Raw genomic sequence first — 57671 nt, forward strand, 5'->3', positions numbered from 1 at the left:
ACCTACCCGAGTTTCTCACGTAGCTGGTTTAGCTCCCTATTTTAGAGAGGTTCTTAGAAATGAGTTGAAGGATATTTTATACGCCAAGGATGAAAATACAGGGCAGTATAAAATTGCCAATTCTGAGGGAGAGCCCTACAACATTTACCGCGATGGATTAAAGGTTTATACCACTATCGACTCCAGGCTGCAGGAGTATGCAGAATTTGCGGTTCACGAACATTTAAGTAAAGATCTGCAACCTCAATTTTTTAAAGATCTGGAAAAAAGATCGAGGTGGAATAAAAACCGAATTGCCTACGATTGGCGTGTAGACGATAGAGAGATTGAAAGGATGTTGTACAACAGTATCCGTAGATCTGATCGATTTAGAAATGAGTTAAATCGCTACATCCATTGCGATGGTTGTAACCGAACCGACGAAGAAATTGAAACCTTTAAAAAAGACAGTATCCCGGTAATTTTTGATAAGCCAGTAACCATGAGGATATTCTCTTATAAGGGAGAAATAGATACGGTAATGAGCCCCATGGACTCCATTAAGTACTACAAGGCTTACTTAAGAGCTGGATTGGTTTCCATAGACCCAAGTACAGGATTTGTTAAGGCATGGGTTGGAGGTATAGATTACAAACACTTTAAGTTCGACCATGTTAAACAGGGAAAAAACCAGGTTGGATCTACCTTTAAGCCCTTTGTTTATGCAACCGGTATTCGCGAGGGATTAGATCCTTGCTTAAAAGTTCCCAATACCCTAACATGTTTCGATATGCCGGCTGGACAACCTAGGTATTGTCCTAAGAATTCCGACGGAAAGTATGGCGGAATGGTTACCCTTAAAGAAGCCCTAGCAAAGTCTATGAACAATATTACGGCTTGGGTAATGAAAAAGTATGGCCCCGAGGCGGTAGCCCAGTTGGCCCAAGACCTTGGAATAACAACCTTTTTAGACCCGGTTCCATCATTGTGTTTAGGGGTTGCCGATGTTAATTTAATGGAGATTACAGCTGCTAATGCCAGTTTTGTAAATAAAGGGGTACACCTTAAACCCATTTTTATTTCTAGGATAGAGGATAAAAACGGTAACCCGCTGTACGACGCAATCCCAAAAGCTACTGAAGCTTTGGATGAGCGGACATCCTATATTATGCTAGATATGCTTAAAGGGGTAATAGATTTCGGTACCGGCTCAAGGTTAAGAAGAGACCTTCCCTACGGGAATATTCAATACCCCTTGGCAGGAAAAACGGGTACTACCCAAAGCAATTCCGATGGTTGGTTTATTGGCTTAACACCTGATTTGGTAACAGGTGTTTGGGTTGGGGGAGAAGAGCGTAGTATACGCTTTGCATCTACCTATTATGGTCAGGGAGCCAATATGGCCCTTCCAATATTTGGTTATTATATGAACCGGGTATATCGCGATTCTGAAATAAATATTTCTAAAGACGATTTCGATCCACCCACAATGGATTTAGGTATTTCTCTAGATTGTGGTGAGATGAATTCTGAGCTAAACTTTGATGAGTAATGGCAATTAAAAAAACAGTTTCTGGTGCTGCTGAGGCACTAAAAGGAGTTAAAGATGGTATGACCCTTATGGTTGGTGGATTCGGCCTTTGTGGAATACCTGAAAACGCTATAGCAGAATTGGTTAGACTTGGCGTGTCGGGCCTAACCTGTATTTCTAACAATGCTGGAGTAGATGATTTTGGATTGGGCTTGTTGCTTAAAAAGAAACAGATCAAAAAAATGATCTCCTCATACGTAGGTGAAAATGCCGAATTCGAGCGTCAAATGCTTTCAGGAGAGTTAGATGTGGAGCTCATTCCTCAAGGAACACTTGCAGAACGTTGTAGAGCAACTGGTGCTGGTATACCGGCATTTTTTACTCCAGCCGGATATGGTACCGAAGTATCAGAAGGTAAAGAGGTAAGAGAATTCGATGGTAAAATGTACGTAATGGAACGAGCATTTAAACCAGATTTTGCTCTTGTTAAGGCCTGGAAAGGCGATGAAGCTGGAAACTTGATTTTTAAAGCTACGGCAAGAAACTTTAACGAGGCCATGGCAATGGCAGGGAAAATAACTGTAGCCGAAGTGGAGGAGTTGGTTCCCATTGGAGCATTAGATCCCAACGAAATTCATACCCCTGGCATTTTTGTTCAAAGAATCTTCCAAGGAAAAGATTACGAGAAAAGAATTGAGAAAAGAACGGTAGCCAATTAGCTAATTAGCTAATTCGCCAATAAGCTTAGAAACATGGCATTAGATAAAAACGGAATAGCGAAAAGAATCGCGCAGGAACTAAAAGACGGTTATTACGTAAATCTCGGAATTGGTATACCCACTTTGGTAGCAAATTTTGTTGCCGATGATATTAATGTAGAGTTCCAAAGCGAGAATGGAATCTTGGGCATGGGACCCTATCCTACAGAGGATAAAGTTGATGCCGATCTTATAAACGCAGGAAAAGAAACCATAACGGCTCGTCCTGGAGCGGTTTATTTCGATAGTGCAACTTCCTTTGCGATGATTCGAGGACAACATGTGCAACTAACCGTGTTAGGAGCCATGGAGGTAAGCGAAAAGGGAGACATCGCCAACTGGAAAATTCCGGGGAAAATGGTAAAGGGAATGGGAGGAGCTATGGACTTGGTGGCTTCTGCAGAAAATATTGTGGTAGCCATGATGCATACCAACAAGGCAGGCGAATCTAAACTGCTACCCGAATGTTCTTTGCCGCTAACTGGAGTGGGTTGTGTAAAGCGAGTGGTAACCAATTTGGCCGTATTGGATATAGATCCAAAACAGGGGTTCATTTTAAGAGAAACAGCACCTGGAGTAAGCATAGAGGACGTTAAAAATGCCACTGCAGGGAAATTGGTTATTCATTCTGATGTAAAGGAAATGCAGATATAACACAACATGACATTTAACAAGCTCTCCATTGTAATTCCGGCTTATAACGAAGCCAAAACCATTCACCTAATACTAGATAGAATAAAGGCTGTAGAGCTTTTGAATGGAATTAAGAAGGAATTGGTAATAGTTAATGATGCCTCTAAAGACAATACGGTTGAGGCGGTTGAAAATTATATTAAAGCCAATTCCGATATGGATATCCAATTTTATTCTCAACCTAAAAACATGGGTAAAGGTGCTGCTTTGCACCGTGGAATTAAGGAGGCAACCGGAGAGTTTCTAATTATTCAGGATGCAGATTTGGAGTATGACCCTAGAGAATACAATCATCTTCTGAAGCCAGTGGTGGAGGGAAATGCTGATGTGGTTTATGGATCTCGGTTTATGGGTGGGAATCCGCACCGAATTTTGTTCTTCTGGCACTCTATTGGCAATAAGTTCCTCACCTTCTTAAGCAACATGTTTACCAATCTCAATTTAACGGATATGGAAACGTGTTATAAGCTGTTTAAGTCGGATATCATTAAAGGATTAGATCTTAAGGAAAACAGGTTTGGATTTGAACCTGAAGTAACCGCAAAAATTTCGCGCATCCCCAAACTGAGGATATACGAAGTGGGAATTTCTTACTACGGAAGAACCTACGAGGAGGGGAAGAAAATTGGAGCTAAAGATGGCTTCAGAGCAATATTTTGCATTCTGAAATACGGTTTGTTTAAGTTATGAGGCTTCTTAATTATTTACCTATTGTTGGTTTAATATTCTTATGGAGTTGTAACGGTGATCAAGTTCAAACGGTAAATAAGAAAGAGAGTTATATATCATTAAAAGAAGGGGAATTCGTCGATGACGGTCAGGGTTTTTTCCCCTTGATCCTCAATTATCAAGTAACGATTCAAGCTAATGATACCAGCATTTGGGGTGCTCCAAGTATGGATTATTATGAATCAAATTATCCGCACAATAACAAGGATAAAAGCTTAGAGTTATTCCGTGAAGACATGCGGGTAATTAAATCCATGGGATTCAATACTGTGAGGTTGGTAAAAATTACCGAAGAGCACTGGAATAAGTTGGCCCAAGCACCGGCTGTTACTACTTGGTATAAAGGTAAATATTGGAGAGCACACAACTTTATAGAGGCTGCTGATTACCCCGATTACATTAAATCGGTGGAGGAACTATTAACCATTGCGGCAGAGGAAGGCTTAAAGGTTATTCTTCTATTCAGAATGGATGGAGAAAATGAACAGCTTAATAATCATGTAGCTCGCAGCGTAGAATATTTAAAAGAGGATACCAATATTCTCGCCCTTGACTTATTTAACGAACCCCTTTATTTTGACTCACTTGACAGGGCAAAAGAGGATGTTTATAAAATTTCCAAGGGTTGGTATGAATTGGTGAAATCGAAATCGCCTAACCATCTAATTACAATCGGTTTGGCTGGAATTAGAGAGGCTTTTGAGTGGGATCCCAATTTAGTTTCTGCGGACTTTATCTCCTTTCATCCTTACCAAAAGTTCCAAAAAGGAAGGGTAGAAAATGAAATTTATTGGTACGGAAAAACGCTAAATAAACCATGGATTATTGGTGAGACGTCAACTGCTTCAGATGGGAAACTGGTTCCCTATTCAGAGCAAATTGCTTTTGCCAATAAGGTATTGAGGCAAACCGTTGGATGCGGTGGGGCTGGTTTTTCATGGTGGCAATACAAAGACGTAAGTTGGAATGAATACCATTCCGATTTTATGGGATTGGTTTCAAGGACGGACTCCAATGGAAATGGGGTTGTAAAACCAACTGCAGATGTTTTTCGGACCTTTGATCCCAACATCTACAAGGACAGCTGCATCCTCTACCCTAATTATTACAACTTAACTTACGAAAGTGCTTGTACGCTAACCGGTAAGTTAATAGATCAAAACGGAAAGCCGATCGAACATGGTGTAGTTATGGCTTGGAGTGAATGGTGGGATAAATTAAGGCACAGCCAAACAAAAAGCGATGGGTCTTTTGCCATAAGCGCAGATTTTAATTTGCACCATTGGATCATTACTGCACCAGGATTCGAATACAAACGGGGAGGAGTTGATTATTCTAAAATAGACACCATAAACAATAATCTAACCTATGATTTGGGTGAAATTGCCATTGAACACCTAGGCTTATCAGAGAATTAAATGGATTGGCATTTTTATTTATACGGTGGAGCAACTTCCATAGTACTAGCGGTTTTAAGCTTTTTTTTTCTGAAAAGAACTGGGCTAGCAATTTTCTTGCTCTTGGCAGGCTCCTTACTCATTAGATTATTTGCTATTTCCCTCGATTTCCACTTGCACTTATGGGATGAGCAGTTTCATGCTATGGTGGCAAAGAATTTATTAGATAACCCTCTAAAACCATTCCTTTACAAGCATAATTTTGTGCCAAGAGAACTTGCTTTCTGGGACTTAGGACATATTTGGTTGCATAAGCAACCACTTTTTATGTGGCAAATGGCGGTCAGCATGAAATATTTTGGGGTGAATGCTTTTGCAATTAGACTCCCAAGTGCAATTCTTGGAACTATTGGCGTGTTTTTTATTTATCGTACAGGTCGCTTATGGCTTGGAAAAAACATAGGCTTTTTAAGCGGTCTTTTGCTTGCTACCAGCTTCTTTACAGTGGAAATGATGACGGGTATAATCCATACTGATCACAACGATTCCATTTTTCAATTTTACATTTTAGCGAGTATTTGGGCGTGGAGTGAATTAGAACATAGTCAAAATAAAAAGCGTGGATTTTGGATTGTTCTGGTGGGGATTTTAGCTGGGTGTGCAGTTTTAAATAAGTGGCTAACAGGGCTCTTGGTATACTTGGGATGGGGGCTAACCATCCTTTTCAATCGGGAAAAAAGGGTTCAACCGAAATATTATCTAGAGCTTGCTATCTCCGTAGTTATTTGTCTAATTACATTTCTTCCCTGGCAGCTTTATATATGGAGTGAATTCCCAAAGGTTGCAAGGTTTGAATTTGAATACAATTCGCGTCACTTATTTGAAAATATTGAGGGCCATGGCGGAGATGTTTGGTACCATTTTAATGCAGCCAAAAAAATCTATGGCATTCACCCTTTGATCCTTTTTCCACTAATTATGGGGTTCTGGTTTTTTAAGGAAGTGCCGCGAACGTTTAAAATTGCCACCATTTCTTATTTCGTTTCCATTTATCTCTTGTTTACGGTGGCCAAAACAAAGATGATAGCCTTTACTTTTTCCATTAGTACTATAACCTATATATTCCTTGCATTCTGGATATTTCACCTCTTCCGACGTTTAAAATCGAGGTTAAAATTATTTGACTCAGGAAAATATTTGCTTGCTGGAAAGTGGCTTTTCGTTATGCTTATATTGTCTTTGGCACATTTCAACCTAAAAGCTCCCCAGATCATTGAAAACCATACTTCTGAAAAAGCAGAAGGGGGAACGTTCCAAAATTTAAGAGAATATAATGCCAGGTATTTTCAAAGGATTTCTGAAATAAATAAAAAGGAGACCTACGTTTTATTTAACACAAGTAAATACGACGAAATCCCAGCAATGTTTTTTGGGAATTTTGCCTCTGCATATAATTTCAAACCAAGCAAAGAACTGGTTCAGAAAGTTAAAAGTGCAGGGTTTAATGTGGCCATTTTAGATAGTGGAGACCTTCCATTTTGGATCCAATCGGACTCCGAGATTCTTAAAATTTCTGGTTATCGCTGGATTCCGTAACGGTGTATAACCTTTAAATGTGAGCCAATACATCTATAGGCGAATCACCCGATCACAAAAATATTCTACAACTTCCGTATCGTGGCTTATAAATATTATGGATAGATTTCTAGATACCTGTATGCGTTTAAGTAGGTTTAAAATCTTTGCTTGCACAGATAGGTCCAAAGCCGATACGGATTCATCGCAAATGAGAATTTTTGGATCCACCATTAATGCTCTTGCAATAACAATTCGCTGCCTTTGCCCCCCACTAAATTGATGTGGATATTTATCCAAAGCCGCTTCATCTAATCCAACTTGAGTTATTAGCTCCTTTGCTTTTTCCTTCCCGCTCTTTCCATCCGAGGCATTAATTAGCTGAGCCCCAATTTTCTTGCTGGGGTTTAATGCGCTGTAGGGATCCTGAAATACGTATTGAATCTCTTCCCTTAGCGGTTTCCAATTTTTAATGGGTAGCTGATGAGGCGTGTTGTTAAAAACAATTTCTCCTTCTGCATTAACCCAACCCACCAACGATTTTGCAATGGAACTCTTACCAGAACCCGATGATCCACTCAACCCTAAAACTTCACCTTCATTTAATTTAAAACTAATAGGTTGCTTAAGAGGAAATGCTTTTTTCGCACCGTAAAAAGGGGCCATTTCTTTTAGTTCTAAAACAGGTAATTCGCCTCTAGTAATTGGGATCTTTTCTTCTGCCGCCTTTCCGTAATCGTCAATTTCAATAAGGTAGTAGCCCTTTTTATCCGGCTCGGGTTTACATGCTAAAAGGGCTTGGGTATAATGGTGTTCGGGGTTGTCTAACACTTTTTCTTTAGGCCCCACCTCAACAATTTCTCCCTTCTGCATCACCATAATGGTATCAGCCAGGTCCGCAACCAGTTTAATATCGTGACTGATAAAAATTAGAGCGGCATTTATTTCCTTTTGCACCGTCTGTATCAAGGTGCATATTTGTCGGCTGCTCTCGCTGTCCAATGCAGTATTTGGTTCGTCGGCAATAATGAGTTGAGGTTTGTTTATTACCGCCATGGCTATCATTACCCTTTGCTGTTGCCCACCCGATAACTGAAAGGGGTACTTGTAGGCCAACGCACTATCCAATCCAACTTGATCTAGAGTTTCGGAAATTTTAGTAAGCTTAGATTGCTTATCTAATGGTTGGTGTATAGCCTCAAGCAGTTGGTTGATACAGCGCTTTCCAGGATGTAACGACGACATAGGGTCTTGAAATATCACTCCTATATCTCTACCTAAAAATCGGCGAAGCTCATTTTGCCATTTTGGCCTAGTAAAGGAAACCTTATGGCCATAAAAATTTAAAGCTCCTTCAAATCTTAAATCTGGATTATAAATCAATCCAAAGGAGCCTAAAATACTCAGGCTTTTTCCGCTTCCAGATTCACCCACTATACCAATGGCTTCGCCCGGTTTAATCGTTAGGTTAAATTTAGAAACCAAAGAGTTTTTATCTCCCTTAAATACTGAATAATTTGTTATTGAAATCAATCTTAGAATTCACTTTGAATTTCATTAATCTCCAAACCATTGTTACCAAACTTCAAATAGATTTTGGCCAATGTGGTAACATCCTTTTCGCAGTATCTGACAATTCGCTCTAAGTTTTTTTCCTCGTAGTACACTTTCTTTACATCGGCACCACTGATATCATCTTTTGGTGAGGGGATGTTAAAGACATAGGAAAGGAGGTTAAGTGAGGTGTAGGCCTTTCTATCGCCGAATTTCCATAATTCCATGGTGTCAATATGGGGAACCTCCCAAGGTTTTTTTCCCGCTAAATCCAAGCACTCTGGTAGTGCCAGTTGATGTATAGTAATGCGACGAGCTAGAAAAGGAAAATCAAACTCTATTCCATTGTGCGCACAAAGTAATTTTAATTCCGTTCTCCCTACCGAATTTAAAACGGGTATTAGTTCCTGGAGTACGGTCTTTTCATCGTCTCCGTAGAAACTTTTTAATTTAAGCGCTAATCCATTCCCATTGCTTGATAAATAAGCAACGGTAGCGCAAATAACTTTTGAAAACTCTGCCATCACACCAGCTCGCTCTGCATAAACCGCCGAGGGATCTTGATCGTCTTGCAACCAATATCTATTTTTTAGTTGCCATAATTCCTGTCCACGAGGATCTAGATCCTCAAATTTTTCATGTAACGGAACAGTTTCTAAATCAATAAATAAAAGGCTTGTGGCAGATGGAATTCGCATGATTTACAAGATTAAAACTCCTTTTTGTTCAATAATAGGTAGTTTCACCAAGTTATCCTCCGATATACTCTCGGCGACAAAGACAAATTTCTTATCGTACAATTTTCCTTTTCGATAATAGCTAACCCAAAACTCATTGGTTAAAGAGGTTAACTCCATAATCAAACCTTCAAAAGGCTGCGCACTGTACGGTGGCATAGCAGGGAAATGGTGACGCATGGTTGCAGTTTCTTTTTCCTTGCCATCGATAGAGCCAAATCCTTTGCTACTTATTAAAATGGTTTCAATAAGGTCATCGCTATTATTTATCAAAAAGGCCTGCCAGAACTTGGTGCCCTCCTTTTCCTCCAAACTAATTCCAATTCCAACTTCCTTAACCTTAGGAAACTCGATGTCCTTTTTCATACAGTGTTTTCATTCTTAGACCCTGCTCTACGTATTCGTATAAGTCGGCAGGATGATATCTTTCGTTTTTATCTAAACGGGTGTGGCCCGTGCGCACAATAATAAGTTGCTCCTCTGGAATTACAATAACGTACTGACCTAAAATTCCACGGGCATAGTAGAATTTCTTCCCGTTGTAGTTTTCCAGCCAAAATGCAACCCCGTAGCATACGTCTGGGCAAACATTGTAATCCACTTCCTGGGCTCCGATTAAGAAGTCCATTTGCTCTGCATTAAATACGGTTGTGGTACTGTCCCATTGTCCCTTATTCATCCAAAGACGACCGAGTTTCGCGAAATCTCTACTAACTGCGTAAAAGCAACAAAAAGCTTTCTCTAGGTTATTGTCTTCGTCGGTACTCCAGTAAGCTGGGAAATTGGTGCCAATTTTAGACCATAGATTTTGCTCTGCGTATTCCGAAATGCTAATTCCTACCGCGTTACTCAAAGCCCAACCAGCAAGCGCAGTGTTTCCACTTTGATAATTGAATTTGGAACCGGGTTTACCCTTCATTTCCAAAGTCAACAAGAGCTCTTTCAGATCGGTATCATAATAGGCTTCCGCATTGTTTGAAAATGGGTTTCCGCCACTCTCCGACCAAGAAGTGTTGGCACTCATGTTCAACAATTGATGAAAATTCAGTTTGCCTATATCCAAACCTCTAGTTTCTTCAATGTACAGGGAAATAGGATCCTCCCATTTAATCTCTCTTTTATCAACGGCTATAGCACAAAGCGTAGCAGTAATACTTTTAGCCATAGAAAAGGAGTTGGAGTAACTAATTAGCGTGTGCTCTCCCCAATAACTTTCGCTTAAGAGGGTATCGGCATAGCTCACTAAAAAGCTAGTACTTCTTACCTGCTTATGAAATTCATTCTCCTCCGAAGTTAAGGGGATGAACTTGTCTTTTTCCTTCCATTCAAACCTCTTTTCTGCAGGTTTAATTTCATTTTTTGGAAACTTATCTAAATCGTAAATACCGGGTCCAAAATGTCCATCTAGTATCGATTTATTTACCGCCGTTAGTACATATCCATAGCCCGAAATTTTAAGTAAGGCAACAACAGCAATAAGTATGATCAGGGTCCTTAAAAGAACCTTTTTCATGGAAGAGAGCGCGTTTTTCATGGATTACTGGATTTGGAAGTCGTTAAATAATTTAAAAGAATTCACGGAAAGGTAACAAATCGAGGCGTTAATTGGTTATGCATAATAAATACAAAAACCACCACCATGTTTAAGTCTATAGAAATATGGTTCAACCAAAAATTTGGTTGGTTCTTCAAAAACGGCAATAAATAGCCAAAAAGGGCTGCTAGGCAGCCTTTTTTTTGTGGTTAAGTTTTGTTAAGCATTTCCCAACTATTATTTGACTGCTCTACTTTAGAAGCGTGAAAGGAAAACACCTTAATTTCTCGGTAGCAGGGATGATTTTAGCCCTAATTGGGTTAATTGCCATCCAGTTTTTTTGGATAGACCGAGCCGTTACCCTTAAAGAGGCTCAATTCGAGCAAAGCATCGGAAACTTGCTCTATTCGGTTATTCAAAAGCTAGAACAACAAGAGGCGCTTAAAGAGGTACAAAATCACCCCCTTGGTTCTTCTATGTTTTACAAGAGCGGGTCCAATCGCTTAAAAATCGATTTAAAAAACAATCCTGACTCCAGTAAATTGGAGTATAGAATTAAGCAGGAGCAAATTAAAGACACTCTTGGCAGCTTTATAAGAAATAGAAAAACAACACGGCACCTTATTTCGGATAAGGACGGAATTAAAATTGAGTCCAGTCCAGAGCAGTTAGATACCCTCCTATCACTTTTGTCTGAGGAGAGGTTAAACAGTATGCAGTTTCGCACCAATTTGGTCGATGAGGTGGTAAACAAATGGTTCTCTTATGCCTTTTACCAAAACATCAATCAAAGGGTATCAGCTACGGAGCTCGATTCCATGTTGTACACTGAGTTAAGAAACCGAGGATTAAAGGCAACCTATAAGTTTGGAATATTTAATGAAAAAGGGGAAAGCGCATTTGATGTAATATGCCCGGTTCATGGGTTAGCCCAACCCGTGCAAAATGCATATCAGGCGCGTTTATTTCCCAACGACGTATTTAAAAACCCCTATTTCCTTTACTTGTACTTTCCCAATCAAAAAACCTACCTACTGAGAACCATGTGGGTTTTGCTTGCGGCGAGTGGGGTTTTCATCCTGGTTATTATTCTCGTTTTCTCTAGAACCGTGCTAACCGTAATAAGGCAAAAGCATTTAAGTGAGGTAAAGAATGACTTCATCAATAACATGACGCATGAGTTGAAAACCCCTATTTCAACTATTTCATTGGCTTGTGAAGCACTGACTGATGGATCCGTTAAAAAATCAGAGCAAATGAAATCATCTTTTGTCGAGATGATTCAGGCAGAGAATAAACGCCTTGGGGTATTGGTAGAAAATGCACTGCGAACAGCAGTTTTAGACCGTGGACAGCTCATCCTGAAAAAAGATGTGGTTGATTTAAATCAAATTGTAAGTGAAGCGGTTTCCAATATTCAAATTCAAGCAAAACAAAATCAAAGTAAAATTGAATTACAGCTGTTCAAGGGTGCGCTTAAATCAAGTGTAGACAAGGTTCATGTTACCAATGTGGTATACAACCTGCTTGATAATGCTATTAAGTATTCCGGTGCTAATGCTTTAATTAAGGTTAAAACAGATTTAAAATCCGAGAAAGTGTTAATTTACGTGTCGGATAACGGTCCAGGTATTACTAAAGAAAACCAAAAAAAGATATTTGATAAATTGTACCGTATTCCCACAGGTAATATTCATAATGTAAAGGGATATGGTTTAGGTTTGAGTTACGTTAAAGCTATTGTCGAGAAACACGATGGTACAATAACAGTTAAGAGTCAGTTAAATAAAGGAACAACATTTATAATTAAACTCCCCGCCACATGAGCGAAAAGAAAATAAACATTTTAGTATGCGAAGACGACCCAAACTTGGGTATGTTGTTAACTCAGTATCTAGAGGCTAAGGATTTTACAGTGACCCTTTGTAAAGATGGTCAGCAGGGATTCGAGGCTTTTAAGCAAGATCAATTTGATATTTTGATTTTGGATGTAATGATGCCCATCATGGATGGGTTTACGTTAGCATCAGAAATTAGATCTACGGATAAGGATGTTCCAATTATATTTTTAACTGCTAAAACCTTAAAAGACGATGTTCTTAAAGGGTTTGAGGTAGGAGCAGATGATTATCTAACCAAACCTTTTACCATGGAGGTATTGGTGGCGAGAATTAATGCCATTTTAAGAAGATCCGGGGTGGCGGAAGAGAATTTCCCAAAGGAATTTCCAATAGGCTCTTATGTTTTCGATTACGAACATCAGCGTTTGGCTCTAAACGGAGAGGAGAGAAAGTTGACAACTAAAGAAAATGAACTTCTAATGTTGTTATGTAAAAATAAAAACTCTGTTCTTGAGAGAAATGCGGCACTAAATTTTGTGTGGGGAGACGATAATTATTTCAATGGACGAAGCATGGATGTATACATAGCCAAGCTTAGAAAGTATTTAAAGTCAGATGAAAAAGTGGAGATCGTTAATGTTCATGGAAAAGGATTCAAACTCTTAGTGGATCAATAATTAGACTTAATTTTTTACAATAATTATAAAGGGTGCTGTTACAGCACCCTTTTTTTTGCCCTGTAGTTTCATTACTGATTTTCATTAGGATAGGTCTAAGATTATTGTTAACATCTTAAAATTGAGCTAATAATTTATACATTTAATAGCGATATTTTTCAAATATCATTTGAACAAACCCAAATCCATTTAGTTATGAAAAAACTCAAACTGTTTCTAGTAGGGGTGTTTTCGATCTTACTTGGCGGTGTAATGATGGGGCAGCAGTGCTCCACCAGAACATCTTTAGGTACATTTTTCGATGGCACTACTTATCAATCTGGCGTCATTAATCTAGACCCCAGAACAACCGGAGACGATTCAATCTGGTTCGTATTTTCTGTCGCCGAGGCAGGATATTTAACGGTAAGCTCCTGCGATGAGCAAGCTGCACCTAATGACACCAGATTGTTCTTGTTCGATGGAAATACCTGTACCAATCTAAATTTAGTTTCCACTAGCGATAATGCTTGCGGATTGGCAGCCCTGGTTAACGATAAAAGGGTATTGCCAACAAAAGATTATTACTTGCTCTGGGATAACAAATCATCAGCATCGGGACTAAGTTTTCAGTTTAACATTGAGTTTGCTTCGGAAACCACATTTAATTCTGGTATTCCGGTAAATGACAATATCTGCGATGCCAGTGATATTGATGTGAATGATACCCTTACCGGTCAATCGAACGAGTTTGCATCGGTTCAAGGAGCAACAGAATATGCTCTTGGAAATCTACTTTCTTCTAAATTCGAGGTGGATTTTAATTTGCTTAATACAGTATGGTATAGCTTTCAGGCGCCCCCTTCGGGTGTAGTGGGAATTGAGATTCTAAATAGTGATTTCAATACGCAAATGGCATTATTCGAAGGGACCTGTACCAATATTCCGGGGCTTCAATTGGTTGAAGCAGCAGAAAGTGGCCTGTCGAATGATTTTACAAAGAATATTTTTTGTTTAAACCCTGGTGCTACTTATTATATAATGGTTGATGGTTTCGGAACTGAAGATGGTGATTTTGATATTGCCGTTCGCTCTGCAGATCTTAAAATGCCATACGTTGTCCTTATTGAACCAGATACCAATGGTTTTTATGTATGTCCCAATAGCGATGACTTAGGACTTGGCTTCGATTTACTTGTAGCGGCCGATTCATCGGATATTGCTCCCGGATCGGGAGGTTCACCCTACGACCTTTGGTTGGATGAAGTTCTTGCAGAATATGTAGATGAGTTGAGCTGGGAACTTGGAACTGAGTCAGGAACTGGAGTGGATGGATATGTTTCAGGCCTTATGCCGGGAACGCATACCGTTACTTTTACAGACATATGTGGTGATGAGTTTAGTGGTGAATTTACATTTACTCCTCAGCAAGCCGATCCAGTTGATATAGAACTAACCAGCTTAACGAACCCAGAGTGTATTGGTGGGTCTGGGGAAATTGAATTTGAAATATCAGGTGGTTATCTTTTCCATATGGGAGGAATTACCTGGGAGGACGATTCTGTTTTACTTTTCATTAAGAAGGTTCCTTTGAGCTCCAATCAGAGTGATTTAGACGGAGAAACAGCTCAACCTGTAACGGGTCCTGCTAATTATTTTTCTACTCAACTTACCGAGGGTAGATACCGTCTTTTTGCTTCGGATGCATGTGAAATGATGGACTCTGTGGATTTTGTAATCGAGGATCCAGAACAATCGCCTTTCTCCGTATCGCTGGTTTCATCAACAGATCCTTACTGCCCTGGAAGTGGTACGGGTGTAATTACTGTGAGTTCAGAAGGAGGAGAAATGGCTGCTCATAGCTTTCAATATTATATTGCAGATACAGTTACTACTGATGAGCCAGACACCTTGGTGTATAGCCTAGTGGCGGGACCAGATGAGTCGGAATACGAAATGGCTACTCAAGGTTGGTATCAAGTGATTGGGTTTGATGGTTGTACTCAAAAAGACACAATATATATTCAGTTGCGCGATCCTCATCTCGACCCGCTTTCAGTTGCGGCTGTTGGAGTTAATCCAACTTCTTTTACCGCGCAAGATGGATCTGTTACTATAACAGCTTCAGGTGGACAAGAAGACTTTAAAGTTACTTGGTTTGTAGATGGGTCTTATGTGGAAGAGCTCGATAATATGCTTTCTATTCCACAAGCCCCACAAGGGGTTTATGAAGTTTTTGTCAGCGATAGCTGTTTGGGCTTCGGATCTTTCGATACTACTATTATTTTGTTGGCTCCATTAGCTAACGACAATCCTTGTGATGCAATCGTAGTTTCAGAAGGCGATGTATTAACCACCTTTCACAACAACGGCGCAACTACCGATACCGATGAGGATAATTTATCGATTCCCGTAGATCAGGACGAAGGATTTAATGGTTGGGAAGAAACGGGTATCCAATCTTCAGTTTGGTTCCGATTTACCGCCCCTCAAAGTGGAGCTGCAGAAATTATCGTGGAAGGATTACCCTACATCGGAAATTTATCTTTCGATGCGCAGGTTGCAGTATTCCAAGTTGATGATTGTTCTGATTTCAATACATACAGCTATTTGGCTGCTAACGACGATAACGACAACTCATTTAATAATATAAACGATTCTCGTCTCGAGGTTTATTGTTTAACTCCTGGAAGTACATATTACATTTTAGTAGATGGGTTTGCCGGTATAGGTGAGCAGGGTGCCTTTAGCCTATTCATCGAAGAGATAGAACTGGATGAGTTGGAAGCAGATATCTCTTCTAGCGATCAAACCTGCAACGACGGTGGTATGATAGAAATTTCCGATATCGATGGTGGGGTTTTCATGTCAATTCCCGAAAACTACACATACTCGGTAAACTTCAATAATGGTGATTCAATCATATCTGATTTAAAACCTTGGAGCCCAAGTATAATTTTCGATGATTTAGCACCAGGTGTATACAATGTGAAAATTATGGATACCTGTGGAGTAGGAATTGATACTAACATCACCATCAATCCATATAATCCAAATGCATTAATGGTTTCGGTATCGTCCGAAAGTCCTACTTGTGTTGGAGATGTAGACGGAGCAATTACCATCGAGTATAGCGACGGTGCCGGTGGATATCAAACCACTTTTAACCAAATATCAGGAGGGGTTGAAACCGGTGGTCCTTTTGCAGGAGACTCTATAGTGGTGTCTCCGTCATCCTCAGGAAATAATATAAATGCTGGTGTATACTTATTTACGGTAACAGATGCTTGCTTAAATTCTAAGCAGTTCCAGGTAACCGTAAGCGATCCAGTATTCGATCCTATCGTTGCGCAAATTCACTCTATAGAGGGGCCTGAGTGTCCTGGAAGTGATGATGCATCCTTTGCAACCAATTTGGCTGGAGGAAATGGCCAGTATTATGTAACCCTGAGAGAAACTGGTGGATTAGAGCCCGTTATTAATGGTATACAAGATAGTCTTGTTGATGCGGGCAACTTCGTTGTAGAAGATCTTGAAGCGGGTGAGTACTTTATAGTGGTACAAGGCTTTTGTCTTGCTCCGGATACCGCTTTCATTGATACGATTGAGATCCTTGATCCAGTATTCGATCCAATAGAGCTTTCAGTGGAATTTGAAAACCCAAGTAGCGCTGGAGTAAACGACGGTAGTTTAACTGCAATGGTAGCCGACGGTGCTGCTCCGTACGAAATTTGGTTTGGCGAAGTAGCCGCCGATTCTGTTACGTTAATTGGATCTCCAATAGTAACCGTGGGAAGTCAGTTTACCATGAACTCTCTTTTTGCAGGTTTGTTTAAAATAGGTGTAAATGACAATTGTGGAGGCTCCGTAGGAGATTTCTTAGATTCTGCTTTTGTTCAATTAATATATCCACCTACTAACGATGATGTTTGCGATGCTATAAACGTTGCTGTTGGTTCTTTCTATAATGGAGACAATACCGCTGCTACCGTTGAGGTAGGCGAGTTATCCAGTTTGGTAATTCCAACTAACGAAGACTGTGAAAGCACGGAAGGCTGGTGCCTGTCTGATGGTATTAATGCTTCGGTATGGCACAAGTTTACGGTACCAAGCTCAGGAGCCGTATTCATAAATCTTTATTCAGATGATTTTGATGCACAGCTTGCCGTTTTCGAGGCGGTGGATTGTGGAGATTTTGACAGCTTCACCTTAGTAGCCGCTAATGACGATATCTCTGTTTCTGGAGGTAATACCGACTCTGAACTTCGTTTAGGTTGTTTAACTCCTGGTGAAGTTCTGTATGTTCTGGTGGACGCAAACCATATGGCAGGTGGAACGGAATTAGAAGGGTTATATAGCTTAACTATCGCCCCTGAAACAGGCGGAGCAATGGTAGTGTCCGGATTGGAGACCAATCCAAATACGGAAATCTCCAACGATGGTTCAATCGATGTGTCTGTTTCTGGAGGATTTGCCCCATATAGCTACAGTTGGGTAGACAACGGAATGGCAAGTACCGTAACAAGTCAGGATAGATTTAATTTAGATGAAGGAGAGTATAACGTTACGGTTACCGATGATTGTGGATTAACCGCATCTAAAACATTTACTCTGGTAAGAAATAGAATTTCTTACGATGATGCTTGTTCTGCTTTCCTATTACCAGTTGACAATACCAATAGGGTGTTCTCTAACGAAGGTGCTACGCTTCAAGTAGGTGAGTTAGCAATTCAGCCGCAAACAAATGGTGGGTGTTATTCTGACACCGCTTGGTGTTCGGGTGATGGATTGGATGCAAGTATTTGGTTTAAATTCTATGCTCCAGCCTCTGGTAAAGCTATAATTGACCTATGTAACAATGGTAACAATGGATTTGATTCTCAATTGGCAGTATACAAGGCTACATCGTGCTCAAATTTTGCAACCTATCAATTAATAGCTGCAAATGACGATGCAGATGGTTGTGCGCTTGGTTCTAAATTATCACTTAAAGACCTAGACCCATGTGCTGTATACATGATTCTTATCGATCCAGATGATAATGGAAGAGGTGATGTTGGAATTAAAATTTCAGATCCTGACAGAAGTATATATGCTGGTAAAGACGTAGTAAGAACCGCTTGTTTAGAAGAAAAACAAATCAATCTTACCTCTTTGCTTGCTGGCAATGTTACACCAGGTGGAAGTTTTGCTGAAATAACCAGCAGCGGTCACTTATCTGGAAGCATCTTTGACATAACTGCTGCAGGAGTGGGTACTTATAAGTTTGAGTATACTGTTAGCTCCGATTGTTTTGGAGAATTTGCAGCAAAGGATAAGGCAGTAATCACTGTGAATGTGGTTAAGTGTACCGGCATCCAAGATCAAAATGCTGAGTTAGGCTTTACCCTTGCACCAAACCCTGCAGAGGAATTGGTTGAGGTAAGCATTGCCAATTCTGCTGGAATTAAGGCTATAGAGATTACAGACTATACAGGTAAGAAATTAATGTGGTTGGATAAAGTTTTTCAAAATGGAACAACCCAGCATATAGATATTTCTGAGTTGCCTTCTGGAGTTTATCTGATTAAACTTCACGGCAACCTGTCTGGAGTGCAGAAGCTTATTAAGAAGTAATAGCTAACTAAATAAATGCAAAATAAAAGCGGGGTTTTCCCCGCTTTTTTATTTTAGGCAAATGAATAAGGTCCTATTAAAACAGTGGATACAAGATCACCAATTAGATTTGAAGCCTCCAGTAGGTAATAAGGTGATTGTGGATAACGAGGATATGCTGGTTATGGCCGTAGGTGGCCCGAATGCAAGACTTGATTATCACTACAACGAGACCCCAGAGTTTTTCTATCAAATTAAAGGCGACCTGCATCTTCATTTGCAGGTGAATGGAGTGCATAAAGAGGTAATTCTCGGAGATGAAGAATTATTTCTCCTGGATGCAAGAGTTCCTCACTTACCTCAAAGATCTGCCGGCTCTATTGGATTGGTAATAGAGTTAAAAAGAAATGAAAATCAAAAGGATGGCCTTTTATGGTTCTGTCCGAAATGCAATTCCAAGGTTTACGAAGAATATTTTGGTTTAAAGGATATAGAAAAGGACTTTCATGCCGTTTTTAACAAGTTCTATAATAGCGAAGCGTTAAGAACTTGTAAGAATTGTGGTGCAGTTCATCCAAAGCCTTAAGTAGTTATTTTGGAATAGCTATTTTTGCAGCAAATTTCCATTATGTCCGACGCGTTAAAGCACGAATGTGGTATCGCTCTTTTAAAGCTTAAAAAGCCACTCCAATTTTATTACGAAAAGTATGGTACCTCTTTCTATGGTCTCAATAAAATGTACCTGCTTATGGAGAAGCAGCACAACCGCGGACAAGATGGAGCTGGATTGGCGAACATCAAGTTTGATATTAAACCAGGACACCGATACATCAGTAGAAAGCGATCTAATCTTGCTCAGCCCATCAAGGATATATTCTCTTCTATTCAAGAGGAGTTTGCAGAGTTAGAGCGCACCGATCCAGATAAATTAAAGAATCCAAATTGGTTAAAGGAACACTTACCCTTTACTGGTGAGCTTTTCCTAGGTCACCTTCGCTATGGAACTTTCGGAAGAAATTCCATAGAATCTTGTCACCCCTTTTTAAGACAGAACAATTGGATGACTCGCAATTTGGTCTTGGCAGGAAACTTCAACCTAACCAACGTAGACGAGTTATTCGGAAAGTTATTGGAACTAGGTCAGCATCCAAAGGAGTATGCCGATACGGTAACAGTACTTGAGAAAATTGGGCACTTCCTAGACACCGAGAACGATAAACTTTTCGCTCAGTTTAAGGAAAAAGGACACTCTAATCAGGAAATTAGCCGTCTAATCGCCAACGAATTGGATGTAAAACGTATTCTTCACAAAGCTTCCGAGGATTTTGATGGTGGTTATGTAATGGCGGGATTATTAGGGCATGGAGATGCTTTTGTATTAAGAGACCCAAACGGAATTAGACCTTGCCATTATTACGAGGACGATGAAATCGCTGTGGTTACTTCGGAGAGACCCGTTATCCAAACTGCCTTTAACGTTAAGTACGAAGACATCAAGGAGCTGGAGCCAGGATGTGCCATTATCCTCAAAAAGAAAGGTGACCTACAAGTTGAGCGAATCAATCCAGCTGGGGAAAAGAAATCCTGCTCATTCGAAAGAATTTATTTTTCAAGAGGTTCTGATAAAGAGATTTATGGCGAAAGAAAAAAGTTAGGAGAACTTCTAGCCGACCGTATTTTAAAAAGTGTAGATTTTGATGTAGACCACTCTGTATTTTCCTTTATTCCAAACACAGCGGAGATCGCCTTTTATGGAATGATAAAAGGTTTGGAAAACAAGGTTGTGGCAAATAATATCGAAAGATTATTAAAAAGTGGTTCGGATTTAAACAAAGATTTACTATTGAAGGAGCTTGCTCCCAAGGTAAGAATCGAAAAGGTAGCCATCAAAGACGCTAAGCTTAGAACCTTTATTTCATCGGACGAAGGAAGAAAAGACCTAGTATCTCACGTATACGATATTACCTACAATTCCATACAGCCAGGTAAGGATAATTTGGTGGTAATAGATGACTCTATTGTAAGAGGTACCACTTTAAAGGAATCCATTCTTAGAATACTCGATCGACTTGAACCAAAGAAGATCGTAGTGGTTTCTAGCGCGCCAATGATCTGTTACCCAGATTGTTACGGGATTGACATGGCGCGATTAGGTGATTTTGTTGCCTTCCAGGCAGCCGTAGAACTTCTAAAGGATAAGGGTCAGCATCACATTTTAGAGGAGACCTATAAACAGTGTTTAGAGGAGGTTCAATTACCGAAAGAGAAAGTTGTAAACCGCGTAAAACAAATTTATGCGCCTCATACTCAGGCTGAAATGGAAGCCAAGATCTCTGAAATATTAAAACCTATTGGACAAAAATCGGAGGTAGAAATTATCTTCCAAAGTGTCGAAAAACTACACGAGGCTTGTCCAAATAGTAAAGGAGACTGGTATTTTACTGGAGATTATCCAACTCCTGGAGGTAATAAAGTGGTAAACAGAGCCTTTATAAATTATTTTGAAGGAAATAACCAAAGAGCATACTAAGTATCAGCTTTTCGATATATACCCAATATTTTTTGTGGAAAACTTTATCCCCGTAGATTATGGGGAGAAATTTTAGTATTATTGTCACCGTTTCAAAGTGGGCAAAAGGCTAGCTATGAGTAAAATATTCAACCTTATCACGGTCTGCGTGGCGTTTTTGGCATGGCAGATACAATCTTATGGACAAGCTCAACCAACAGGGGTTGGAGTGGGTACAGTGTTTCCAGTAGACTACGAGAATGTTCCAAACATCTATACAGATGCGGAAGGACCCAGTAATAACTACATCGACGGTGGAGATGAGAGTTTTGCTGAGTTCCAGCCTGTTGGTGTTGGTACTTTTGTTAGAGTTTCATTTACGGCTACTGATATAGAGCCAAATGATACCCTTTTCGTATATGAGGACAACACTAGAGCTCCAGGGAATCAAACAGACACTCTTAACAACAACTTAAGAGGAGCTCCAATAACCTTTACCGGTTCTGCAGCTTCAAACGGAAGAATTTCTTTTGTTTGGTTTGAAAGTGGTGGTGTTGCTGCCGCTGGGTGGGAAGCCAATGTAGATCTAGTAAATAGTGCTGGGACGCTTATCCCAAGTAACTACAACTGGATTGGTTTTGCAGAAGGTAACGATGAGGATTTCGTGTTCTCTCCAGGTATGTCAAACCAAGCTTACGTTTTCTGTGGATTCGACGCGTCGGTAAGATGGGTGATGGATGACGACTTCTCTGCTAACGGGCAGACTTTTGAGTTTAAAGACCTTGGATCCTACAAGCAACGCCTCGATTCTGTGGTGGTTGACTGGGGTGATGGTTCTCCGCTTGATACATTTAATGTTGATGAAGTGGCTAACCGTTTACAGTACGATAATACTGGACAGTCTGAATTCAATACGCCTACTCATACTTATGCTGCCGTTGGAAGATATACTGTTAGATTAACGGGTATTGATGAGATAGGTGTTGCATCTCAAACGCAAACCATTGATATCATCGTTGAAGGAGATGAGCCTACCAATAAAGATGTAACTGAAGCGGATGTTTGTATAGGTGATCCAGCTACTCTTGTTTCTGATGTAGAGTGGATCGTATCCGATTACAACGCTAGAATTCTTACTCAGAGATGGGAAGGACCAAGTCCTAGCAACCCAACCGGGCCAGACGTGGTACTTAAAAATGGTTCACCTGGAGATAATTTCCTTAACATAAATCCGAGCGCATATCCGGCGCCAGCGGATGGTGGTCCAGCTTTCTTCGATTATACGTTCACACACTACGTTACTTTTGATAACGGATGTGGTGAAGTTGCTACGCCTGTGAGATATAGAGTGTATAAATTGCCTAACGCGGGTGATGCTAATCCTAACGCAGATAATGAAGTTTGTGAGGATTTAGCTGATTTCGATTTAAATACTTTATTAGATCCAGCTTCTAATCCAGATCCAGATGGGGTTTGGACGGATAACGGTGGAAATGTAGTTCCTAATGGAATTGTTTCTCCAATGCCAGCTCCTGGTTCTTATACTTATAAATACACGGTTTCTAATCCTGAGTGTCCTTCAGATCAAGATCAAGTTACACTTACCGTATTAAGAAAGCCTTATGCTGGTAAAAATGATGGTACAAGTATTTCCAATCCATTAAAACTTTGTGTTGATCAGCAAAACGTAGACTTATTTGCTTTATTAGATGGTGATCCATCTAGACCAACTCCAGATATTAATGGACAATGGCTTCTAGTTGAGTCTGGAACGGAAACAGCACTTAATAGCCCTCAAATCAATAGCTCTAGATTTTTAGATGCCTCTCAATTTAATGTTAACCCACCTCAAGCTTCTAAGCTTTTCCAACTTTGTTACGAAGTAAAGGATGAAACAGGAGAGTGTTCTCCAACTAGAGAGTGCGTTTACGTTAGAATTTACCCAGAGCCATACGTAGTTCCAACTACTGTTGATACTCAGGTTTGTGAGAACGATCCAATTATCGCAATGGATAACTTGGTAGATGATGCATTCCGTACTTCTGGAAACTGGGAGAATTACCAGTGGCCAGCAGGAGCTTCTAGAGTACAAAACCAAGCATTCTTCGAGCCTAACAAAGAAACGGTTGCGGGAACATACAAATTCCGTAAGTACTACAGAAACCCAGATAACCAAGGGAACGATATCTGTAGAATTGATTCTATTATCGTTACCGTTGAGTTTTTCTTAAAGCCTGAGGCAGGTCCAGATGCGAACTATAGTATTTGTCCTTCTGCACCAATTAATCTATACGATACTTTATTATCTGCTGCGGATACAGATGGAGATTTCTTCGGTCCACTAGAGACTGTGGGAGATGTCCCGACTGCTAATCCAACTGCTTTCCAGTTTGATACTGATGGTGGAACGTTTACTTTCAACTATAGAGTAGAAGGTGACGGGCCTTGCCCTGATGATGCGGCGGTATTGACATTTAACGTTAGTCCGTTCAAGGACCCAGGAATGTCTAACAGCATTTTGGCTTGTACAGCTGATGGACCAAGAACATTGATTAACGAATTAAACGGAACTCCAGACAATGGAGGAACATGGTCACCAACCGTATTCCTTTCTGGAACTTCTGAAAATGCTAAGTTCAACGCTTCAGCAGCAGGTGCGGGTACATTTACTTATACCTATACTTTCCCTAAAGATGGAGAGTGTCCAGCAGTTTCTTCACAATTACAAATTGAGGTTTACAACGAACCTAAGTCGGGTGCAGATTTTGCCGAGACTATTTGTAACGTAGACATGAACAAAAAGCAGTACTTCTACAGCCTTTCTGATCAAATTTCAGGAAATGCGAATGGTGCTGTTCATGGTGTAGCTCCAGCTACAGATGTAATGGAGGAATTCGGAGCACTAGAGTCGGTAGCTAACGCAGTTACAAACTCTAACACTGGATTGGTTAACGTTAAAAATCTTGGTGGAGGAACATATAACTTCTTCTACAGAACTTTCAATGCAGGTTGTGAGGCAGATACAGCGTTCTTTAAAATAACTGTAAACCAAGTTGGTTTCGCAGGTAAGGATAGCCTATTTGTAAGATGTTCAACTGAGCCTGTTGTTAACATGAAAGATTACCTAGGGCCAGGAGCAAACACTACTGGAATCTGGGAAGATACTGATGGTGCAGGTGGTTTAGTTGGTGCAACTTATAACGCTACTTTCGATCCTGCTAATGTTGAATTACAATCACCAGATACTGGATTCAGACATATTTATATTGTTGAGGTTCCAGAATGTCCAGATGATTCTGCAAACGTTGTTGCCTATGTTTCTAAGAAGTTAGAATCTGGGACACCAAAAGGTGGTGATGATTCATTACTATATGCTTGTGAGGATGAAAATGCAGTAAACCTATTAAATGGTTTTGTGCCTAACTCTTTCGATGAGCCTCTAGGAAATCCAGGTCGTCCTCTATATGGAAGATGGAAATTGGTTAAGCCTAATGCAGGTTACCTAGTTCCTCAACAAGTTTTAGATGAAGTAAATAAAAGAGACAGATCTCGTTTCTTTACCGGTGCGGATTCTTCAGAGTTTGATGTAGAAGAGTTTGTAAAATACTGGGAAGGAACGGAAACTATTAACGGAAGCCGTCAGTATTCTGGTGGTGTTAACAACTTGTCTTTCTGGCAATGGTTGAAAACAGACCGTTTACTATACTTCGAATATACTGTAAGAGATACTTCTGCAGGAAAACTAACTATCCCAACATATTATGAAGGAACTTCTACTGCTGTTCCTCGTGAAATTGGTTGTGGCAAGAGTTCGTCTGTTGTAATCGCTGCAGTGATGCCAGATTATGATAAGCGATTTACTTTAGAGGTAGATCCAGCAGGTCCTGGTGATATCACTGTATGTAACTCTATTACGGACTTAGATCTTAAGCAGTACTTCTCTGAATTGAGAAGAGATCCTGCTAAACTGGATATCAGAGATATATTCAACCCTAAGTTCGATACTATTGCTTTCGACGGAATCCCTGGTACTCCAGACCCAGTTACAGATGGTACTATCTATAACCAGAGTCCATCTCAGCCATACTTCTTGGATATTTCGAGATTGGCTCCAACTATGCCAAAACCTCCAGTTCCTAACAATAAAAACCCATACAACGTAAGATTAAAACTTACGAGCGGTAAAGATAAGAACAACAAGTGTGGTGAGGCTAGAACTCAAGTTGGATTGAGAATTAACGTAGAGAAGATTCCTCAACCAGGTGGAGGTCCTGGACCAGGTCAAGATCCATTAACTGAGTACAGTATTTGTGAAGGTTCACCAACCTTTAACATGCACACTCAAATTAGTGGAACTAAAGATCCATTCGATCCAAACCGTCACTTCTTTACTGCGGTAACATCTAATGCAAATGGTAGAATATTAGGTCAGAACTTCAGAATGACTGGAGCGAACCCTAACCTATACATAGTTCGCTATAACATACCTACAGTAGCTTGTGTTAACCCAGTGGTAAGTAGTGTAAATGATCCAGGAAATAACAATAATCCGAAGAACTTCTCTTCACTATTAGAGATTACTGTTACTTCTGGTCCAGATTTAGACGGATTTGATCAGCAGGTAAATGAGTTTGACGTTTGTTCCGATCCTGTAACTAACCTAGGAGATTTATTCCCACTAGGAAATAACATCGATCAAAGTGGAACCTTCACTATCCTAACAAATGGTTGTGGAGCTATCGATAACGCAAACAACTGGAACAACGCAGTTTATAACAGAGGTACTACTAATTGTTCTTCAGTACTTATAGAGTATGAGGTAAACAAAGGAGACTGTCCTCCTGCTACCCTTCAGATTCGTCTGAACATTACTCCAAAACCTTATCCTGGAGCTAATGCCAAAGACACTATCTGTTTAAATAACGGATTATACGATCTATACGGATTATTAGCTAAGAATCAGATTCCTGGAAAAACCATTGATAGAAATGGAGTATTCAAAGGAAGAAAGGCTTCTACTAATGCTGGATTAAATTTCGGAGGATTCTTCGATCCTAATACTGCAGGTGTAGGACTACACACAATAGTTTACACCGTAGGTGATGGACAAATTTGTGAACTAGATTCTGCTGTACTTAATATTAAGGTGAACAAGATAGAAAGAGCAGGTACCGATGGAAGCATTAACGCTTGTGCTGGTGCGCCAAAGCTTGATCTGTTTGACGGAATTAAAGGAAACTACAGCCCAATTGGTTATTTCATTCCATGTAATCCAGACTTGGAGCAGTACATGGAAGGAAATAAAGATCAGATATTTAACCACGAGCGCTATAGAACGCTTGAGCCAGACCCACAATCACAAGTTTGTTTCAAGTATGTAATTGATGCACGTTGTTATAACGACACCGCTACGGTAACAGTTAACCTGTCTCCTGGTCCAATTTCAGGTGGAGATACTACAGTATTCATTTGTGAGAAGTTATTCGAGTACAACTTATTCGATGCACTTGGAAATGAAAATGTAGATTGGCTTCCAGAAGGAACTTGGAGAGGTGTATCTGGAACTCCAGCACCGTCTTATGATGGGAACAATAGCGCTTTAATTTCACCTAAGGACTTGAACAGAGGTACTTACAAGTATGACTATACTGTAGAGGCTGAATGTGCTGATACCGTGTTAACTAGTACTTCTAGAGTTACTGTGAAAATCGGTGACAACACTGCGGCTGGTAGAGATACTACTATAGCAGTATGTTACAATGGAATTATCAACCTAGATGTGTTCTTCGGAACTAACGGCGCAGGAGTTTGGATTGATACCAATGGTATTGGAGGTCTTGTAGACGGAAACATGTTCGACCTTGGTCAAACTAACGATGGTGGAATTGGATCTACTTATGAGTATGCATATAGAGTTCCAGCTCTTTACGAGAACTGTGGACCAACTGTAGCCTTCTTCACTGTAGATGTAAGAAGACAACCAAATGCAGGTAGAGATACCACGGTATTCTACTGTAACGTTGCTGGTCAAGAATTCCCAGCATTGGATTTATTCCCTCAGCGTAGTGCTAACCAAAAGCTTTTCCCAAGCCCAGGAATTAGTGCAGCTGGAGCCTTAAGTGGAGGAGTATTCTTCCCAGATCGTTTATCTGCAGGTAATTACAGCATCAGATTAATCATTACCGATTCTGAGTGTGGAAAGGATACAGCGATAGCTAACATTTACATTCAAGATAAAGATGATGCCAACTCTATTCTATGTGGAGACTTAGATGGAGATGGTGTTAGAAACAATCAGGATCTTGATGTGGATGGCGATGGTATTAGCAACCTAGTTGAATCAAGAATAGCTGGTGGAAATAGAAATCCATTCGGAAACCATGATAACGATGCCTTGTTGAACTTCCAGGATGCTGATTATGCTGCACTAGTTGGATCTACAATTAAAAATGGTGTTGTTGCAGCCTTCGATTTCGATGGAGATGGATTGATCAACGCATTGGATTTAGATTCTGATAACGACTTAATTCCAGATATCGTTGAAGCATTTGGAGCAGACAACTATGCTGCTTTCGATGGTAACTCCGATGGTAAAACGGATGCTGTTAATGCTGCTGGTATTAACAATACAACCAAAGGATTAACCGATAACGGTTCAGCACCATTATCATTCCAAGGTCCTGGTATTGCACCATTCGATTACCTGAACAAAGATTCTGACGGTGATGGTATTGGAGATCAAATTGAAGCTAGACCAAACAATGACTTAGCTGGAACTACTTTTGTATTCGCAGTTGTGGATACCGATGTAGATGATACTCCAGACTATCTTGATACAGATTCTGATAACGACGGAATTTCTGACTCAAGAGAAAACCAAGGTGGAAGCTTATTGGTAGTAATTAATACCAATGCTAACCCAGGTCCTGGAATTGTAGTAACTGACAATGTTCCAAACTTTAGAGATACAGACTCTGACGGTGATGGAATAGAGGATAGAAGAGAGGCGTATAAGAACCAATTCGGAGTGCCTAACGATTTCGATGGAGACGGTATTCCTAACTTCCTTGACGTTGACTCTGATAATGATGGTATAGCCGACTTTATCGAAAAAGGACCGATTGAAATTCCAAGAAATACAGATAAAGATCAAAGATCTTCGTTCTCTGTATCTGATACACTTCCTGACTTCATCGATTTTGATGCGGATGGAGATGGAATTGCAGATGCAATTGAAAGAGGAAACATTACTCTTGGACAACAGCCGGTTAATACCGATGGTGATACGAGAGCGGATTATAGAGATCTAGATGCTGATGGAGATAAAATTCCAGATGCACTTGAATTAGCTGCTAATGGTGATCTTCTAGATACAGATATGGATGGAATTTTCAACTTCCAGGATGTCGATTCAGATAATGATAGATACCTTGATATCTTCGAGGCAGTTGGTTCTGTAACAAGTCCAGATACCATTACAACTAACTTATTTGTTGACTTCGATCTTGATGGTATTCCAGACTTCCTAGATTTCGATTCAGATGATGACGGAATTGAAGATAAGTATGAGGTATTAGATAACCTTCAGTCTATCGTAAATAGGCCTTTCGATGCAGACGGAGATGGTACACCTGACTTCCATGATGCAGACTCAGATGATGATGGATTATTGGATGAGCAAGAAAGAGGTGAAGGAGATGAAGGTACTGATTCTGCACCTAGAGATTCAGACGGAAATGGAATTTATGACTTCAGATCTATAGATGCTGATGGAGATGGAATTCTAGATCGTCTTGAAGGAGATGGTGACTGCGATGGTGACGGAATTCCTAACTACAGAGATGCGGGTGACAATTGTAAGATTGAAACTTATATCCCTGAAGGATTCTCGCCAAACGGAGATAGAATTAACGACTTCTTTGTAATTCCAGATAGTGAATTCTTCCCAGGAAATACTTTAAGAGTGTACAACAGATGGGGTGCTCTAGTATTCGAAATGGAGAATTACGATAATACTTGGGATGGTACTAAAGATGGAGATGTATTGCCTGATGGAACTTACTTCTATACCTTCGATTTAGGAATAGGTCAGGAAGCATTAACAGGATACGTATTCATCAGCAGAAATTAAGAATTAAGAAACTGAGGACTCATGAAAAAGTCATTTAATAAAATAGCACTTGGATTGGTAATTTTGTTGGGAGGAGCATTTAATGCTTCTGCCCAGCAGGATCCATTAAGTACGCTTTATATTCAAAATCCAGCTTCAGTTAACCCAGGTTATTCTGGTTCTAAAGAGGCCCTTAACGCTACTTTATCTCATAGAGAGCAGTGGGTTGGATTCGATGGCGCTCCTTCTACCACCAATTTCAATATTCACTCACCAATTCAGGACAAAAGTCTAGCACTTGGTCTTGGAGTGTACAACGACGAAATTGGACCTGTAACAAATACAGGATTCTACGTAGATGTAGTGTATCGTTTTCAAGTGACTAGAGATGGTTTTCTACGTGTAGGTTTACGTGGAGGAGGTTCTTTATTCAACGCAGATTTTGCCAATGTAAATACTAGCCAAGAGCAGGGTAATGGATCTTCAACGGATCCAGCATTTGCACAGTCAATCAGCGGGGAGTTTTTACCAACCATAGGTTTTGGTGCTTATTTCTCTAATCAGAAATTTTTTGGAGGTATTAGCGTACCAAGTTTCTTGCCTAACGAAGTTGTTCCAGAAGGTTCTCAATTTGCTTCCTATCGCCAGAATATGCACGTACATGCAATGGCGGGAGCCCTAGTAGAGTTAAATCCACAAATTTTCTTGAAGCCTTCCTTTGCTGTGAGATATACCAGTGGTGCACCCGTAGCATTGGATGTTACTGCAAATGCAATTTTCTTTGAGAAGTTTGGAGTTGGAGTAATGCACAGATTAGGAGACTCTTTTGGAGGTATCTTACAATTCTTCCTAACCGAACAATTTACTCTAGGTTACTCTTATGATTATACTACCAGCGACCTTGGAATGTATAATAATGGAACACATGAAGTGATGTTGTCGTATGACTTCATCTACAGAAGTAGCCGTATTAGATCACCAAGATATTTCTAACCATAGCAACATGAATCTTACCAAACGACTAGCCGTTGTTTTAGCCATTTTAATTAGTTCAGCTGCGTTCGGTCAGTTTAAGTTATTAGACCGTGCAAACCAGCTGTTTGAAGATGAAGCCTATTTCAAAGCGGCTCAACTGTATTTAGATATTGCCTATACCAAGGATAGGGTTCCAGATGAGGCGATTCACAATTTGGCATATTGTTTTAACCAAATGAGAGATTTTGAGCAGGCTGAGGTTTGGTATGCTCAGGCAGTGCAATTAAGATCTCGTACACCTATGGAGGTTTACTATTACGCTCAAATGCTTAAAGCGAATGGTAAATATGCCGAGGCTAACAATTGGATGCGTTTATTCCAAGAGTTAAAGCCAGAAGATACCCGAGGTGTAATGCATAATTCCGCTGGAGATTATGTTAGAAAACTAAGTCCAATTGTACATCCATACAAGATTTCTAATGCAGAAGTAAACACAGAAGGTCCAGATTTTGGGGCAGCTTTCTTTGGTGAAAATTCTGTCGTATTCTCTTCTAGTGGGTATGAAAACCCCGCTATTTTAAGGACTTGGGCCTATAATGGAGGAGAATTTTTGGATTTATATGTATCGGATCGTGTTGCAGGTGGTGCTCTTACAACTCCCGAGTTATTAAGTAAATCACTAAATACTAAGTTTCACGAAGGTTCGGCCTCTTTTTCAGCTGATGGATTACAAATTTATTTTACTAGAGGTGGTGAGTATACTCGCTCTAGAAGTGGTAAGCCAAAATTGAAAATATACAGAGCAACTCTTGCGGGTAACGACTTTGTAAATATTGAGCCACTTCCATTTAATAGTGATGAGTTTAACGTTGCACACCCGAGCTTAACAAAGGATGGTAACAAATTGTACTTCGCTTCTGACATGCCAGGTGGTTATGGTGGGTATGATATCTACGAAGTTGAGTACGATAGAGGTTTTTGGGGAAGACCTAAAAATTTGGGTCCAACTGTAAACACCGAAGGAAATGAGACCTTCCCTTTCATTCATGAATCAAATGAACTTTACTTTGCTTCCGATGGACATGTAGGTCTTGGAGGTCTTGATATTTTTAAAGTGAAATACTCAAGAGGGGTATGGCGTGGTGTTGAAAACATGAAGAAGCCTATTAACTCTTCAAGAGATGATTTCGCTTTTGTAACAGATTCTGCTAAGACATTCGGCTATTTCTCATCTAATAGGAAAGGTGGAGTTGGTGGAGATGATATCTATGCTTTCATCTTTGACGAGCAAAGCGAAGTCTACGTGTTAAACGGTCAGGTAATAGATCAGAATGATTTTACCGTTCCTAATGTAACTGTATACGTAAAGAATGCTGATGGTGCCGTGTTAGGTAGATCGGTGGCTGATGAAGACGGTTACTTTACTTTTACTCTTAACAGACAAGAGCAATACACTTTAATGACAGAAGGTGGAAATTACACTCAGACTGAGGTTAATGTTCCTGTTTTTCCTGCTGGAGAAGTTAAGAATATGACTGTTAGAGTTGAGAAGAACAACCTAATGGCTAAGGGGATTATCCGTGAGGTTGGATCTTCTATCAAACTAGCTGGTGTAGAAATGACTTTAATTAAGTCCTCTTCTCAACAAATCCAAAAAACATTAACGGGTCCTGATGGTAAGTTCTCTTTCATACTAGACCCTAATAGTACTTATACGCTTAAGGCTGCCAAGCCAGGATTTATGGCTAAGAGCAAAATTTTCTCAACTGCTGGTCAGGATGTGAATAGACCAATTCAGGTTGATGATATTTTCCTTGAGCGCATTAGAGTTAATCAAGTAATTGAAATTCCAAACGTGTACTACGAACTAGGTAAATGGAATATTACTGCTGATGCTGGAAAACAATTAGATAAAGTTGTAGAATTTATGCAGGATAATCCTTCAGTATCTATTGAGCTAAGCTCACATACAGATTCTAGAGGGGATGCTAATTACAACATGGAATTAAGCCAAAAACGTGCTCAAAGTGCGGTAGATTACATTGTGAGTAGAGGAATTTCTGTTGAGCGTATCCTAGCTAAAGGATATGGTGAGGAGAAATTGAAGAATAATTGTTCTGATGGTGTTGCGTGTACAGAAGCGGAGCACAAACAAAACAGAAGAACTGAGATTAGGGTAATTGCGATTAATGAGTAAACCCAGATATACCTAATTAAAAAAGCCCCACCTTCTACGGTGGGGCTTTTTTTATGCTTTGTAAATGGGCACTGTAGAACAAGGTTCCCCAAACATGAGGCTTTTGCATTTAGGCCTCAGCAGTTTTGCTAGTTCCCCGTAAAATTCTCCTGATAGATCTAGTTTACCACATCCTTTAATAATAACCATTGATCGCTCCGCAAGAGAACTTGCAAACTGGCTATTAACTTTATCTAATATTAGCCTTTCTAAAGCCTTTTCTTTATCTGAGAAGTATATTGTGTTCCCTTTTGAGGAAAGTGCTGTAGAAAGCAGTAAATAAGCCCATTTTGGAACAATAGCGTCCTTCGTATCGATAATGGTAAGGACTTGGTCTTGATATTTACTAACTAATTGATTTACCCAATTCCTAAAATCCTTCTCCTTTAGGATTAATCCTTCATACAAACCCTCTGCTATTGGAATTGCAGTTATGGATTCGCTGGGAATAAACTCATCTAGGTCTAGTGTAATTAATTTTGAATTTGCTACTCGATTAATAATGGGTTCCATAATCATTTATAAAAATCCCAATTCCAGTTTGGCTTCTTCGGTCATCATCTCCTTGTCCCATGGTGGGTCAAATACCAACTTAACTTTGGCATCGTTCACGCCTTCCGTGTCTTTAACTTTCTGCTCTACTTCTGCAGGCATAGATTCGGCAACGGGGCAATTGGGAGTGGTTAGAGTCATTACTATTTCAACATCCGCATTATCGTCGATGTTAATTTCGTAAATGAGTCCAAGTTGGTAGATATCAACGGGTATTTCCGGGTCGAAAATACTTTTTAGGGTATCTATGATGTTATTTTCAATAGACTTTTTGTCCATTACTGTGCTTTTTGGGTAAGTGAATATGCTAGTGCATAATTTTTAATCTGTTTGATCATACTAACCAAACCGTTACTGCGGGTAGGTGACAAATGTTCTTTCAACCCTATTTCATCAATTATTTCCAGCTTGGCATCAACAATGTCTTTAGGCTTTTGGTTGTTCAGTACTTTAATAAGGATGGAAATAATTCCTTTGGTAATAATAGCATCACTATCTGCTTTAAAGGTTACAACTTCTCCGTTGTAGTTCGGTTTAAGCCATACGCGACTTTGGCAACCTTTAATTAGCAATTCGTCTGCTTTTTCTTCTTCAGCAAGAAGTGGTAATTCCTTACCTAATTGGATAATATGTTCATACTTATCCATCCAATCATCAAAAAAACCAAAGGTTTCTCTCAATTCATTTTCCCGCTGTTCTATGGTCATGGTAAAGCTATTTAAGCATGTTAATGGCTCTTTCTAGGCCTTTAACCAATGCATCAATTTCTTCGGTAGTGTTATAGATGGCAAAAGAGGCTCTTATGGTTCCAGGTATCTTAAACTGGTCCATAATTGGTTGGGCACAATGGTGTCCAGTCCTAACAGCAATCCCCATTTTATCCAAAATGGTTCCAATGTCATATGGATGAACTCCATCCACAATAAAGGAAACCAACGAAGCTTTATTTTCTGCTGTTCCTATTATTCGAACATCGGGTAAAGCACTTAATTTTTCGGTAGCGTAATCGAGTAATTGCTGTTCGATTGCATGGATTTCATCGAAACCAACTTTTTCAATAAATTCTATCGCTGGTTTAAGGGCTATCACCCCTGCAATGTTGGGAGTACCTGCCTCGAATTTATGGGGAAGCTCTGCATAGGTGGTTTTGTCGAAACTAACTGTAGCAATCATTTCGCCTCCGCCCACAACTGGTTCCATTTTATTCAGCCAATCTCTTTTGCCGTACAATACTCCAACCCCAGTGGGACCGTACATTTTATGTGCTGAAAAGGTGTAAAAATCTGCATCCAATTCTTGCATGTCTAATTTGCAGTGAGGTGCAGCTTGTGCCCCATCAATCAGCACTGGAATTCCCAAAGCATGAGACCAATCGATGAATTTCTTAATTGGGTTTATACTTCCAAGGGCATTAGAAATATGCGAAATGGCTACGATTTTGGTTCGCTGATTAATTAGGCTTCTGAAAGCTTCTGTATCAAGCTCACCTTTTTCGTTAAAAGGAACCACTTTCACAGTAGCCTCAACCTCTTCGGCGAGCATCTGCCAGGGCACTATGTTACTGTGGTGTTCTAGGGCCGAAATCAAAATTTCATCTCCCTTACCTACAAATCCACTCTTACGGAACGATTGAGCAACAATATTTATCCCTTCAGTTGTTCCGTTTGTAAATATTATTTCTTCGCTGTGTTTAGCATTAATAAAGGATTGTACAGCTTTTCTAGAGGCTTCAAAAGCATCGGTGGAGATTTGACTTAAGTGATGCACCCCACGATGGATATTGGCGTTTAATTTTTCGTAATAATGGCGCTCGCAATCAATTACCGATTTCGGTTTCTGAGTAGTTGCACCGTTATCGAAATACACCAATGGTTTTCCGTTTACCTCCGTATTTAAAATAGGGAAGAGCTTTCTTATCTCCGCTGTATTTACCAATTCTTTAATCAAGCTTAAGCTAGTTTTTTGTCTATTGCTGTTTCAGCTAATTCTTTAACCGCATCAACTGATATAGATTCCAATACCTCAGCCGCAAACGCCTTTAAAAGCAATTTTTTGGCCTCTCTTGCAGGAACTCCTCTCGATTGCAGATAAAACAATGCCTCACTGTTCAATTTACCCGTAGTGGATCCATGTGAACACTTAACGTCATCAGCATAAATTTCAAGTTCTGGCTTAGCATTAACCGTTGCGTTATCACTAAGTAGAATATTAGAACTCGACTGGAAAGCATTTGTTTTCTGCGCATCTTGATGCACCATTATTTTACCATTGAAAATGGCCGTTCCTTTTCCATCCACTACATTTTTATAGTTTTCGGAAGAGGTGCAATTAGGCACGCAATGGCTAACCATGGTGTGGTTATCGAAATGCTGTGCTCCGTTGGGCATTACAATACCGTTAAGTTCGGCATGTGCAAATTCTCCAATCAGATTGATGTCTAGGTTGTTTCTTTGCCAGTTTCCGTCGAAACACAAGGTGTTTATGTGGAAAACCGCACCGCTCTCAACATTAGCTGCTGTATCGGTGATAAGAAAGTCTGAATTAGCACTGTTGTTTAGTTCGAGATGAAGTTTTGCATTCGCCTCAACGTGAATTTCACTCTGTACGTACAACAATTGGTTATCCCCTTCAGACTCTGTGTTGATGATGAACTTAGACTTTGAAAGTTCTTCTGCACAGATAAAAATTCTTGGGAAAGAAACGCTATTGTTACCCGTAGACGCAATGTTGATTTGTACAGCCTCCTCTATTACAGTAGATTCTGGTACTGTAATTACCAACACATCTTGAAAAAATGCCTGGTGCATAAGGCTAAACACATCGCGGTGGAAATTGGCAATGGTTCCAATTTTCGACAACTCTTCGCTAGAGCAATCCTCAAGCTTCTTAACGATTATTCCCTGGGTGTTATTCCCTTGAATCTTACCATTTACAATGTCAATGGTATTGTTGGAGAATGCGTTGTTGAAATTGAAATTGTTATTTTCTTGAAATGAGAAATTCCCATTCTGAATTTTTGCTGTTCTCGAGTATTTCCAGAACTCGCTTTTTCTCGTAGGAAAATCAGCAGTATGCAAAAGCTCTACTGCTTCCTTCGAAAGCGGATTGGCAAGAACCGAATTGTTCGGTTCTAGGTTACTCAAAAAGCTATTTTTCACTTTAGATTCTGCTGTAAGCATATTAAACCGCTTCTACCCCTTCTTTAATCCAATCGTACCCTTTTTCTTCTAATTCTAGCGCAAGAGATTTGTCGCCAGACTTCACAATTCTTCCTTTGTATAAAACGTGTACAAAATCTGGAACAATGTAGTCTAACAACCTTTGGTAATGCGTTACTACGATGGTTGCATTTTCAGGGCTTTTTAATTTGTTTACCCCATTAGCTACAACTCTTAGCGCATCGATATCTAAACCAGAATCGGTTTCATCTAAGATGGCTAATTTGGGCTCTAACATGGCCATTTGAAAAATCTCGTTTCTTTTCTTCTCTCCTCCAGAAAAACCTTCGTTTACCGAACGTTTTGCTAGGTTATCAGGAAGATCCACCAAGGCAGATTTTTCTTTTACCATTTTCAGAAAATCTCCAGCAGAAATTTCTTCTTCTCCTCTGGCTTTTCTGATTTCGTTAATACTTGTTTTTAGGAAGTTGATGTTAGAAACACCCGGGATTTCTACAGGGTATTGAAAAGCAAGGAATAATCCTTTGTGTGCTCTTTCCTCTGGATCTAGATCCAACAGATCTTCACCATTAAAAGTTGCCTCTCCACCTGTAACCTCGTATTCTTCTCTTCCAGCTAATACAGATGCTAGGGTAGATTTTCCCGAACCATTTGGTCCCATAATAGCGTGTACTTCACCTGGTTTAATTTCAAGGTTGATTCCCTTTAAAATTTCCTTCCCCTCTATTGAGGCTTGTAGATTCTTTATTGATAACATTTTAATCTTCTTCTCTTTTATTAACCTACGCTTCCTTCTAAGCTTACTTCTAATAATTTTCTTGCTTCTACAGCAAATTCCATAGGTAACTTATTAAGTACCTCTTTACAATATCCGTTAACGATTAGGGCAACAGCCTTTTCCGTTTCTATACCTCTTTGATTGCAGTAGAAAATTTGATCTTCTCCAATTTTACTTGTGGTTGCCTCGTGCTCAATTTGTGCATCGGCATTGTCGCATTCTATATAAGGGAAAGTGTGCGCTCCACAACGATCCGACATAAGTAGCGAGTCGCATTGTGAGAAGTTACGGGCGTTTTTAGCATTCTTGGCCACTTTAACCAAACCTCTGTATGAGTTATTAGACTGCCCTGCTGAAATACCCTTACTAATAATGATACTTCTGGTATTATTACCCAGGTGTAGCATTTTGGTACCGGTATCTGCCTGCTGGTGATTGTTGGTAACCGCTACAGAGTAAAATTCACCCTCGGAATTATCTCCTTTTAAGATACATGAAGGATATTTCCAGGTGATTGATGACCCAGTTTCTACTTGTGTCCAAGAAATTTTCGAGTTTTTACCCTCGCAAAGTCCTCTCTTAGTAACGAAGTTGTATACCCCACCTTTACCGTTTTTATCTCCAGGATACCAGTTTTGAACGGTAGAGTATTTTATCTCAGCATCGTCTAAAGCAACCAATTCAACCACTGCTGCATGCAATTGGTTTTCGTCGCGCTGCGGTGCCGTACAACCTTCTAGATATGAACAGTAACTTCCCTTGTCGGCTACCACTAAAGTCCTTTCGAATTGTCCCGTTCCTGCTTCGTTAATACGGAAGTAGGTACTTAATTCCATTGGGCATCTTACCCCTTTTGGAATGTAGCAGAAGCTACCATCGGTAAAAACAGCTGCGTTTAGCGCTGCGAAGAAATTATCGGTTACGGGAACTACAGACCCAAGATATTTTTTAACCAGCTCTGGGTGCTCTTGTACTGCTTCTGAAAAGGAGCAGAAAATAATACCTAACTCCGCAAGCTTGTCCTTAAAGGTGGTTTTAACAGAAACCGAATCCATTACCACGTCTACCGCAACTCCAACTAGGCGTTTTTGCTCATCGAGGCTTATTCCCAGTTTACTAAAGGTTTCCAGCAATTCTGGATCCACCTCGTCTAAACTTTCGTATTCCTTCTTCTTTTTTGGAGCTGCGTAATAGTGGATATCCTGGTAATCTACCGGGGTATACTTTACGTGTGCCCAATTTGGCTCTTTCATGGTTTTCCAAACCTCAAAAGCCTTAAGTCTATATTCCAGCAGCCATTCTGGCTCGTTCTTTTTGGCTGAAATAAGTTTGATGATATCCTCGTTTAGGCCCTTAGGAGCTTTGTCGGATTCTATATTGGTATAAAATCCATACTTATACTCCTGTTGGGTTACCTCTTCGAGTATTTTGTCTTTCCCCTCCATCTACTTTGTGTCCTACAATTTTATAATGAGAAACTTTCTCCGCAACCGCAGGTACGGTTAGCGTTTGGATTAACAAACACGAATCCCTTTCCGTTTAATCCACCGGAATAATCCAATTCGGTTCCTACCAAATACAAAAAGCTCTTTTTGTCTACTACTACTTTTACGCCGTTGTCTTCGAAAACTTTATCCTGTTCAGAAAGCTGGTTGTCGAACTCCAAATTGTACATTAATCCAGAGCATCCACCACCTTTAACTCCAACTCGGACAAAGGCGTCTTTTCCTTTGTGATCCTCTGCCAACAATTTGGCTACTTGTTCACGTGCGTTGTCCGAAACTTTTATCATGTTTATTTAGATTTAATCTAAATTTCTGCAAAAATACCTAAAACAGGGTATTGACCAAATATCTTAACCCCTTTTCTGAAACAACGAATAATCGGTTACTTTGTGCCGTTAATTAGGACTATGGCAACAAATTTTGACAGTTTAGGAGAATTTGGTTGGATTTCTCGCCTGCAAAAGGCAATACAACCCACCAATAAATCAACTATATACGGCATTGGGGACGATGCAGCGGTATTGGCTGGAACCGAGGAGGAATATAAACTTTTGGCTTCGGACATGCTGGTTGAAGGGGTGCATTTTGATGTGCGCTACTCTCCACTTAAGCATCTGGGATACAAGGCGGTAGTGGTGAATATTTCGGATATCTATGCCATGAATGGTCAGCCCGAACAAATTGTGGTTTCCCTTGCTATTAGTAGCAAGTACACGGTAGAGGCGGTTGAAGCAATATATGAGGGGATGCTTTTGGCCTGTAAAATATATGGGGTTGATTTGGTTGGAGGCGACACCACCACTAGTCCTGCAGGTCTTTCAATCTCTATTGCAGCCTATGGCTCTGTTAAAAAAGACAAAATCACATATAGAAATGGAGCCAATAGCGGTGATCTTGTGGTAGTATCTGGTGATTTAGGTGGTGCATATATGGGCTTACAAGTGCTGGAAAGAGAAAAATCGGTGTTTTTGGAGAACAAGGAAGTACAGCCCGATTTAAGTGGTCACGATTATATTTTGGAGCGTCAATTAAAACCAGAGGCCAGAAAAGATGTAATTGAGATGTTTGAAAAAATGGAGCTGAAACCTACCGCCATGATTGACATCTCGGACGGATTAGCTTCGGAGGCCATACACATTGCGGCACAGTCTGGAATGGGTGTTACCCTGCATGAGGAGAAAATTCCTATCGATCCGTCCACCTATAATACCGCTCGCGATTTTAATTTAGATCCTACGGTTGTTGCCCTTAACGGGGGGGAGGATTACGAATTGTTATTTACCATTTCGCAGTCTGATTACGATAAAATTAAAGGGTCTCCCCATTTTACTCCCGTTGGATATATAACTGCAGATAAAGAAGTATATCGCTTTGTAGACAGACAAAATGGAGAGCACGAATTGCAGGCCCAGGGCTGGGATGCCTTTTTGAGCAAAAACAAGGACGTAAAGGGCGACAAGGAGGAATAATTTTAGTGTTTCGCGATATCAAGCTAGGCCCTGGAGTTTATCTGGGGCTTTCTTTTTTTAAAAATTGCGCTTAACTTATAACTAGTCCCAAGATTACTACCATGGAAGAAGTAAATGAAAAAGCGCAACTAGCTGCATCCTTTATAAATAGTACCCATGCCCATGTTTTCTTAACAGGAAAGGCGGGCAGTGGTAAAACAACTTTCTTAAGAAATCTAAGTAAGAATACCCATAAGCGATTTGTGGTAGTTGCCCCCACCGGAATTGCTGCGCTTAATGCACAGGGGGTTACCATTCACAGTCAATTTTTACTTCCTCCAGGTTCCTATTTACCAGATTTTACGCAAAGCAAGGATAGGAACTACAATAGTCCCATTTTTTATCGAAACGATTTAAATGCCAGACACCCATTAAACACCGTTCGAAAGCGGGTTTTGCAGAATATAGACCTGTTAATTATTGATGAGGTTTCTATGTTGCGTGCTGATTTGCTGGATGCCATAGACTTTAGACTAAAATCTGCTCGAAATAATTTTAGGGAAAGTTTTGGAGGAGTTCAGGTGTTGTTTATTGGCGATTTATTTCAGCTATCGCCCATAGTTAGAGAAAATGAGTGGCCGGTTTTAAGTGGATATTACAAGTCGATGTATTTCTACGATGCCCTTTGTTTACGGGATAATCCACCTATATATATTGAATTAGAAAAGATTTACCGCCAACGCGATGGCAAGTTTATTTCCTTGTTAAACAACCTGCGAGATAACACCTGTACGGCAGAAGATTTGGAGCTTCTAAATAGCTATTACACAGAAAAACCCAAGGCCTCTGCCATTACGCTTACTACCCATAATCGCATTGCTAATGAGATTAATGAAAGGAAATTGGAGCAGTTAGCAGGCAAAAGCTATACCTACGAGGCCGAAATAGAGGGAGATTACCCCAAAGGAATGTATCCAACCGAACCCGAGATTACCCTTAAAAAAGGGACGCGGGTAATGTTTATTAAAAACGACAACCAGGACCAGGTTTACTACAATGGTAAAACAGCTACCGTCGTTGATCTCGACTCGAGCAAGATCAAGGTGAAATTTGATGATGAGGACACACCCTACACGCTGCAAAAAGCACTTTGGGAAAATAAAAAATACCTACACGACCCTGATACCAATGAGTTAAAAGAAGAGGTGGTTGGAAGTTACAGTCATTACCCCATAAAATTAGCATGGGCAATTACGGTGCATAAAAGTCAGGGATTAACCTTTGACGAGGCCGTGGTGGATTTAGGTCAGGCTTTTGCGCCAGGACAGGTCTACGTAGCTCTTTCTAGATTGAGGTCTTTGGATGGATTGCAATTGCGAAGCAAGTTGAGCCCTAAACAGATTCTTTGCCACGATCAGGTAGAGCGCTTCGTTAAAAACAGTAGAAATGACGAGGCGCTACAACAGAAATTAAGTGAGCAGCAAGAACGCTACATCGATTATTTGCTGGGTTCTTCATACAACCTAGACAGTCTTATTAACCAGGCTAAGAATTTTGCCAGTAAGACCGAGAAGAAGCACAATTTTGAGATAGATAGCCTGAATCTTTATCCAAAAAGTATTAACCAAACCCTTGGTAAGAATCAGCCCCATGCGCAAACCTTTGCCCAACAGCTAGTAGGTCTATACAGACGGGGCAAAAAAGATGAATTAAAGCAGCGATTGTACGATGGGAGCAAATACTTTGAAAAAGTATTACGCGACTTAGTATTTGAGACCTTGAATCAACTAGCTACGGTACAAGAATACAAGGGAAATAAGGCCTATTGCACCCTGTTGGAGCAGATGGAAGCGAGTTTGTTGGAGAAGTGGCATCAGGTGGCTCAAATTCCGGTACTAATGGATGCTATTTTGGCTGGATCGCCCGTGGAGCGCGATAAAACAGTTGAGCGAGGCATTACTTCTCAGCGTCAGGAAATGATAAACACATTGGGCGCCAAAATAAAGGTTGAGACCGCTAACAAAACCGGCAAGAAGAAAACCAAAAAAGCCAAGGGAGAAAAGAAGCCCAAAGCAGAAAAGGGCGCAACCTACGCGACAACGCTCGGACTGTTATTGGAAGGTAAAAACATAGAGGAAGTTGCCGAGGAGAGGGGATTAGCAGCGTCGACAATAGAGGGGCATGCTGTTAAATTAATCCGTGAGAAGAAAATAGAAATAAACCGTTTTTTAGAGAAAGAGATGGTTGCAGAGATAAGTAAGGCTTTAGATGAGGTAGGGAAAGAAAGCATAAAACCAGTGGTGGCGGAGCTAAATGAGAAATACAGCTACGGTCAGGTAAGAATGGTGCAAGCCTTTTTCCAGAGTTTGAATTAGTTATTGGTCGGATGTAGAATAGGTTAATTGAGATGGGATTTGTCCCGTCCTGAAAAAAGTTGACAGGTTAATTTTTAATTCCTGGTTAAAGTTAACGATTGATTTTTATTCCTAAAAAAGGTTGTCAGCGGGTTAATAATTCCGTCGTGTATTTCCGATGGAGTTTTCATCCTTTGACTGTAGTGAGGACGCTCCAGATTGTACAATCTTATCGCCTTGGCTACTTGCTCTTTGTAATTGCTTTTGGTTAGGTTATAACTGCATAGATATTCGTTTTTAATTATGCCATTAACCCTTTCTGCAATTGGGTTTTCTAAAGGGTCTCCCTTTTTACTCATGCTTATTAGTATGGATCTGTTTTTTTGTTTTAACACGGATGTATATTCATCGCAGCAATACTGGATGCCCCGGTCTGAGTGATGGATCTCTGGGTTCCCTTCTACTTTTAAGGCATGTTTTAGGCGGATAGGCTATGTTTTGCTTCTAGTGATTTTGCAATACAATGGCCTACTATTTTATTAGAATAAGCATCGGTAATCAAACTTAGGTAATATGGTGTTTCCCCGACTTTTACGTACGTTATATCAGATACCCATACTTGGTTTTTACGATCAATTTCTAGTTCCTTTATTAGGTTGCTATACTTTCTAAACCTATGGTTGGAGTTTGTTGTATAAACTCTATTTTTCCTTTTACGAACAAGTAATCCGTGGGTAGCCATTAAGTCAAAAAAACGATCTCGACCCATCATCCCAGGATGATCTATTAGGATTGATCGTATTTTTTTGGTTCCCATGAGTTTGTGCTCTCGCCTAATGAGTAAAACATCTGCTAGCAAGGCCAGATTAGACATCTGTTGCGCCTCTCGACGCTTTTGGTGTTTGTAGTATGCTTGTCGCGTTTTACCAAACAAAGTACACCATGCGCTAAGTCCTAATGAGGACTCGCTTACTAATTCATTAATTGTTTGGTAAACTACTTTTTTGGCAGTTTCCTCCCGAGTTCTTTTTCCCAGTTCTCTATAAGACGTTTAAAGCCGTAATTCTTTAATTCAGCGTCTTTTAAGGCCTTTTTGAGAAGTTCGTTTTCATGCTGGAGTTCCTTGGCGGATTTCTTTTGCTCTTTACTCATGACAGTAAATTTAGCCTTGTAATCCATATCCCAAACATCAAATTCACTTTCGTATTTCTTACGCCACCGGTAGATATTATTTAAATATCCGATGTTGTACTTCTTACAAATTTCTTCCGAAGTAAGATCGGTAGTTAGGTACTCCTTAATGACTTGCCTTTTGAAGGCTTCTGAGTAACGCGTTAATTGTCTCATTTTGATTGATTTTGTGTCAACCTATATCAGGACAAGACAATTAGGTAAAGAGCTTCTCATTTCTATTGAGTAAATTCTTTTTCATCTATCTTCTATTTATTGAACATTATTTCCGAGCTCTTTCGGGTATCGTATCGGAAGAGCAGCTGAGTTAATCCTATTTCCGTAAATTTGGATTATGGAAAAGGCAGTCCAAGACAAGCTAAATGAGTTGCAAGAAATTTGCAAGAAAAACAATGTAGCTGAGCTGTATTTATTTGGCTCGGCAGCAGGTGGCTTGTCAAACGGCAATAGTGATTTAGACTTTGCTGTGGTTCTAAAGGAAGGCTTATCACCAATAGAGCATGGGGATTCTTTTATCTCACTATTATTCGCCCTTCAAGATTTATTTGATCGTGAAATAGACTTGGTTTCGTACAGAGTTGTAAAGAACCCAATTTTTAAGCAAGAGCTTGATAAAACCAAGGTTTCGCTTTATGCCGCCTAGTGAAGTTTTAAAATATCTTTTGGATATCGAATCTGTCATTTCAGAATTGGAGCAAATTGTTCATCTTCATGATAATGACTATTTAAAGTTTCAAGGAAACTTTATGGCAGTTCGAGCTGCTGAAAGGGATTTAATGATCATAGGAGAGGCCATTAACAAGCTTAAAAAGTTAAATTTTAAGGGTCAGATTTCTGGAGCTCGTCAAATTATTGGGTTACGAAATTTGATAGCCCATTCATACGACTCTATAGATCCAACAATTATTTGGACCATTCTCCAAAAGGACCTTCCAGTTATGAAACAGGAAATCCTTGCTTTCAAAGGAAAATAAAAGTTAGTATTCACCTAACCATTTAAAACCCAAAAGCCCGATACAATACTGCTTCGGGCTTTTATTTTTCTGTTGTTGGTATAGAATTAATTACTGTCGCACCAGCTTTATGGGAGCACCATTCTCCTTGATTACAAGAAAATAAATCCCTGATTTCACTTCCGAAATGTCTACGGAACTACCTTCGCCAGATATTAATTCTGATCCTTTTGAATCGAGGACTTTCCATGGGCCTGTGAATAATTCACCTTTAGCTTTTAGGGTATAAACTCCCGTTTCTGATGGGTTTGGGTAACAGCTAAAAATCTTTTCTCCTGTCTGTTTAGCAGAATGGATTGAGGAAATGTTATCTGGCGTTAACCGGTATAAAGTTCCATCAACCGCAGGACCATCTAATTCACTTCTGTTGGTATCCAATTGAGGATTGTTGGGATCTCCGGTGAGATAAAGCTGAGTTATCTCTGTGCTACCATTAATTCCCCAATAATTGGCTTGAATTGTAGGCTTTAGGTTGACTTTACTTTGAATACTGTTTGGTCCATAATGCAATTCGATAATGCCATTTTCCCAAATTTTCAATTGAAAATTTATAGAATCTGCATTGGTGCAAGAACTGCTTTCTACTACGTTAGTATATTGAATTACAATGTGTTTTCCAACTACATTCTCCTTAACCCCCCAAATGATATAGGATGAAGGATCTCTTCTAAGGTTATCTTCCTTACTTAAATTAGTGTCGTAATTTCGATCTTGAAGGGTTCCGTTGGTAAATGAATAGGGAGAAATGGTTAATGCATTTAAATTGGTATCCATTAAAGCAATAAGGTTGCCGTCAAAAACAAGCCAACTTAGCTTTTCGCCAGCAATCAATTCCAGTTCAAAATTTTCTAGTTGAATCGGGCTAGCACCAAATTCTTCTTTCCAAGAGCCGTTGATTGGAAGAGTATCACCTGGAAAATTTGCGTATTGCTTGCTTTTAGTGCTAAGTGAATAGTCTAGTTGAGCAAAACAAGGGAAAGTCAAAAGTGAAATGGTCGTTAGAATAAGGGTGGTAAGGATTTTACTCATGTAATTAAATTTTTGTGAATAACGGTATATTTTTTTTTTTTTTTTCAAGTTTTTTTTGAATTCCAAGAAGGTATTATTAAAAGGTAATTAGAGTAAATCTCCTAAAGCTATGTAACTAGGGTAAAGCAGCTTCTAATTGATATTCAATCCACCCAAACCGTTTAAACCAAAAAGCCCGATACAATACTGCATCGGGCTTTTATATTTTAAAGTGTTTTCTCTTAACAGAACTCGTCGAAAGCGGCGGTTAAGTTTTCTGCAATCATTTCTGCAGCGCGCCCTTCGATATGGTGTCTTTCGATAAAGTGAACCAATTTTCCATCTTTAAACAATGCAATAGATGGTGAGCTAGGAGGATAAGGCAACATATACTTTCTTGCCTGGTCTACTGCTTCTTTGTCAAATCCAGCAAAAACGGTGGTGAACTTATCTGGAGTTTTTCCGTGCTTGGTGGCCATTTTAACTGCAGGTCTAGCGTTTGCTGCTGCACATCCACAAACCGAGTTAATCATAACTAAAACGGTTTCGTTACTCTTTATAGCGTTGTCTACTGCCTCTGCGGTTAAAAGCTCCTCGAATCCTACCTCGGTGAGTTCCGCCTTCATTGGCATTACTAATTCTTCAGGATACATAATTCTAAATTTTATGCAAAGATACGCAAACCCCTTGGCTCAGTTTAGCCTTTAACGCTTCTTCGCAAAAAAGCGCTTTAATATTTCCGAATTTTCGCTTTCCATTACATCCCAAACTACTTTAGTCTTGGGGTGGAAAGGGTGCAAAACTTGAGTTGAAAAACCCTTTTTTTCATCTCGAGCTCCAATTACCACCTCTTTAAATCTCGCCCAATGAATGGCTCCAGCACACATTAAACAGGGTTCTAGGGTTACGTACAGTGTGCAATCGTTTAGAAATTTGGTTCCTAAATAAGATGCCGCTGAGGTAATGGCTAAAATTTCTGCATGGGCGGTAACATCTGTAAGTTGCTCTGTTTGGTTATGGGCCCGCGATATAATTTGATTGTTGCAAACCACTACCGCGCCAACTGGAATTTCGTCCGCCTGCAAAGCATTTTCGGCCTCCTGTAGGGCTCTTTTCATCCAATATTCGTGGTTAAATTCTATCATTTTAAAAGCTACTGTTTATGCTTAGTTACCCAGCGCAAGGGTAATTTATCTTCGATTGATTCACAACAATTATGTGCAAAGGAGGGTCAAAAATCAGTAAAACCCTTATTATATTCGCCAGAAACCAAATGCAAAACAACATGATGCGAATTCTTAGCCTTGCTTTAGCCCTTGTACTTTTTTCATGTGCTACGGTAGAACAAGCTGAACAAAGCGTTGAAATTTCTTTAAGCGGCGAAATGCTTTTTAGTGGAGCAAATACTTTCCAAACTCCTATGGAATTAAGTGAGGCTGAGCTTTTAGAAAAAGCAAATTTGCCGGAGTCTCAAATAAAATCTATCGGTGTAAAATCAGTGGAAATACAGTTGGATAGTACTCAAAGAGCCATTATGGAGAGTGTTTTGCTGCAAGTTGTAAGCGATAATCAGGAGATGATAAGCATAGGAACCAAAAGCCCATTACCAGATGGCACGAATTTTGAGTTAAGTTTAGCCGAAGAAATAGATTTATTGCCTTACGCTAGCGACGCCGGAGCCACTTGGGTCTTGGATGCCAATTTAACGGAAGACTACATGGACCTAATGTCTGTTAACGCCAAGGTTAACCTAGTTATTAACTACATTGAAAAATAGAAACATGAAAGGATTAATCATTGCATTTTTAAGTTGTATCGTTTTTTTGAGCCCCAATTTGGCTCAGGATAAGGCCGATAAATTGGTTGGAGTATGGCAGCCAAGTGAGGGTACCAGCTATATTAAAATAGACAAGATTGGAAATAAGTATTTCGGAAGGATTGTTTGGTTAAAGGAGCCCTTAAACGAGCAGGGTAAGCCCAAAACAGATAAAAATAATCCAGACGAATCTTTACGCGATACTCCGCTAAAAGGATACCGAATACTGAAAGACTTTGTTTACGATAGCGAAGAAGGGATTTGGAAGGACGGAACCATTTACGATCCAAAAAATGGAACCACTTACAACTGTAAAATAGAGCTAACCGAGGAGAACCAAATAGAGGTTCGTGGTTATGTAGGAACCGCCGCTTTTGGCCGTACCGATGTGTGGACTAGGTTAGTTAAGAAGAAATAAGATCTAAACAGGATAATGAAAAAAGGCTGCTCAATCGAGCAGCCTTTTTTGTTATGGACTTACATAGCTAATCCCAATTTGGAAATAAAGGGGATTACCTAATTCGTTTTCAATGTAATAGGGTTTGTCGTTTCCAAAGGGTCGGGCAAAGTCACCCCCCTCGTCTAGTTCGTAGCTGTAGTTAATTCGCAATCCACTTTCTACGGTTAACCAAAAGAAACCGCTAACTGCTTTTTGGTATCTCAACCCCAATAATATTTCAGAGCGTTTTAGTTCCACACCATTGGCTTGCATCAACGTGTTTCGGGCGGCATCGTTTCCTACCTGATTACTCAATTGGGCAAAATCACCTAATCGATATGTATTTCCAACTACATTAAAACCAAAACTTAAGACAGACTGCGTGTTAAATCTGTAACGCAACAAAGCTCTTGCGGGTAATAAAGCCTCTAAGCCCCATTTTTCGTTGTCGAATGTGCGGTAATAGTAAAAGATGGGTACATAATTTAGTGCGCCACCTAGGTATGTACGAGATAATCCCACTGCGTACATTAGCTTATCTGAGGGTTTCCATCCGTATAAGGCGGCAACAGGAACACGTAAGGTATTTAGCGATTGAAACTCTCCAAAAGCATAATTTCCATTCAAACCAAAACCAATTTGACCAAGAATAAATCGATTGGCGTTTAGGGGTTTAAACACAGTAAACAAGGTGTTTAAGCTGCGTAAACCGTTTTGGTTTATGCTTCTGGCTAAAGGGTGATTTCCAACCGGATTTTTAAAGGAGTAGTGTTGTTCATCGTATACCACATTGGCATTAATGAGAATATTGTTTCTACTAATAAGCGGAAGGTTAGTGGTAAAAGTAAATCCGTGGGTGGCTTGGATATCGTTTTGCTCGGCTATTTCATCCTCGGGTTGGGCTACTAAATTTCCAGGGGTAAAAGCATGTCCACTCTGGAAGTTGTACTGAATCCCAACAAGGGTTGTTGGTAATTGGCCCAGAACCTTGTTGTTGCAGAATGCTTTCGCCGGCTCGGTGGCCAGTTCAAAATCAGAAAAATCGAAATCCTCTTCTTCGTTGCTGGTGGTGTCCACCTGTGCTTTAGCAATAAAACCTATAAGCAAAAAGCAGCCGAGTAAAAATCTAGTCATGTTTAAGCAATATGTAATGCGTATGAAAACCAAATATAAAATTTGCCAGCATAGTCAGGGCTTTTAGCAGCATCGAAAGCCTATGATTTAAATTTTCATGGTAAAAGCAATGCGCTTTCTTGATAAATCTACTTCCAATACCCTAACCTTTACTTGCTGTTGCAGTTTTACAATTTCGTTGGGATCGCTAACGTAACGGTCGGCCAGTTGAGAAATATGCACTAGCCCGTCTTGCTTTACGCCCACATCCACAAAAGCTCCGAATTTGGTAATGTTGGTTACTAGTCCAGGTAATATCATACCTTCTCTTAGATCCTCCATTTTGGAAACGTCTTTTGAAAATTCGAAGACCGTAGCCTTTCCTCTAGGGTCTCTACCGGGTTTTAAAAGTTCCTTTTTTATGTCCTTTAATGTGGGTAAACCTATGGTGTTGGTAGTAAATTCTTCTAGCTGGATTTTTTCAAGCGCTGCAGCATTCCCAATAAGCTCTTTTATATCTACGTTGAGGTGCTTTGCCATATTCTCAACAACGGGATAACTTTCGGGGTGCACGGCGCTATTGTCAAGTGGGTTTTTACCATTTCTAATTCGTAAGAATCCAGCACATTGCTCAAATGCTTTGGCGCCCAATCCGCTTACTTTTAAAAGCTGTTTTCGGGAGTTGAATTTTCTAATTTCGCTACGGTAGGAAACTATGTTTTTAGCCAGTTTGGGACCAATACCACTCACGTACTGCAGTAGGTGTTCACTACTGGTGTTGAGGTTAACTCCAACGTGGTTCACCACGCTTTCAACTGTTTGGTCTAGCTTTTCTTTGAGTAATTTTTGGTCAACATCGTGCTGGTATTGCCCAACACCTATAGACTTTGGCTCTATTTTAACCAATTCACTTAATGGATCCATTAGTCTACGACCAATGGAAACGGCCCCGCGCACGGTAACGTCGTAATTGGGAAACTCTTCTCTGGCAATCGCGGATGCCGAGTAAATAGAGGCTCCACTTTCGTTTACCATGTGGGTTTCTGTATGCTGTGGGAGTCTTAGGTTTTTTACAAAGTATTCGGTTTCTCTACCAGCCGTACCGTTACCAATGGCAATGGCTTCTATTTTATAGGCCTCAATCAGCTGATGTAATTTACTAGCCGCTTTTTGCTTATCGTTTTGTGGCTCGTGGGGATAGATCGTTTCGTTGTGTAGGAGCCCGCCTTGTTCATCCAAACAAACCACTTTACAGCCCGTTCTAAAACCGGGGTCTATCGCTAAAATTCGTTTAGCGCCAAGGGGTGGAGCCAGTAAGAGTTGTCTTATGTTTTCGGCAAAAACATTAATGGCTTCGAGGTCGGCTTTTTCCTTAGAGCTGTTTTTAAACTCGGTTTCTATGGAAGGTTTAAGAAGGCGTTTGTATGCATCGGTAATGGCCAAACTAACCTGATCCGCCGCCTCATTATTTCCCTTTATAAAATATCTATTAAGGTGATGAAGCACTTCTTCTTGGTCGGGTGATATACTTACCCGCAAAACACCCTCCGCTTCGGCTCGACGTATAGCTAAAAGTCGGTGACTAGGGCAGCGTTTCAGCGGTTCAGAAAAGTCGAAATAATCACGGTATTTAGAGTCTTGGTCGTCTTTTCCTTTTACCACCTTTGCAGCTATTTGGGCCGATTTACCAAAGTGCGTTCTTACGATTTCACGAGCCACCGCACGCTCCGAAATCCACTCGGCCATAATATCTCTAGCGCCAGAAAGTGCTGTTTCCACATCGCTTACTTCCCCTCTTACAAAACGCAAGGCCAATACCTCTACATCGTTATGGCTTTGTTTCATCAGCGTTCCCGCAAGGGGTTCCAAGCCTAGTTTTCTGGCTGCTTCGGCTTTGGTTTTACGCTTGGGTTTAAAAGGCAGATATAGATCTTCAAGGGTGGTTAGATCGGTGCATTGAGTGATTTTTTCTTTGAGCTCTTCACTTAAATTCCCTTGTTCATCAATAGTTTTCAGGACAAACTCTTTGCGCTTTTCTAGCTCCTGAAAAGCTTTGTAGGCATCTTTAATGGTTTGGATAGCAACTTCATCAAGTCCGCCCGTACGTTCTTTTCGGTAGCGAGAAATAAAGGGTACGGTAGCACCTTCGTCTAAAAGCGCCAGGGTATTTTTTATAGGTTGGATATTAAACCCAAGCTGTTGAGATAAAAAAGAATCTGCTTGCATGGTAGCAAATGTAGGGGAGGAGGAGGAAATTATATCAGCTCCAATCTCCTTGTTTTTTGGTGCAAGTATTAATTTAGGTTTGGAAAAGCAATTCCACCCTTTATCCTAACACCCTAATTCTTACCTTTGCCCCCTCAAAATCAAAGGCATGTATCGTACCCATAATTGCGGAGAATTAAGAATATCCAACCAACATAACCGTGTTACCCTGGCCGGATGGGTACAGCGTTCTAGAGATTTAGGCGGAATGACTTTCGTGGATCTTAGAGATCGCTACGGCATTACGCAGTTGGTTTTTAATATGGAAAGCGATGCTGCACTTTGCGAGCAAGCTAGAAAATTAGGCCGCGAAGATGTTATTCAGATAGAAGGAGAGGTTTTTGAGCGCTCTTCTAAAAACAAAAATATTCCAACCGGAGAGGTTGAGGTTATTGTAACCAAACTTAGCTTACTTAACGAGGCGAAAACTCCTCCCTTTACCATAGAGGCCGAAACCGATGGAGGAGAAGACCTGCGAATGAAATATCGTTACCTAGATCTTCGTCGCCCGCCTTTACAAGCCAACTTAAAGTTACGACACAAGGCCTCCATAGAAACTAGAAAGTATTTAGATAGTCTGGATTTTCTAGAGATCGAAACACCTTATTTGATAAAATCTACTCCCGAAGGTGCTAGAGATTTTGTGGTTCCATCTCGTATGAATCCCAATCAGTTTTACGCATTGCCTCAATCGCCGCAAACTTTTAAGCAGCTGCTTATGGTTTCGGGGTATGACCGATACTACCAAATTGTAAAATGCTTTAGAGACGAAGATTTAAGAGCGGATAGACAACCGGAGTTTACGCAAATAGACTGCGAAATGGCCTTTGTAGATCAAGAGGATATTCTTCGCAATTTCGAAGGTTTGGTAAGGCATCTTTTTAGAGAGGTAAAAGGGGTAGAGTTGCCAGAATTTAAGCGTATGGATTACGCTACGGCAATGGAGAAATACGGTTCCGACAAACCGGACTTACGATTCGGAATGGAATTCGTTAACTTAAACGATCATGCTAAAAACAAAGGCTTTAAAATCTTTGACGAAGCGGAGGTGGTTTTAGGGATTTGCGTTGCTGGAGGAGCAGCTTATTCAAGAAAAGAACTTGATGCCTTTACCAATTTCGTAAAGCGTCCGCAGGTGGGTGCTAAGGGAATGGTTTACGTTAAATACAACGAAGATGAAACCGTTAAGTCTTCCGTAGACAAATTCTATACCGAGGAAGATTTAAAGGTATGGCTACAAGCATCAGGAGCTAAACCTGGAGACGCATTATTTGTGCTTTCAGGTGATTTAAATTCCACCCGAAAACAGTTAAACGAACTTAGATTGCACGTTGCAGAAACGCAGGGTCTAAAGGATAAAAATGTGTTTGTTCCGCTTTGGGTCACCGATTTTCCATTGTTAGAGTGGGACGAAGAGTCTGAGCGATTCCATGCGATGCATCACCCGTTTACCTCACCAAAAGCCGAGGATATCGGAAAAATGGAAAGCGCACCAGGAGAAATTAGAGCCAACGCATACGACATGGTCATCAACGGAGTTGAGGTTGGTGGAGGATCCATACGTATCCACGATAGAGAATTGCAGTCTAAAATGTTCGACTTACTCGGATTTAGCAAGGAAGAAGCGCAACAGCAATTCGGTTTCTTAATGGGAGCCTTTGAATATGGAGCTCCTCCTCACGGTGGAATAGCATTTGGATTCGACAGACTTTGTGCCTTGCTAGGAGGATACGATAACATTAGAGATTTTATCGCTTTCCCTAAAAACAATGCAGGAAGAGATGTTATGATCGATGCTCCAGATAAGCTTGATAGCGAGCAACTTAAAGAATTGTATATTGACCTGGTAGAAAAAGCGTAGTATCAATGGCAATCCGTCTGGTTCAATCTGTTTTTAAAAGCTTTTTGCTCTGGCGGCTCAAGAAAATTGATCAAAAGCGCTTTGTTCTTTTCCTGGCTGTTTTAGTGGGTGTGGCCTCTGGAATTGCTGCGGTAATCATTAAAAACAGTGTACACTTTATTCAGTCGGCAGTAGATAGGCTCATCTTTCCAGATTACCACAACTACCTCTATTTTGCCTTTCCTTTTTTGGGCTTGTTACTAACCGTAGCGGTGGTTAAAATGCTTATTAAGGAGGATATAGGGCATGGAATTCCCAATACGCTTTTTGCCATTGCCCGAAAGAAATCCATTATTAAAAGAGGGCGGATGGTATATTCCATCATCACCTCAGCGATTACTGTAGGTTTTGGGGGAAGTACCGGATTGGAAGGACCAACGGTGGCAACGGGGGCCGCGGTGGGGTCAAATATTGGCCAAGTATTTAGAATGAATTATAAGGTGAAAACCTTATTAATCGGATGTGCAGCGGCAAGTTCCATGGCGGCAATTTTTCAAGCTCCGGTTGCGGCCATCATTTTCGTTCTCGAGGTCTTTATGTTCGACCTTACCATGTATTCGCTTATTCCCCTATTACTTTCAAGTGTTTCCGCGGTTTTAACGGCACGCTATTTTATTGGTGAGCAAATTCTATTTCCGGTAGATTTAACCAACGATTTCGAGTTGGGACAAATACCGTATTTCTTGGGTCTTGGTGTTTTAACAGGATTGTTTTCACTTTACTTTAATAATGTCTATTTCGGGGTAAACGACTTCATTAAAAAATTCAAGAGTCCATATTCTAAGGCGGTAATAGGTGGTCTTTCTTTGGGGATATTGATTTTCCTTTTGCCTCCACTTTACGGTGAAGGATACGAAACTATAAACGCCCTAATTTCAGATCATACAGTCGATTTATTTAACGGGTCCTTGTTTTACGACTTTAGAAACAACATTTACATTGTTATAATTTTTGTTGTGGCCATGGGCTTTTTAAAGGTGTTTGCTACGGCATTTACCTTTGCAGGGGGTGGTATTGGAGGTGTTTTTGCGCCCTCTCTATTTATTGGAGCGGCTATTGGGTTTGGATTTGCCAAGCTTATGAGTGTTATGGGAATTCAGGACTTACCCATTGCCAACTTTACGCTTGTTGGAATGGCAGGACTGATTGCTGGGGTGTTACACTCTCCACTTATGGCGCTGTTCTTAATCGCAGAAATTACGGGTGGATACGAACTTTTTGTACCCCTAATGATAACGGTAGCAATTAGTTATACCACTTCTAGGGTTTATCAACGCTATACAATTTATACCAAAGAATTGGCCGAAAAAGGAGATTTACTAACCCGCCACAAAGACAAAAACGTATTGCGCCGTATGTCTGTAGGTAATTACCTGGAAACAAATTTTCAGGAGTTGTTACCTGAGTGGACTTTCGGGAAGCTGGTTAAGGAGATTGTTACCCGCTCTAAGCGAAACATTTTCCCTGTGGTAGATGAGCACGGGAAATTTTTGGGTGTGGTATTGTTGGATGACATTAGAGAAGTGTTATTTGACGAAGAAAAGCATGATAACACTAGGGTATATGATGTTATGACCGCTCCTCCAACCATAATTAAAGCTACAGATAATATGGAGGAAGTAATGGAGAAATTTGATAAAACCTCTGCTTGGATATTGCCTGTTGTAAAGGGATCGGTATTTCAAGGTTTTGTGAGCAAGGGTAAATTGTTTTCTGCCTACCGGAAAATTCTAGTTAGTATAAGCGAAGAGTAAAAATTGGGATTACTAATAAATTGAAAAGCCCCACCGCGACTTTGCGTGATGGGGCTTTTCCATATTAAAAAGACTCAAACTTACTACCAGTAATAGCGAATACTTAAACCAGCATTAAAGTAGAAATATCCGTACGGCGTAAGATTAATGGCTGGTCCAATATCTCCAGAGAATACCACTGGAATTTCTTTAAGAGGAAATTCAAGACCTACCAAACCAACGGCAGCAAAACCAATAGCATCATCGCCATCTAATGGTTCACCGTAACGAGGTCCGTTGTAAAACCCAATGGCAGCACCTGCACCGTAATACCAATCTAATGCGGTGGTTCCAAGGGCTCCATTTTGTTGTTTTTCGTAGATGGCTGAAAATTCAAATCCACCCGCAGCTGGATCTAAAACAAACTCTAAGGCAGTTCCAGATGAGATAAAGGTTTTGTAATTCAGTCCATTCACAAGTCCACCTCTAATACCAATAGAGTTATTGTAGGCCTGTGCAGAAGCGGCTAGGCTCATTCCTAAGCATAACACAGCGAATAGTAATTTCTTCATAGTTTCGGGGTTTTTGTTGGTTTAAAATAATCAATGCTTGGTTTGCCGGCAATAATCGGCAATTATCTTTAATAAATATTAAGGGACTTGGGGTTTTGGAATGGACATAAAGTGGGCCAAAAAGGCAAGTGGGTAGGGTTATTAGCTCTTTCCTTATTCGCATTGTGGCTTACAGGGTCTATTCATTTCGAGGAGAACGACGATGTTGTAATGTTGCTCTTAAGCTCTGGAGCTTATACTTCTACTCCGTTGTGGCAACTGGTTTTTATACATCCGTTTATTGGTCTGCTATCAATAGCCTATATCTATTTACAAATGAGCTAGAGTGGTATACGTGGTTATTACTTGTGTTGCAGTTTGTAGCCTTTATTCAAATAGGAATTTCCGCCCTGCATGAGAGATTCAATTCCCTAACCCAGCTTGTACTACTTATCTTTATTTGGAGCCTGTTCCTTAGATTTAATATACATGTGCAGTTTACCAAAATTGCTGGCATTTCTGCCTTAGCAGGTATGCTCGTTCTTTTTGAAAAGGGAAAAACTTCCCTTTTGGGTTTTCTATTAGTTGGATTGGGTCTAATGGTAAGGTTTAAGCCTGCTTTAATGGTAATTGTGTTGGGCATTGCACCCGCCTTTTACCTGTATTTCAATAAGGATAAGCGAAATTCCATTCTAAAACTAGGAGGCTTGGTGTTGCTGATATTTCTAATTAGATACTCTCAGGAAATTATATACAGGCAACTAGATAACCAATGGCAGCGCTACTTTTCATTTAATGCGCAACGAACTTTAATTAATGATAATCCTATTGTACACGGGGGTGTAGCAGAGGATTATCTAACAATCAAGTCGGGATGTGATGAGCTGTTTGTCGATCATTTTTTTTCCGGTAGTAGGCTGCTAACCCATTCGGTGTTAAATGAACTAGTACGGCAGTTAAATTGTATCCCATTTTCCGTGGCTCTAAAAACTTCAATTAACCAACTCTATAGCTTCTGGCCTTGGTGCGTTGTGCTATGCATTTTTACCCTTGGTTTATTATTTGATCCCAAGAAAAAAGTCATCCAATCGGTGCTGATGTTGTTGCCATTTATTCTGGGTATGGCGGGGCTTTTATATCTAGGCACCTATGCCATATTAAAACATCGGGTTTTTATTTTAGTGCTTGGGTCCGTGGTGTTTTTTCCTTTGTTATTTGGGGTTCCACGGATTAAAAAATTATCTATTGCAGCTGTCTTAATACTGGCATTAGGGGTTACCTTCGGAAATGCCCGAGCGATTTGGAATAAGCGGCAACAAAATGAAATGGCCAAGTCTCAAAATGAGTTGTTAAATCAATTTTATAGTGAGGCAAACCAAGGTGGTATTATAGTTTTTGAGGGTGATTATAAAGTGGAGTATCAAAACCCCTTTAGCATGTCGAATTGGTTTGTAGAAAACCCACTGATTTTCAACGGTTGGATGGCCCATTATCCGTTAAATAAAAGCCATGCGGGTATTACTGCATTATCCAAAAAATCTTCCTTATTCATAAGTTTAAAAAGTTTAAATCTTGCTCAAAGTAAGCTTGAGAAATGCCTTTCAGCGATGGCTGGAGGAAGATGGACTTTCGAGATAACCCATAGGAACGAACATGGAATAATTGGTCATTTTTCCCGGGTTTTGGTGGAAAGTGGTAGGAGTTAAAACAAAAAAACCGCCTAATTACTAAGGCGGTTTTTGCTATTTTATGGAGAAGGATATTACAAGTTCCCTCTTCTTGCTTGTTCTCTTTCTATAGATTCAAATAAGGCTTTAAAGTTCCCTTTTCCGAAAGACTTAGCTCCTTTTCTCTGAATAATTTCGTAGAAAAGAGTAGGTCTATCTTCTACTGGCTTGGTAAAGATCTGAAGCAGGTATCCTTCCTCATCTCTATCCACAAGGATGTTTAACTTTTTAAGATCGTCGATATCCTCGTCTATCTTTCCTACACGCTCAATTAAATCATCGTAATAGGTATCGGGAACATAAAGGAATTCTATTCCTCTGTTTCTAAGTTCTCCAACCGTAGAAAGAATGTCGTCGGTTGCAATTGCAATGTGTTGTACACCCGCTCCGTGGTAGAAGTCAAGGTATTCCTCAATTTGAGATTTTTTCAGTCCGTCGGCTGGCTCATTGATAGGAAACTTAATGTATCCGTTACCATTAGAAACCACCTTAGACATAAGCGAGGTGTATTCGGTAGAAATATCTTCATCATCGAAAGTAATAAGCAGTTTAAAGCCCATTACATCTTCGTAGAATTTCACCCATTCGTTCATTTTTCCAAGCTCTACATTCCCAACACAGTGGTCGATGTACTTTAATCCAACTGGTTTGGCAAGTGGCTTTGCGTCCCACTTTTCGTAACCTGGAAGA

General features: G+C 40.1%; 45 protein-coding genes (2 of these 45 running past the window's edge). 23 read left to right on the top strand and 22 right to left on the bottom strand.

What is annotated here, in order from left to right:
* The 6 genes from FRX97_RS01990 to FRX97_RS02015 form a co-directional block, all read left to right on the top strand.
* Positions 1-1531, top strand: the 3' portion of a protein-coding gene (locus FRX97_RS01990) for a penicillin-binding protein 1A (RefSeq protein ID WP_147012842.1). It extends 806 nt beyond the left edge of the window; 1531 of the gene's 2337 nt are visible here — the last part of the coding sequence; its start codon lies beyond the left edge, outside the window; its stop codon occupies positions 1529-1531.
* Positions 1531-2229 carry a CoA transferase subunit A gene (locus FRX97_RS01995; RefSeq protein ID WP_147012844.1) on the top strand — a complete coding sequence of 233 codons (699 nt, stop codon included), beginning with the start codon at positions 1531-1533 and terminating at the stop codon, positions 2227-2229. Before FRX97_RS01990 ends, FRX97_RS01995 begins: the two co-directional genes overlap by 1 nt.
* Positions 2230-2262: 33 nt before the next feature.
* The gene (locus FRX97_RS02000) at positions 2263-2922 is read left to right on the top strand and encodes a 3-oxoacid CoA-transferase subunit B (protein WP_147012846.1); all 660 of its coding nucleotides are present in this window, start codon (positions 2263-2265) and stop codon (positions 2920-2922) included.
* A gap of 6 nt (positions 2923-2928) precedes the next feature.
* Positions 2929-3651, top strand: a complete 723-nt coding sequence (locus FRX97_RS02005; protein WP_147012848.1) for a glycosyltransferase family 2 protein — start codon at positions 2929-2931, stop codon at positions 3649-3651.
* Positions 3648-5108 (top strand): cellulase family glycosylhydrolase, encoded by a 1461-nt coding sequence (locus FRX97_RS02010; protein WP_147012850.1) that lies wholly within the window; start codon positions 3648-3650, stop codon positions 5106-5108. Before FRX97_RS02005 ends, FRX97_RS02010 begins: the two co-directional genes overlap by 4 nt.
* A 102-nt stretch (positions 5109-5210) precedes the next feature.
* Complete coding sequence (locus tag FRX97_RS02015; protein WP_170226988.1) at positions 5211-6683, top strand: ArnT family glycosyltransferase; 1473 nt, start codon at positions 5211-5213, stop codon at positions 6681-6683.
* 33 nt (positions 6684-6716) lie between these two features.
* Here the strand turns inward: FRX97_RS02015 and FRX97_RS02020 are convergent, their stop codons facing one another.
* The 4 genes from FRX97_RS02020 to FRX97_RS02035 are packed head-to-tail and all read right to left on the bottom strand — an operon-like array spanning position 6717 to position 10487.
* Complete coding sequence (locus FRX97_RS02020) at positions 6717-8195, bottom strand: ATP-binding cassette domain-containing protein (RefSeq protein ID WP_147012854.1); 1479 nt, start codon at positions 8193-8195, stop codon at positions 6717-6719.
* Positions 8196-8197: 2 nt separating this feature from the next.
* A complete protein-coding gene (locus FRX97_RS02025) occupies positions 8198-8914 on the bottom strand; it encodes a ribonuclease H-like domain-containing protein (RefSeq protein WP_147012856.1) in 717 nt (238 codons plus the stop codon).
* 3 nt (positions 8915-8917) lie between these two features.
* Entirely contained in the window at positions 8918-9319 is a 402-nt protein-coding gene (locus FRX97_RS02030) for a hypothetical protein (RefSeq protein ID WP_147012858.1), read from the bottom strand.
* Complete coding sequence (locus FRX97_RS02035) at positions 9294-10487, bottom strand: serine hydrolase domain-containing protein (RefSeq protein WP_147012861.1); 1194 nt, start codon at positions 10485-10487, stop codon at positions 9294-9296. The genes FRX97_RS02030 and FRX97_RS02035 overlap by 26 nt, the downstream gene beginning before the upstream one ends.
* Before the next feature lie 263 nt (positions 10488-10750).
* Here FRX97_RS02035 and FRX97_RS02040 point away from each other — a divergent pair, with 263 nt between their 5' ends.
* From FRX97_RS02040 to FRX97_RS02075, 8 genes are all read left to right on the top strand, one after another.
* A complete protein-coding gene (locus FRX97_RS02040) occupies positions 10751-12313 on the top strand; it encodes a sensor histidine kinase (protein WP_147012863.1) in 1563 nt (520 codons plus the stop codon).
* Positions 12310-13005, top strand: a complete 696-nt coding sequence (locus tag FRX97_RS02045) for a response regulator transcription factor (protein WP_147012865.1) — start codon at positions 12310-12312, stop codon at positions 13003-13005. Before FRX97_RS02040 ends, FRX97_RS02045 begins: the two co-directional genes overlap by 4 nt.
* Positions 13006-13200: 195 nt before the next feature.
* Positions 13201-18600, top strand: coding sequence for a T9SS type A sorting domain-containing protein (locus tag FRX97_RS02050; protein ID WP_147012867.1), 5400 nt, complete (start codon positions 13201-13203; stop codon positions 18598-18600).
* Positions 18601-18661: 61 nt separating this feature from the next.
* Positions 18662-19165, top strand: coding sequence for a 3-hydroxyanthranilate 3,4-dioxygenase (locus tag FRX97_RS02055; RefSeq protein ID WP_147012869.1), 504 nt, complete (start codon positions 18662-18664; stop codon positions 19163-19165).
* A gap of 42 nt (positions 19166-19207) precedes the next feature.
* Entirely contained in the window at positions 19208-21109 is a 1902-nt protein-coding gene (locus tag FRX97_RS02060) for an amidophosphoribosyltransferase (RefSeq protein WP_147012871.1), read from the top strand.
* Positions 21110-21224: 115 nt separating this feature from the next.
* Positions 21225-29219 carry a T9SS type B sorting domain-containing protein gene (locus tag FRX97_RS02065; protein ID WP_147012873.1) on the top strand — a complete coding sequence of 2665 codons (7995 nt, stop codon included), beginning with the start codon at positions 21225-21227 and terminating at the stop codon, positions 29217-29219.
* A 21-nt stretch (positions 29220-29240) separates the two neighbouring features.
* Positions 29241-30191 (top strand): PorP/SprF family type IX secretion system membrane protein, encoded by a 951-nt coding sequence (locus tag FRX97_RS02070; RefSeq protein ID WP_147012875.1) that lies wholly within the window; start codon positions 29241-29243, stop codon positions 30189-30191.
* Positions 30142-32370: a carboxypeptidase regulatory-like domain-containing protein gene (locus tag FRX97_RS02075; protein ID WP_147012877.1), complete on the top strand. Its 2229-nt coding sequence runs from the start codon at positions 30142-30144 to the stop codon at positions 32368-32370. Before FRX97_RS02070 ends, FRX97_RS02075 begins: the two co-directional genes overlap by 50 nt.
* Positions 32371-32421: 51 nt before the next feature.
* Here FRX97_RS02075 and FRX97_RS02080 read toward each other — a convergent pair whose 3' ends face one another.
* Genes FRX97_RS02080 through erpA form a run of 8 tightly spaced genes read right to left on the bottom strand, consistent with a single transcriptional unit; the run spans position 32422 to position 38710 of the window.
* Positions 32422-32922 (bottom strand): DUF2480 family protein, encoded by a 501-nt coding sequence (locus FRX97_RS02080; RefSeq protein ID WP_170226989.1) that lies wholly within the window; start codon positions 32920-32922, stop codon positions 32422-32424.
* A gap of 6 nt (positions 32923-32928) precedes the next feature.
* Complete coding sequence (locus FRX97_RS02085; RefSeq protein WP_147012881.1) at positions 32929-33240, bottom strand: SUF system Fe-S cluster assembly protein; 312 nt, start codon at positions 33238-33240, stop codon at positions 32929-32931.
* Positions 33240-33668, bottom strand: a complete 429-nt coding sequence (locus tag FRX97_RS02090) for a SufE family protein (RefSeq protein ID WP_147012883.1) — start codon at positions 33666-33668, stop codon at positions 33240-33242. The genes FRX97_RS02085 and FRX97_RS02090 overlap by 1 nt, the downstream gene beginning before the upstream one ends.
* Before the next feature lie 7 nt (positions 33669-33675).
* Entirely contained in the window at positions 33676-34896 is a 1221-nt protein-coding gene (locus FRX97_RS02095; protein ID WP_147012947.1) for an aminotransferase class V-fold PLP-dependent enzyme, read from the bottom strand.
* Positions 34897-34910: 14 nt separating this feature from the next.
* Positions 34911-36104, bottom strand: coding sequence for a Fe-S cluster assembly protein SufD (sufD, locus tag FRX97_RS02100; protein WP_170226990.1), 1194 nt, complete (start codon positions 36102-36104; stop codon positions 34911-34913).
* Positions 36105-36141: 37 nt separating this feature from the next.
* A complete protein-coding gene (gene sufC, locus FRX97_RS02105; protein ID WP_147012888.1) occupies positions 36142-36897 on the bottom strand; it encodes a Fe-S cluster assembly ATPase SufC in 756 nt (251 codons plus the stop codon).
* 20 nt (positions 36898-36917) lie between these two features.
* On the bottom strand, positions 36918-38363 hold the full coding sequence (gene sufB / locus FRX97_RS02110; protein ID WP_147012890.1) for a Fe-S cluster assembly protein SufB: 1446 nt from the start codon (positions 38361-38363) through the stop codon (positions 36918-36920).
* Between the two features lie 20 nt (positions 38364-38383).
* The gene (gene erpA / locus FRX97_RS02115) at positions 38384-38710 is read right to left on the bottom strand and encodes an iron-sulfur cluster insertion protein ErpA (RefSeq protein WP_147012892.1); all 327 of its coding nucleotides are present in this window, start codon (positions 38708-38710) and stop codon (positions 38384-38386) included.
* 120 nt (positions 38711-38830) lie between these two features.
* Between erpA and thiL the strand changes: the two genes are divergently transcribed.
* Both thiL and FRX97_RS02125 read left to right on the top strand, forming a co-directional pair.
* On the top strand, positions 38831-39892 hold the full coding sequence (gene thiL, locus FRX97_RS02120; protein ID WP_147012894.1) for a thiamine-phosphate kinase: 1062 nt from the start codon (positions 38831-38833) through the stop codon (positions 39890-39892).
* Between the two features lie 101 nt (positions 39893-39993).
* A complete protein-coding gene (locus FRX97_RS02125; RefSeq protein WP_147012896.1) occupies positions 39994-42246 on the top strand; it encodes a helix-turn-helix domain-containing protein in 2253 nt (750 codons plus the stop codon).
* 74 nt (positions 42247-42320) lie between these two features.
* Here the strand turns inward: FRX97_RS02125 and FRX97_RS02130 are convergent, their stop codons facing one another.
* From FRX97_RS02130 to FRX97_RS02140, 3 genes are all read right to left on the bottom strand, one after another.
* Positions 42321-42584 carry an integrase core domain-containing protein gene (locus tag FRX97_RS02130; protein WP_170226991.1) on the bottom strand — a complete coding sequence of 88 codons (264 nt, stop codon included), beginning with the start codon at positions 42582-42584 and terminating at the stop codon, positions 42321-42323.
* A gap of 119 nt (positions 42585-42703) precedes the next feature.
* Positions 42704-43042, bottom strand: a complete 339-nt coding sequence (locus FRX97_RS02135; RefSeq protein ID WP_147012900.1) for a DDE-type integrase/transposase/recombinase — start codon at positions 43040-43042, stop codon at positions 42704-42706.
* A 179-nt stretch (positions 43043-43221) separates the two neighbouring features.
* Entirely contained in the window at positions 43222-43572 is a 351-nt protein-coding gene (locus FRX97_RS02140; protein ID WP_147012902.1) for a transposase, read from the bottom strand.
* Between the two features lie 178 nt (positions 43573-43750).
* On the opposite strand from FRX97_RS02140, the gene FRX97_RS02145 reads away from it, so the two are divergent.
* Positions 43751-44059: a nucleotidyltransferase family protein gene (locus FRX97_RS02145; protein ID WP_147012903.1), complete on the top strand. Its 309-nt coding sequence runs from the start codon at positions 43751-43753 to the stop codon at positions 44057-44059.
* Positions 44049-44390, top strand: coding sequence for a HepT-like ribonuclease domain-containing protein (locus tag FRX97_RS02150; RefSeq protein ID WP_147012905.1), 342 nt, complete (start codon positions 44049-44051; stop codon positions 44388-44390). Before FRX97_RS02145 ends, FRX97_RS02150 begins: the two co-directional genes overlap by 11 nt.
* A gap of 90 nt (positions 44391-44480) precedes the next feature.
* Here the strand turns inward: FRX97_RS02150 and FRX97_RS02155 are convergent, their stop codons facing one another.
* From FRX97_RS02155 to FRX97_RS02165, 3 genes are all read right to left on the bottom strand, one after another.
* Positions 44481-45458: a T9SS type A sorting domain-containing protein gene (locus FRX97_RS02155; RefSeq protein ID WP_147012907.1), complete on the bottom strand. Its 978-nt coding sequence runs from the start codon at positions 45456-45458 to the stop codon at positions 44481-44483.
* Positions 45459-45679: 221 nt separating this feature from the next.
* On the bottom strand, positions 45680-46090 hold the full coding sequence (locus FRX97_RS02160) for a BrxA/BrxB family bacilliredoxin (protein WP_147012909.1): 411 nt from the start codon (positions 46088-46090) through the stop codon (positions 45680-45682).
* Positions 46091-46141: 51 nt separating this feature from the next.
* A complete protein-coding gene (locus FRX97_RS02165; RefSeq protein ID WP_147012911.1) occupies positions 46142-46582 on the bottom strand; it encodes a nucleoside deaminase in 441 nt (146 codons plus the stop codon).
* Between the two features lie 140 nt (positions 46583-46722).
* On the opposite strand from FRX97_RS02165, the gene FRX97_RS02170 reads away from it, so the two are divergent.
* Together FRX97_RS02170 and FRX97_RS02175 are read left to right on the top strand one after the other, a co-directional pair.
* Positions 46723-47214, top strand: a complete 492-nt coding sequence (locus FRX97_RS02170; RefSeq protein ID WP_147012913.1) for a hypothetical protein — start codon at positions 46723-46725, stop codon at positions 47212-47214.
* Positions 47215-47218: 4 nt separating this feature from the next.
* Positions 47219-47671 (top strand): DUF2147 domain-containing protein, encoded by a 453-nt coding sequence (locus FRX97_RS02175; protein ID WP_147012914.1) that lies wholly within the window; start codon positions 47219-47221, stop codon positions 47669-47671.
* A gap of 51 nt (positions 47672-47722) precedes the next feature.
* Here FRX97_RS02175 and FRX97_RS02180 read toward each other — a convergent pair whose 3' ends face one another.
* Both FRX97_RS02180 and FRX97_RS02185 read right to left on the bottom strand, forming a co-directional pair.
* Positions 47723-48826 (bottom strand): hypothetical protein, encoded by a 1104-nt coding sequence (locus tag FRX97_RS02180; RefSeq protein WP_147012915.1) that lies wholly within the window; start codon positions 48824-48826, stop codon positions 47723-47725.
* Between the two features lie 87 nt (positions 48827-48913).
* A complete protein-coding gene (locus tag FRX97_RS02185; RefSeq protein WP_147012916.1) occupies positions 48914-51031 on the bottom strand; it encodes a Tex family protein in 2118 nt (705 codons plus the stop codon).
* Positions 51032-51179: 148 nt separating this feature from the next.
* Here FRX97_RS02185 and aspS point away from each other — a divergent pair, with 148 nt between their 5' ends.
* The gene (aspS, locus tag FRX97_RS02190) at positions 51180-52931 is read left to right on the top strand and encodes an aspartate--tRNA ligase (RefSeq protein ID WP_147012917.1); all 1752 of its coding nucleotides are present in this window, start codon (positions 51180-51182) and stop codon (positions 52929-52931) included.
* A 5-nt stretch (positions 52932-52936) separates the two neighbouring features.
* Complete coding sequence (locus FRX97_RS02195) at positions 52937-54724, top strand: chloride channel protein (RefSeq protein WP_147012918.1); 1788 nt, start codon at positions 52937-52939, stop codon at positions 54722-54724.
* Positions 54725-54807: 83 nt separating this feature from the next.
* Here FRX97_RS02195 and FRX97_RS02200 read toward each other — a convergent pair whose 3' ends face one another.
* Positions 54808-55275 (bottom strand): hypothetical protein, encoded by a 468-nt coding sequence (locus tag FRX97_RS02200; RefSeq protein ID WP_147012919.1) that lies wholly within the window; start codon positions 55273-55275, stop codon positions 54808-54810.
* A 251-nt stretch (positions 55276-55526) separates the two neighbouring features.
* Between FRX97_RS02200 and FRX97_RS02205 the strand changes: the two genes are divergently transcribed.
* Positions 55527-56960 carry a hypothetical protein gene (locus tag FRX97_RS02205; protein WP_147012920.1) on the top strand — a complete coding sequence of 478 codons (1434 nt, stop codon included), beginning with the start codon at positions 55527-55529 and terminating at the stop codon, positions 56958-56960.
* A 56-nt stretch (positions 56961-57016) separates the two neighbouring features.
* Here the strand turns inward: FRX97_RS02205 and hppD are convergent, their stop codons facing one another.
* On the bottom strand, positions 57017-57671 hold the 3' portion of the coding sequence (gene hppD, locus FRX97_RS02210; RefSeq protein WP_147012921.1) for a 4-hydroxyphenylpyruvate dioxygenase. It continues 479 nt past the right edge of the window; only the last 655 of its 1134 coding nucleotides appear in the window; its start codon lies off the right edge, out of view; it ends in the stop codon at positions 57017-57019.

Origin of the sequence: Luteibaculum oceani (genome assembly GCF_007995015.1) — a bacterium.
Lineage (GTDB): Bacteria > Bacteroidota > Bacteroidia > Flavobacteriales_D > Luteibaculaceae > Luteibaculum > Luteibaculum oceani.

Coding starts and splice junctions, on each gene's coding strand:
- FRX97_RS02070 (WP_147012875.1), top strand. CDS start 29,241: ATGAAAAAGTCATTTAATAAAATAGCACTTGGATTGGTAATTTTGTTG.
- sufC (WP_147012888.1), bottom strand. CDS start 36,897: ATGTTATCAATAAAGAATCTACAAGCCTCAATAGAGGGGAAGGAAATT.
- FRX97_RS02090 (WP_147012883.1), bottom strand. CDS start 33,668: ATGACCATAGAACAGCGGGAAAATGAATTGAGAGAAACCTTTGGTTTT.
- FRX97_RS02000 (WP_147012846.1), top strand. CDS start 2,263: ATGGCATTAGATAAAAACGGAATAGCGAAAAGAATCGCGCAGGAACTA.
- FRX97_RS02160 (WP_147012909.1), bottom strand. CDS start 46,090: ATGTATCCTGAAGAATTAGTAATGCCAATGAAGGCGGAACTCACCGAG.
- FRX97_RS02125 (WP_147012896.1), top strand. CDS start 39,994: ATGGAAGAAGTAAATGAAAAAGCGCAACTAGCTGCATCCTTTATAAAT.
- FRX97_RS02150 (WP_147012905.1), top strand. CDS start 44,049: ATGCCGCCTAGTGAAGTTTTAAAATATCTTTTGGATATCGAATCTGTC.
- aspS (WP_147012917.1), top strand. CDS start 51,180: ATGTATCGTACCCATAATTGCGGAGAATTAAGAATATCCAACCAACAT.
- FRX97_RS02010 (WP_147012850.1), top strand. CDS start 3,648: ATGAGGCTTCTTAATTATTTACCTATTGTTGGTTTAATATTCTTATGG.
- FRX97_RS02050 (WP_147012867.1), top strand. CDS start 13,201: ATGAAAAAACTCAAACTGTTTCTAGTAGGGGTGTTTTCGATCTTACTT.
- thiL (WP_147012894.1), top strand. CDS start 38,831: ATGGCAACAAATTTTGACAGTTTAGGAGAATTTGGTTGGATTTCTCGC.
- FRX97_RS02025 (WP_147012856.1), bottom strand. CDS start 8,914: ATGCGAATTCCATCTGCCACAAGCCTTTTATTTATTGATTTAGAAACT.
- FRX97_RS02005 (WP_147012848.1), top strand. CDS start 2,929: ATGACATTTAACAAGCTCTCCATTGTAATTCCGGCTTATAACGAAGCC.
- FRX97_RS02045 (WP_147012865.1), top strand. CDS start 12,310: ATGAGCGAAAAGAAAATAAACATTTTAGTATGCGAAGACGACCCAAAC.
- erpA (WP_147012892.1), bottom strand. CDS start 38,710: ATGATAAAAGTTTCGGACAACGCACGTGAACAAGTAGCCAAATTGTTG.
- FRX97_RS02085 (WP_147012881.1), bottom strand. CDS start 33,240: ATGGACAAAAAGTCTATTGAAAATAACATCATAGATACCCTAAAAAGT.
- FRX97_RS02170 (WP_147012913.1), top strand. CDS start 46,723: ATGATGCGAATTCTTAGCCTTGCTTTAGCCCTTGTACTTTTTTCATGT.
- FRX97_RS02030 (WP_147012858.1), bottom strand. CDS start 9,319: ATGAAAAAGGACATCGAGTTTCCTAAGGTTAAGGAAGTTGGAATTGGA.
- sufB (WP_147012890.1), bottom strand. CDS start 38,363: ATGGAGGGGAAAGACAAAATACTCGAAGAGGTAACCCAACAGGAGTAT.
- FRX97_RS02165 (WP_147012911.1), bottom strand. CDS start 46,582: ATGATAGAATTTAACCACGAATATTGGATGAAAAGAGCCCTACAGGAG.
- FRX97_RS02185 (WP_147012916.1), bottom strand. CDS start 51,031: ATGCAAGCAGATTCTTTTTTATCTCAACAGCTTGGGTTTAATATCCAA.
- FRX97_RS02155 (WP_147012907.1), bottom strand. CDS start 45,458: ATGAGTAAAATCCTTACCACCCTTATTCTAACGACCATTTCACTTTTG.
- FRX97_RS02140 (WP_147012902.1), bottom strand. CDS start 43,572: ATGAGACAATTAACGCGTTACTCAGAAGCCTTCAAAAGGCAAGTCATT.
- FRX97_RS02180 (WP_147012915.1), bottom strand. CDS start 48,826: ATGACTAGATTTTTACTCGGCTGCTTTTTGCTTATAGGTTTTATTGCT.
- FRX97_RS02200 (WP_147012919.1), bottom strand. CDS start 55,275: ATGAAGAAATTACTATTCGCTGTGTTATGCTTAGGAATGAGCCTAGCC.
- FRX97_RS02065 (WP_147012873.1), top strand. CDS start 21,225: ATGAGTAAAATATTCAACCTTATCACGGTCTGCGTGGCGTTTTTGGCA.
- FRX97_RS02060 (WP_147012871.1), top strand. CDS start 19,208: ATGTCCGACGCGTTAAAGCACGAATGTGGTATCGCTCTTTTAAAGCTT.
- FRX97_RS02135 (WP_147012900.1), bottom strand. CDS start 43,042: ATGGGAACCAAAAAAATACGATCAATCCTAATAGATCATCCTGGGATG.
- FRX97_RS02130 (WP_170226991.1), bottom strand. CDS start 42,584: ATGAGTAAAAAGGGAGACCCTTTAGAAAACCCAATTGCAGAAAGGGTT.
- FRX97_RS02055 (WP_147012869.1), top strand. CDS start 18,662: ATGAATAAGGTCCTATTAAAACAGTGGATACAAGATCACCAATTAGAT.
- FRX97_RS02145 (WP_147012903.1), top strand. CDS start 43,751: ATGGAAAAGGCAGTCCAAGACAAGCTAAATGAGTTGCAAGAAATTTGC.
- FRX97_RS02035 (WP_147012861.1), bottom strand. CDS start 10,487: ATGAAAAACGCGCTCTCTTCCATGAAAAAGGTTCTTTTAAGGACCCTG.
- FRX97_RS02175 (WP_147012914.1), top strand. CDS start 47,219: ATGAAAGGATTAATCATTGCATTTTTAAGTTGTATCGTTTTTTTGAGC.
- FRX97_RS02080 (WP_170226989.1), bottom strand. CDS start 32,922: ATGGAACCCATTATTAATCGAGTAGCAAATTCAAAATTAATTACACTA.
- FRX97_RS01995 (WP_147012844.1), top strand. CDS start 1,531: ATGGCAATTAAAAAAACAGTTTCTGGTGCTGCTGAGGCACTAAAAGGA.
- FRX97_RS02195 (WP_147012918.1), top strand. CDS start 52,937: ATGGCAATCCGTCTGGTTCAATCTGTTTTTAAAAGCTTTTTGCTCTGG.
- FRX97_RS02075 (WP_147012877.1), top strand. CDS start 30,142: ATGACTTCATCTACAGAAGTAGCCGTATTAGATCACCAAGATATTTCT.